Genomic DNA, 56,374 nt, shown 5'->3' with positions numbered 1-56,374 from the left:
GACCGAAGTGGCGCTGCGTGCCGCCTTCCTGGCGGTGGCCAACAGCAAGCAGGTGGCGCTGCTGTGCCCCACCACCCTGCTTGCCGAGCAGCACGCGCAGAACTTCAGCGACCGCTTCGCCGACTGGCCGGTCAAGGTGGTGGAACTGTCGCGCTTCAAGTCGGCCAAGGAGGTCAACGCGTCGATCGAGCAGATCAACGCGGGCCAGGTCGACATCGTGATCGGCACCCACAAGCTGCTGTCCGACAAGGTCAGGTTCAAGAACCTCGGCCTGGTCATCATCGACGAAGAGCACCGCTTCGGCGTGCGCCAGAAGGAAGCGCTGAAGGCGTTGCGCGCCGAGGTGGACGTGCTGACGCTGACGGCCACGCCGATCCCGCGCACGCTGGGCATGTCGCTGGAAGGCATCCGCGACTTTTCCGTGATCGCCACCGCGCCGCAGAAGCGGCTGGCGATCAAGACCTTCGTGCGGCGCGAAGACAACGGCACGATACGCGAGGCGCTGCTGCGCGAGTTGAAGCGCGGCGGCCAGGTCTACTTCCTGCACAACGAGGTCGAGACCATCCACAACCGCCGCGCCAAACTGGAGGAACTGATCCCCGAGGCGCGCATCGCGGTGGCGCACGGCCAGATGCCCGAGCGCGAGCTGGAACAGGTGATGAAGAACTTCTACCAGCAGAAGTTCAACGTCCTGCTGTGCACCACCATCATCGAAACCGGCATCGACGTGCCCAGCGCCAACACCATCGTCATCCACCGCGCCGACCGCTTCGGCCTGGCCCAGCTGCACCAGCTGCGCGGCCGGGTCGGTCGTTCGCACCACCAGGCCTACGCCTACCTGCTGACGCCGGGCGAAGACGCCATCACGTCCAACGCCAAGAAGCGGCTGGAGGCCATCCAGGCGATGGAGGAACTGGGCGCCGGCTTCTACCTGGCCATGCACGACCTGGAGATCCGCGGCGTGGGCGAGGTGCTGGGCGAGTCGCAGTCGGGCAACATCCAGGAAGTGGGCTTCCAGATGTATGCCGACATGCTGAACGAAGCCGTCAAGGCGCTGCGCAACGGCCGCGAGCCCGACCTGAACGCGCCGCTGTCGGCCACCACCGAGATCAATCTGCACGTGCCCGCGCTGCTGCCGCAGGACTACTGCGGCGACGTGCATGCGCGGCTGGCGATCTACAAGCGCCTGGCCAACTGCGAAGACGCCGGCGACCTCGACGCGGTGCAGGAAGAATTGATCGACCGTTTCGGCAAGCTGCCCGACGCGGCGCGCGCGCTGATCGAGATCCATCGCCTGCGGCTGGCCGCGCGGCCGGTGGGCGTGGCCAAGATCGATGCCAGCGAATCGGCCGCCGTGCTGCAATTCGTGCCCAATCCGCCGATCGATCCGCTGCGCATCATCGCGCTGGTGCAGAAGAACCGCGGCATGCGCCTGTCCGGGCAGGACAAGCTGCGCATGGACATCAAGGCCCCCGACCTGAAAGCCCGGGTCGACGCGGTGCGCGGCGTGCTGCGCGCGCTGGTCTGACCCGCCTCCCCTACGACCCATCCCTATCCGCCATGACCCACCTCGTCGTCCAAGCCCCCGAACTCGCCGATGCCGCCCTCGGGCACCTGGTGCAACTCGCCGACGCGCGGCGCGACGTGGAAGTCGCGCCGCACGCCTACCGCCTGACCGAGGTCAAGGACGACCCGGACACGCGCGCGGCGGTGCAGGCCTATTGCGAGGAAAACGGCATCGACTGGGCCTTCGTGCCGCCGGGCATGCGCCTGGCCGACTGGAAGGTGCTGGCGATGGACATGGACTCGACCCTGATCAACATCGAGTGCATCGACGAGATCGCCGCCTTCGCCGGCCTGCGGCTGCAGGTGTCGGCCATCACCGAGGCGGCGATGCGGGGCGAGATCAAAGACTTCGCCGAAAGCCTGCGGCGCCGCGTGGCGCTGCTCAAGGGCGTGCCGCAGGAGGCGCTGCAGCAGGTCTACATCGAACGGCTGCGATTGAACCCCGGCGCCGAACGCCTAATCCTGACCGCGCACCGCTTCGGCCTGAAGACCCTGCTGGTGTCGGGCGGTTTCACCTGGTTCACCCGCCGCATCCTGCAGCGCCTGCAGCTGAACGAGGCCCACGCCAACGAACTGGCGATCGAAGACGGGCGGCTGACCGGCGAGGTGCTGGGCCCCATCGTCGACGCCGACGGCAAGGCCATGCACCTGGCGCAGTTCGCCCGGCGCCACGGCGTGCCCGCCTCGCGCGCGATCGCCATCGGCGACGGCGCCAACGACTTGAAAATGCTGGGCCTGGCCGGCATCGGCGTGGCCTACCGCGCCAAGCCGATCGTGCGCCAGCAGACCACTTACGCGTTGAACGTGTGCGGGCTGGACGGCATCCTCAACTGGTTCGAAGACACCGCCGGTTGACCGCAAGCCATCGATGGACATCTACGTTTTCGTCTACGGCACGCTGCGCGAGGGCGAGATCAACGACGCCCGCCTGCTGGCGGCGCGCCTGGGCCTGCCCGCGCCCGAACCGATGGGCCGCGCGCGCGTGCGGGGCCGGCTGTACGACTTCGGCGACTGGCCCGGGCTGGTCGAGGCGGCCGACGGCCCGGCGGTGCTCGGCGAGGTCTACCGGATCGGGCCGGCGCTGCTGGCGGCGATGGACGAAGTCGAGGAATACGTACCCGGGCAAGACACTCTTTTCGTGCGGCGCCGCGTCGAACTCGACCTGGGGGGCCGCCCGCTGTCGTGCTTTTTCTACCCCATCGATCCGCGCCAGACCGGCGCGGCGGTGCCGATCGACCACGACGACTGGATAGCGTACCGCCGCGCGCGCCAAGGTGCGGCAACCGGCGGCGCGGTCGGTTAGACTGCGCCCCAGGACTCACCCGAAGGACGAAGCATGCCGGATTCCACTGGACGGCAGCGTGGCCCGATGGCCGGCCGCCCGCTGCGCCAACGATTGCAGGCCGCCACTTCATCGCGCCGCCTGCGGCGCTGGGTCATCGGCCTCGTCGCCGCCATCGCCCTGTTCGGGCTGCTCGGCTTCTTCGCCGCGCCTGCGCTGCTGAAGAACACCGCCCAGAGCCGGCTGGCGGAACTGCTCGGGCGCCCGGTCACGATCGGGAAGGTGGCGCTGAATCCGTACACGCTGCGGCTGGATGTGCGCGACATCCACGTCGGCGAGCCTGCCGGCAGCGATTCCTTCGTCGACGTCGGGCAACTGGTGGTCGACGCCTCGTGGCGCTCGCTGCTGCGCCTGCGGCCGGTGGTGGACGAGGTCTATCTCGATGCGCCGAAGCTGCGCGTGGTGCGCACGGCGCCGCAGCGCTTCAATTTCTCCGACCTGATCGAGAAATTCGCGCCGGCCGACGACGATCAGCCCAGCGGCCCGCCGCCCCGCTTCGCGGTTTCCAACATCCACGTGGACAATGGCAGCGTCGAGTTCGACGACCAGGTGCTGGGGGAGCGCCATACCATCGAACAATGGCAATTGGGGGTGCCGTTCATCGCCAACCTGCCCTCCTCCACGCCGATTTTCGTCGAGCCGATGCTGCGCGCCACGGTGGATGGCAGCCCGCTGGCGATCGATGGCAAGGTGCTGCCCTTCGCGCAATCGCGCGAATCGGAAATCGCGTTCAAGCTCGATGGGCTGGAACTGCCGCGGCTGCTGTCCTACGTGCCGGCCAGGATGCCGGTGTCGATCCCGTCCGGCAAGCTGTCGGCCGACGTCGGCATTCATTTCGCGGTGCAGGAAGACGGTCAGCCGACGCTGCGGGTCAGCGGCACGGCCGACCTGCGCGAGCTGTCGGTGGTCGACGGCACGGCCCGGCCGCTGCTCGATGCCGACGGCATCCACGTGGCGGCGCAGTCGATCGAACCGCTGCGCGGGGTGTACCGGCTGGACGAACTGCGGATCGACCGCCCGCGGGCGAACGTGGTGCGTGATCGCAGCGGGGCGTTGAACGTGGCGCTGGGGGGATCGGGGCAAAAGGATGCCGGCGGACAGGCGGCCTCGAACACCCCGCAGCCGGCCCCGGCGCCGGATCAAGGCGCCGCGTCCCCGGGCATGGCCAACCCCGCGCCGCCGCCTGCCTCTGCTCCTGCCCCTGCGGCGGGCGGCATCGATCTGAGCATCAACAAGCTGGCGCTCAACGACGGCTCGGTCCGCCTGCGCGACGAGGCGTCGGGGGCCGATCTCACGCTGGGACGGATTGCCGTCACGCTGGAAAGTCTTTCCACGCAGGCCGGCGCGCCGGCCTCCTATACCTTGCAGGCGGCGTTGGACAAGGGCGGCGAGTTGAGCGGCAGCGGCCACGTCGGCATCGCCGCGCGCAGCTTCGACGGCGACCTCGGCATCCAGAAACTGGCGCTGCCGGCGCTGCAGCCCTTCGTCGAACCCGTATTGGCGGCCCGCATCGCGCAAGGCACGCTGGACGTCAAGGCAACGGTGCAGGTCCAGGCCGGCGGCGATACGCCGGCCGTGCGGCTCGGTCCGGCGCAGATCGGACTGGATGGGCTGCAGGTGATGCCCGCCGGCGCAGCCTCGTCCACGACGCGGGCGCGCGGGCGCGCACGCGCGCGCAGCCAGCCGCAGGCGCTGGTTGCGCTGGCCGGCGGCACGGTGAACATCGACCGCGTCGACCTGTCGGCACGCCAGGCCGAGTTGTCGGCCGTATCGCTGCGGGGCCTGGCGCTCGACGTCGAACGCGAGCGCGACGGCAGCATCAACCTGGCGAAGCTGGCGCAGCCGTCGGCCGCCAAGCCGGCAGCCGCCTCCACGCCGACGCACGCCTCCGCCAAAGCCGCTGCGGCCCCCGCCAGGCGCGCCGCCGGTCCTGCTTCCCGCTCGAACACGAAGCAGGCCGCGTCCGCCGACGCGCCGTGGCATTACCGGATCGGCACCGTGGCCCTGGAAAAGTCCACGATCCGCTTCACCGACCGCAGCCTGCCCCAGCCGGTCGCGCTGACGCTCGACGCGCTGCAGCTGAAAGTGCGCAACGTGAGCGAAGACCTGCGCAAGCCGCTGGAGGTGGAACTGGCCACCGGCTATCAGCGCGGCGGCCGGTTGTCGGCCAAGGGCAGCGTCGTGCCGTCGCCGCTGAAGCTGGCGCTGTCCATCGACGGCCTCGGCCTGGACGTGGCCGCCCTCAGCCCCTATTTCGCCGACAAGCTCAACGCCGCCACGCTCGCCAGCGCGCGCGTCGATGCCCGCGGCCGGCTGGCGCTGAGCCGGGCTGGCGCCCTGCAGGCCAATTACCAGGGCAGCGTGGGCCTGAACAATCTGCGGCTGCAGGACAAGATCACCGCCGACCGCTTCGCCGGCCTGCGCGCCTTCACCGTGACCGGCATCAAGGCCAGCCACGGCCCGGCCGGTACCGACGTCTCGGCCGAGCGCGTCGCGCTGGACGATTTCTACGCCCGCATCCTGCTCGATGCGAACGGGCGGCTGAACCTCAGCCATTTCAGCGGCGATGGCGAAGCTGGCGCGGCATCGCCGGCGGGCGGCGGCGCGGCGCAGGACAGGCCGGCCGACGCGACGCCACCTGCTCCGGCGGGATCGGCCGGCGCGGCCGGGTCCTCGCCGCCGCTGAAACTTCGCATCGGCAGCATTGCGCTGAGCAACGGCAAGGTCGACTACACCGACAATTTCATCCGCCCCAACTTCAGCGCCGACCTGATCGACATCAAAGGCACCATCGGCGGCTTCGGCACCGAGTCCACCGAACCCGCCAAGGTCGACGTGCAGGCCATGCTCAACGGCAACGGCCCGGTCGCGATCCAGGGCACGGTCAACCCGCTGGCCAAGCCGGCCTCGCTCGACATGACCGCCACCACGCGCGGCGTCGAACTGACCCGCTTCACCGCGTATTCGGCCAAGTACGCCGGCTACCCGATCGTCAAGGGCAAGCTCAACGTCGACCTGCACTACAAGCTCGACAACGAGCAGCTGACCGCGAACAACCACCTGTTCATCGACCAGCTCACTTTCGGCGACAGAGTGGAGAACGACACGGCCACCAAGCTGCCCGTCCAGTTCGCGATCGGACTGCTGAAGAATTCGCGCGGCGAGATCGATGTCGACATCCCGGTGTCGGGCTCGCTGTCCGACCCGCAGTTCAGCGTGGGCGGCCTGATCTGGCGCGCCGTGCTGAACCTGCTCACGCGCGCCATCACCGCGCCGTTCAGCCTGCTGGCCAACGCGGTCGGCGGCGTCGGCGGCAACGCCGACCAGCTCGGCTACGTGGAATTCGCGCCCGGCGCCGACACGATTTCGCAGGCCCAGCAGGCCAAGCTCGAAACGCTGGCCAAGGCCCTGACCGACCGGCCGGCGCTGAAGCTGGACGTGGTCGGCCGGGTCGACCCGAAGCTGGACCTGCCCGCCCTCAAGCAGGCGGCGGTGGAACGCCAGATCCGCCAGCAGAAGATCCGCGACCTGGGCCGGCGCGCCGCCAACGGCGACCAGCCCGTCGTCGTGGCCCCCGAAGAGCGCGAAAAGTACCTGGCCCGCGCCTACGCCGCCGCCGATTTCGACAAGCCGCGCAACTTCATCGGCATGGCCAAATCGCTGCCCGCGGCCGAGATGGAGGCCGCGCTGCTGGCGCACGCGCAGGCCGGCGAACCCGAGCTCGCCGCGCTGGCGCAGCGCCGCGGCACCGCCGTGCAGCGCTGGTTCGAAGGCAAGGTGGACGCCGGCCGCATCTACGCGGTCGCGCCGCGGCTGGACGCCGACGGCATCAAGGATGGCGGCGCCACCACGCGGGTCGAGTTCGTATTGAAATAATGCCCCCCGTACGCGCTTCGCGCGTCCCCCGAGGGGGCGATGCGCGCGGACCGGCGGAGCCGGATCCGCCGCATCCCGGATAGGGGACGCGCCGGCTCAGCTTTAGGACCACTCGCGCGTCGTGCGGCCATGCCGTGCGCCGTTTGCCAAAAGTCGCATTTCTCACGAAATGACCATGGCATGGCCGCGTATAGTCGAAAGGCGTTTCCCTCTGTCCGCGGCGCCCGCCGCCGACGGCCACCCCCGGCAAAGGAACCGTCCATGCACCAAGAAGACGAGCCCCGCGCGGCGCCCGCCCGCCGCCGCTTTCTCCGCCTCGGCCTGATCTCCGTCGCAGCCGTCCCGGCCGCCTCCTGTAGCAGGCGAGAGCCCGCATCCGAAGCCGCGAACGCCTCGCCGCAGCAGGCCCGGCCGCAGGAACCCTACCGCCCCACCTTCTTCACGCAACAGGAATGGGATTTCCTGACGGCGGCCTGCGATCGCCTGATCCCGTCCGACGATGCCGGCCCCGGCGCGGTCGAGGCCGGCGTGCCCGAATTCCTCGACCGCCACATGCAGACGCCCTATGCCCGCGGCGAGATCTGGTACATGCAGGGTCCCTTCGTCGAGGCCGGCCCCGAGTTCGGCTACCAGGGCAGGCTCGCGCTGCGCGACATGCTGCGCGCGGGCATCAAGGGCATCGACGCCCATTGTGTCGGAACGTACCAGGGCAAGCATTTCGCCGAACTCGACCATGGCCGGCAGGAAGAGGTCCTGAAAGCCGCCGAGGCAGGCAAGCTGCAGATCGACGAAGTGCCCGCCAAGCAGTTCTTCTCGTCGCTGCTGACCGAGGTCCGCAACGGCTATTTCGCCGATCCCAGCCACGGCGGCAACAAGAACATGGCCGGCTGGAAGGCCATCGGCTACCCGGGCATGCGCGCCGACTACCTGGACTGGGTCGAAGTGCGCGACAAGCCCTACCCGATCGCGCCGGTCGACCTGTCCGGCAGGAGGGCCTGAGCATGGCCACCGTCAAGCCGAAAGTGGATGCAGTCATCGTCGGCATGGGCTGGACCGGCGCCATCATGGCCAAGGAACTGACCGACGCCGGCCTGCGGGTGGTCGCGCTCGAGCGCGGCCCCAACCGCGACACCCAGCCCGACTTCGCCTATCCGCGCGTGGTCGACGAACTGGAAGGCTCGATCCATCGCCGCTATCTGCAAAGCCTGGCGAAGGAAACCGTCACCATCCGCCACAACCCGTCGGGCACCGCCGTGCCCTATCGCCAGATCGGTTCATTCAAGCCGGGCACCGGCGTGGGCGGCGCCGGCAGCCACTGGTCGGGCTGCCACTTCCGCGCGCTGCCGGAAGACCTGCGCCTGCGCAGCAATATGGTCGAGCGCTACGGCGCCGGTTTCATCCCCGAAGACATGACCATCGCCGACTTCCCGGTCAGCTACGAAGAGCTGGAGCCGCACTTCGACCACTTCGAGTACGTGTGCGGCACCTCGGGCAAGGCCGGGGTCATCGGCGGCAAGCAGGTGGAAGGCGGCAATCCGTTCGAAGGCTCGCGCTCGCGCGACTACCCGCTCGGTCCCAACCCCAATTACCTGGGCGCCGAACTGTTCTACAAGGCGGCGCGCGAGATGGGCTACCACCCCTATCCGATCCCGGCCTCGAACGCGTCGGCGTCCTACGTCAACCCCTACGGCTGCCAGATGGGGCCGTGCAACTTCTGCGGCTTCTGCAGCGACTACGGCTGCCTGAACTACTCCAAGGCCAGCCCCAACGTCTGCATCATGCCGGTGCTGCGCACGCGCGAGCTGTTCGAGCTGCGCACCGAATCGCAGGTACTGAAGGTCAATCTCGACGCCGGCCGCACGCGCGCCACCGGCGTCACCTATATCGACCCGCAGGGCAACGAGTGCGAACAGCCGGCCGATATCGTGCTGGTGTGCGCCTTCGCGCTGTACAACGTGCACCTGATGCTGGTGTCGGGCATCGGCACGCCCTACGACCCGATCTCCGGCCAGGGCACGGTCGGCCGCAACTATTCGTACCAGAACCTGAACCGCATCAACCTGTTCTTCGACGAGAGCATGCAGGCCAACCAGTTCATCGGCATCGGCGGCGGCGGCACGGTGTTCGACGATCTGAACGGCAACCAGCTCGACAACGGCGCCGCCGGCTTCGTGGGCGGCGGCGTGATCTGGGCGCGCCAGCCCGGCGCCGGGCCGATACGCGGGATCACCACCGCGCCCGGCGTGCCGTCGTGGGGTCCCGGTTGGAAACAGGGCGTGCGCGACGCGCTGCGCCACTCCTTCTATTACGAGGTGCAGGGCGCCTGCATGTCGTACCGGACCAACTGCCTCGACCTCGACCCCACCTACAAGGACGCCTTCGGCCGGCCGCTGCTGCGCATGACCTTCGACTGGAACGCCAACGAGATAAAGGCCTCGCAATACCTGGTGAACAAGGGGCTGGAGATGGTCAAGGTGCTGGGCCCGAAGGCGGTGAAGGGCGATGCCAAGAAGGAAGGCGACCACTACAACACCACCAGCTACCAGAGCACGCACACCTGCGGCGGCGCGATCATGGGCGCGGATCCGAAGACGTCGCCGCTGAACCGCTACCTGCAATCTTGGGACGTACCCAACGTGTTCGTGATCGGCGCCAGCGCCTTCCCGCAGAACAACGGCTACAACCCCACCGGCATGGTGGGCGCGCTGGCCTACTGGTGCGCCCGCGCCATCCGCGAGCAATACCTGAAGCAGCCCGGGCCGCTGGTCCAGGCCTAGGGCCGGCGCCGGGCGCCGGCCGTCCGCCAGGCCGCCACCCGGCGCCGGCAAGCCAAGCCAAGATACGAGGAGAACGCCATGACACGCTCCGCCCGCGCCCTGTCGGTCGCCGTCCTGGTCATCGTGATTATCGTCGCCGTGCTGCTCGGCCTCGCGTTCTGGCCCACGCGCACGGCCCCGCTCGAGCAGGCCCAGGCGGCCGCCGGCGACCCGCAGTGGGTCGAGCGCGGCCGGCTGGTGGCCACTGCCGGCGATTGCATCGCCTGCCATACCGCGCGCGGCGGCCAGCCGTTCGCCGGCGGGCTGGCGGTGGCCTCGCCCATCGGCAACATCTACAGCACCAACATCACGCCCGATCCCGACACCGGCATCGGCCGGTACAGCCTGGACGAATTCAGCCGCGCCGTGCGCCACGGCATCGCGCGCGACGGCAGCACGCTGTACCCGGCCATGCCGTGGCCGTCGTACGCCCGCCTGAGCGACGACGACGTGGCGGCGCTGTACGCCTATTTCATGCACGGCGTGGAGCCCGTCTCCAACCAGAACCGCCGCACCGACATCCGCTGGCCCTTGTCGATGCGCTGGCCGCTGGCCATCTGGCGCCGGCTGTACGGCCCCGGCGACGATGCCCGCTTCGATGGCTCCCGCTACGCCGACGCGCAAGTGGCGCGCGGCGCCTATCTGGTGCAGGGCGCCGGCCACTGCGGCGCCTGCCATACGCCGCGCGCCGCCACGCTGCAGGAAAAGGCGCTCGACGACAGCAGCGAACTGTACCTGTCGGGCGGCGCCGCGATCGACGGCTGGGTGGCGGTCAACCTGCGCGGCAACGACGACGGCCTCGGCCGCTGGAGCCTGGACGACATCGTCGCCACGCTGCGCGGCGCGCGCAATGCGCACCAGGCGGTGATCGGTTCGCCGATGCAGGATGTCGTGCTGCACAGCACGCAGCATATGAGCGATGAGGACGTGCGGGCCATCGCCGCGTACCTGAAGCAGCTGGGACCAGGCCCGGATCGCGGGACGTCCTACGCCGACTCGCCCGACACGGCGCGCGCGCTCATGGCCGGCCAGGACCTCGGCCGCGGCGCCGAACTGTACGCCGACAGCTGCGCCGCCTGCCATCGCAGCGACGGCAAGGGCAATCCCAACGGCCTGCCCGCCATCGCCGGCAATCCGACGGTGCTGACGCCGGACCCGTCCTCGCTGATCAGGCTGGTACTCACCGGCAGCATGCTGCCGTCCACCGCGCACGCGCCGTCCAACCTCGGCATGCCCGCCTTCGACTGGCGGCTGTCGAATGACGAGGTGGCGCAGTTGCTGACCTTCATCCGCAACGGCTGGGGCAACAAGGCGCCCGCCGTGTCCTCTGCCGACGTGGCGAAGGTGCGGCAGGCGCTGGCCGACGAAACCCGCAGCGCCCGCAAGTAAGGCACGCAAGGCACCGGCCGGGCGCCCGGCATGGCCGGCCGGGCCGGGGAACGGCGCCGGCGAACGCCGCCCGCCTGCGCCGTTCGTTTATACTAATGATATGTACCAAACGGATAGAATTGTTCTAGGCAAGGGTTCGCTGTGCGGGCAGATCGAATCGATCCTGCGGCATCGGATCCATTCCGGCACCTACGCGCCGGGCAGCCCCTTCCCCACCGATGCCGACCTGTGCGCGGAGTTCGGCGTCAGCCGCGCCACGGTGCGCGTGGCCCTCGACGCCTTGCGGCGGGACGGGCTGATCGTCCGCTATCCGCGCCGCGGCTCTTTCGTGAAAGAGCGCGGCAACGATGCGTTCGCCCTGCGCTTCAACGGCTCCATCGAGCAGATCATTACCCAGGGCGACGGCGCCGGCACCGCGCACCACATCGAACGCTGCCAGTATGCCGCTCCCACGGCCATCGAACGCGAGCAACTGCAGCTGGGCCCCGACGACAAAGTCCTCCGGATCAGCGGCTATCGCGTGCGCGACGGCGTGCGCGTCGGGCAGATGCAGGTTTCCATGCCGGCCGAACTGGGCAAGCATCTGAACATCAAGGAAGGCGGAGAATACGCCACCATCTTCCGCCTGTTCGAAGAGCGCCTGGGCCTGAAGACGCACCGCGTGCGCCAGAGCGTGACCGCGGCCATGCCGTCGCGGGACACGGCGCAGGCGCTGGGCATCTCGCCGCGCGTGCCGCTGCTGGTGCGCCAGCGGACCTTCCTGGGGGCCGACGGGCAGCCGCTGCAGCTGGCCGTGGCCTCCTTCCCCAGCGACCGGTATCGCTACGAGATCGAGATTTCCTGAACCTCAGGCCGGCGCCAGCTGCTCGATCAGCGCCGGGTCGTAGCCGATCTCCGACAGGATCTCGCGCGCGTGCTCGCCCAGGTCCGGCGCCGGGTAGCGCCACACGCCGGGCGTTTCCGACAGCCGCGGCAGGACGTTGTAGAGCTTGACCTGGCCGAGTTCGCCGTCCTCGACGTCGACGAACACCTCGCGTTCCCGCACGTGCGGGTCGGCCACGACGTCGGGAATCTCGTTGACCGGGCCGGCCGTCACGTCGGCCTCGTCCATCGCGCGCAGCGACTCGGCCAGCGTCCTGGCCGCGAACCAGCCGCCCACGATGGCATCGACCTCGGCGCGGTGGCGGACCCGCGCGGCGTTCGTCGCGAACCGCGGGTCGTCGTTCATTTCCGGCCGACCGATGGCGATGAACAACCGCTGCGCCATGCTCTGCATTGACCCCGACACGGCGATGTAGCGCTCATCCGCGCAGCGGTACACATTGCGCGGCGAGGTGGTGTTGGAAGCGCTGCCGCAGCGTTCGTTGACGTGGCCGGTGGCCGCGTAGATGGTCGCCTCGACCCCCAGCAGCGACACCACGGGCTCGAGCAGCGACAGATCGATGACCTGGCCCTGCGCCTGCCCGGCGCGCCGCGCCAGCAGCGCCATCGACACCGCCATCGCGCCGTACACGCCGGTGATCTTGTCGGCGAAGCCCAATGGCGGCAGCACGGGCTCGCGGTCGGCGAAGCCGTTCTGGCTGGCCAGGCCGCTCATCGCTTCGACGATCGTGCCGAAGCCGGGGCGGCCGGCATACGGGCCGGTCTGGCCGAAACCCGAGATCCGCACGATGACGAGCCCGGGGTTGGCCTCGTGCAGCGCGGCCGGGCCCATGCCCATGCGCTCCAGCGTGCCGGGACGGAAATTCTCGATCAGCACGTCGCTGGCGGCCGCCAGCGCGCGTGCCGCCTGCCGGCCGGCCTCGGCGCGCAGGTCCAGCATGATGGAGCGTTTGTTGCGGCCGTACGTTTTCCACTGCAGCGATACGCCGTCGTGCTTCCAGGCGCGCAGCGGGTCGCCCTGGGGCGGCTCCACCTTGATCACCTCGGCGCCGAAATCGCCCAGCAGCGCGGAAGCCACGTTGCCCGCCAGCAGGCGCGAGAGGTCCAGGACCCGCACGCCGCGCAGGATGCCCTGCCTGGACGGGTCGAAAGAAATGCTCACGGTGCCCCCTGTCGCTAGCGGCGAAACAGGGTCGTCGTCAGGTTGGCGCACAGCTGGCCATACTGATTGACGAAGCTGCGCCGTTCCACGATCTGCCCCAGCCGGCCCGACTTCCCGTGCTTGAGCCGGGCCTCGACGATTTCCATGCGCATGGTGACCACGTCGCCCACGATCATGGGCTCGAAGAACTCGTAGCCGTCCTGTCCGTGGACGAGCGCCTTGCCGAACGGGAAATCGTGGTGGACGTCGGGATCGTTGCAGGTGAAATAGACCAGCCACAGCAGCGGCCAGGGCGCGACCACGCCGCGGTAGCCGCGCGACAGCGCCACCTCGCGGTCGTAGTGGACGGGGTCGTGATTGTCCAGCGCCAGCGCCATCCGCCTGGCGGCGCCGGCTTCGATGGCCATGCGCTCGGGCCTGCCCGCCGGCCCCACCATGCCGGCCAGGAAGCGTTCGACTTCGGCGTCGGAAAGTTCCGCGGGTGTCGGCGTGGCGTTCATGCCAGGCTCCCTGCGCGGCGTCCGGCGATCTCGACGCGGCGCGGCAGTTCCGCGGCCACCGTCCCGGTCGTGGTCTTCACGCCATCCTGGTTCTCGATCCAGCATTCGATCTCCACCAGCGCCTTCCCCTCTTCTTCGAACTTGCGCTTGACCACGCCGCGCACCGTGGCGGCGTCGCGCGGCATGGTGTTGGCGACGTTGCGGTCCACATAGCGGCTGACCCTGGCGAACACGCCCAGCCAGCGCGTCGTTTCCGTCAACAGCATCGAGGCCATCAGCGGCCCGGACAGCAGGATGCCCGGCAGGCCCTGCGCCTTGGCGACGTATTCGTCGTGGTGGAACTCGTGGTGATAGTTGTCGCAGGCGCCGGCCCAGCGGACCTGGTGGCCGACCATCATCGGTCCCTTCTCCACCGGGCCCAGGCACATCCCTTCCTCGAAATCCTCGAAGCAGAGCGGGTCCGGCGTCTCGTATTCCAGCTTGCGCATGGTCTCTTCCTTCTCCGTTTAAAGTACTATTGATACGTACAATTATGATTATTTAAGAAAACATCGTATGTCAAGCCGATCCGGGCTTTGACCGGCCGGCAACCCATGACTTATCATTCTAATTGTACATACTATTCGTATGTAACTATCATAAAGTACAGAATCTCGCTCCCAGGGAAAGGAAAGGATGGATACGGCCCAGGCAACTCAATTGATCGAAACGTTCGAGAACAGCGCGCGCCGCTTCGAAACCTCCTGGGGAGACGGCAGAATGGTCTGGCGCAAATGGGGCGAAGGCCGCCCCGTGGTGCTGCTGCACGGTGGCGCCGGCAGCTGGATGCACTGGATCCGGAACCTGGGCGCCCTGTCCGCGCGGCAGGAAGTGTGGGTGCCCGACATGCCCGGCTTCGGCGATTCCGACGTACCGTTCGAAGGCAAGGTGGATGCCGACGGACTGGCGCCGCTGGTGCGCGACGGCATCCGCGAACTGCTGGGAGACCGGCGCTTCGCCCTGGTGGGGTTCTCGTTCGGCAGCCTGGTGGCCACCGCGATCGCCGCCGAGCCGCCCGCCGCCCTGGACCGCCTGGTGCTGGTGAGCGCCTCCGCGCTGGGTCTGTTCCAGGGCCCCGCTCCGCTGCAGCCGCTGCGGGGCGTGACCGATCCGGAGGAACGCCGGCGCATCGTCCGCTTCAACCTGAACGCGATGATGCTGCACGACCCGTCGACCATCGACGACCTGGCGATCCTGGTCCAGAAGAAAAGCGCGCCGCGCGACCGCATCAAGAACCGGCAACTGGCCCGCACCGACTACCTGGTGCGCACCGCGCCCTCATGGACGCGGCCGGCCTACGGCATCTGGGGCCGCCAGGACTATGCCTACCGCGACCAATTCCCGCGCCTGCAGGAAGTGGTGTCCGGACTGGGCCTGCGCGAGGCCGCCTACATCGACGGCGGCCACTGGCTGCCGTTCGAGAACCCCGAGCAATTCAACCCGCTGTTGCAGCGAATGCTGGACGCCGCGGATTGACCACGCGCAGTACCCGGAGGCAGGGAGCCGCCTCGCGCAGCAAAACAGAAAACAGGAGATGAAACATGATTCATTGCATACCGGGCCTCGCCCGGCGCCTGATGATGTCCGCGCTTGCCGCCTGCGCCTTGGGCGGCGCGCCTGCCGCGCGCGCCGAAGGCGATGCGGCGGGCTTTCCCGACAAGCCGGTCAGGCTGGTCGTGCCGTTCGCCGCCGGCGGCAGCAACGACATCATGGCGCGCTACGTCGCCAGCAAGCTCGGCCCCCGGCTGGGGCAATCGGTGGTGGTCGACAACAAGGCCGGCGCCAACTCCATCATCGGCAGCGAATTCGTCTCGACCTCGGCGCCGGACGGCTACACGCTGCTCATCATTTCCAATGCCTTCACCACCAATCCGGCGGTGTACCACAAGCTGCCCTACGACCCCGTCAAGAGCTTCACGCCGGTCGCTTTGCTGGGCACCGGCCCCAACGTGCTGGCGGTATGGCCGGGTCTGGGCGTCAAGTCGCTGGCCGAGCTGGTGGCCCTGGCGAAGTCGCGGCGCGCCGAGCCGCTCACCTACGCCTCGTCGGGCCTGGGCGGGATCCATCATTTCACCGGCGAGATCTTCCAGGAAACGGCCGGCATCACGATGACGCACATCCCGTACAAGGGGGCCGGCAATGGCATGAACGACGTGATGTCGGGGCACGTGCAGGTGCTGGTCAACACCGTGGCGTCGGCGCTGCCGCAGATCAGGAACGGCAGCCTGAAGGCGGTGGCCATCGACAACCCGACCCGCATCCCGGTGCTGCCCGACATTCCCACCATCGCCGAAAGCTATCCCCAGTGGAAGAGCAACGCCGTGTGGTGGGGCATCATCGGCCCGGCGGGCATGCCGGCGCCCGTCGTGCAGCGCCTGAACCGCGAGATCAACGCCGTGCTGCGGACGCCGGAGGTGCGGGACTGGATGCAGGCGCAGTCGGCGCAGGCGGCGCCCTCCTCGCCGGACGAGTTCGGGCAGCGCATCGGGCAGGAGATCACGAAGTACAAGGCCCTGGCGCAATCGGCGCACATCGCAATCAACTAGAGAACGCGAAAGGATCCGACATGCAGGAAAGACACGCGGTGGTCGTGGGCGCCGGCGGCGGCATCGGACGCGAATGCACGCGGCAGTTGCGCGCGCGGGGCTGGCGCGTATTCGGGCTCGACCTGAACCGCCTGGAAACGGACGACCCGGGCGTCATGCCGCTGATTTGCGACGTGACCGACGCCGGCGACGTGCAGCGCGCCTTCGCGGAAATCGGCCGGACGGCGCCGGCGATCAACGCGCTGATCGTCTGCTCCGGCATCCTGAAGGTGGGCGCGCTGGAAGACATGGCCATCGAAGCCTTCGACGCGATCTTCTCGGTCAACGTGCGCGGCCCCTTCCTGTGCGCCCGGGCCGCGGCGCCGATGCTGCGCGCCGCCGCCAGCGCTGACTATCCGTCGCGCATCGTGTTCCTGTCCTCGGTCGCGGCGCTGCGGCCCAAGATCCACGGCGGCGCCTACGCGGCCACCAAGGCGGCGCTCGACGCGCTAACGCGCACCTTCGCCGGCGAACTGGCGCCGGGCGTGCTGGTCAACGGCATCGCCCCGGGCGCGGTCGACACCGACTTCGTCCGCAAAATGCGCCAGGGCGCGGACGCCGGCGATTCGTACAAGGCGGGCGGCAGCACGCTGCCTCCGCTGGGCCGGATCGCCACGCCGGCCGACGTCGCGGCCGTCATGAACTTCCTGCTCGACCCGGGCGCGAACCACATGCTCGGGGCCATCATCACGATGGATGGCGGCGCTTCGGCGGTGCGGATGTAATATGGCGGCGTCCGCCCTAGGCAACGCCGGGCCCCTTCACGACACGGCACCGCGCCATGGATCCCGCCACCCTGTCCGCCTATGACCGCCAGGCCGCCGCCTTCGCCGACGACTGGCTCGCCCAACCTGCCCCGGACGATATGTACGCGCTGCTGGCGCGCCATTTCACGCCCGGCCCCACGGCCGACGTCGGCTGCGGCGCCGGCCGCGACGTGGCGTGGCTGGCCAGCCACGGCTTCGACGCCATCGGCTACGACGCCTCTTCCGCCCTGCTGCAGGAAGCGCGCCGGCGCCATCCGCAACTGCGCTTCGAACAGTCCGCGCTGCCCGGGCTGCCGGGCATCGGCTCCGCCCGCTTCCAGAACGTGCTGTGCGAAACCGTCATCATGCACCTGGACCCGCCGCAGATCGGCCCCGCCGTCCGGCGCCTGCTGCAGATCCTGCGCGCCGGGGGACACCTTTACCTGAGCTGGCGCGTCACCGCCGGCACCGCCCAGCGCGACAGGCACCGGCGCCTGTACTCGGCGTTCGATGCGTCGCTGGTGCTGGACGAGTGCGCGGGCCACGAGATATTGATGGACGCGGAAGAAGTCAGCGCGTCGTCGGGAAAAACCGTGCATCGGGTGATCGTGCGCAAGACGAACGCGTGAACGCGGCCGGGCCGCGCGCCATATTGCCTGGCGCAGGCCGATCGCAAACGCCTCATCATTTTCCGCGGAAGCTCATCCGAATTGCGAATTTCCCCGCCGCGCGCCGCCGCCACATAATGGCGCCCTCGCCGCCGCCGGGCCGTGCGGGCGAACGCAAGGAGAGCGGCATGTTCGAAGGATTCACCACCACCGACATCGAGACCAGCGGCGCGCGCATCCACCTGCGCCACGGCGGCAGCGGGCCGCCGCTGCTGCTGTTGCACGGCAATCCGGCCACCCACGTGACCTGGCACCGGATCGCCAACCGGCTGGCCGAGCGCTACACCGTGGTCGCCACCGACCTGCGCGGCTACGGCGACAGCGTCGGCCCGGAAGACGGCGGCCCGCGCCACGAGAACTATTCGTTCCGCGCGATGGCGCAAGACCAGGTGGAAGTGATGCGGGCGCTGGGCTTCGACCGCTTCTACGTGGCCGGCCACGACCGCGGCGCGCGCACCACCCATCGCCTGTGCCTGGACCATCCCGAACGCGTGCTCAAGGCCGCGGTGCTCGACATCCTGCCCAGCCAGTACGTCTGGACGCACGTCGACAAGAAATGGGCGACCGATTCCTGGCACTGGACCTTCATGATCCAGCCCGCGCCCTTTCCCGAGCAGTTGATGGCCGGCGTGCCGGCCGACTGGTTCATGCGCTTCAAGCTGTCCAAGAACGGCCGCGGGCTGGACTTCTTCCCGAAGGAAGTATTCGACGAATACGTGCGCTGCTTCACCTGGAAGACCATCCACGCCTCGTGCGAGGACTACCGCGCCTGCGCCACCATCGACCTGGAACTGGACAACGCCGACATCGAACGCGGCAACATGGTCAAGGCGCCGCTGCTGGTGCTGTGGGGCCGGCACGGCGCGGTGGCCGGCAAGGGCGACGTGCTTTCCATCTGGCAGGAGCGGACCGAACTGCCCGTGACCGGCGCCGCCACGGAATCGGGCCATTACGTGCCGGAAGAAGCGCCCGACGATACCTACGATTGGTTCGTCAGATTCTTTCGGTGAAGCCGGCCCGGCGCCGCCGCAGCGCGCGCTGGAATTCGGCCGCGAAGGCGCGCCGCTGCGCCACGCCCACCTGGGTGCCGACCGCCACCTTGTCCGCGCCCTGCTGGAGCCAGAACGTGTCGCCCCGGCGGCCGCCCCAATGGCCGTGGACCCAGCCCAGGTTGAAATCGTGGCGGGTCGTGCCTTCGCTGCGCAGCACTTCCACCACCACCCGGTCGCCCTCGATGCGCACCGTCTCGCGGTCGAGCGCGTGGCGGGCGTAGTACAGCAGCGCGGCGCCCAACAGGCCGTTTTCGAGCACGGAGAACGGCAGCACCATCCACAGCCCCTTCCATGCGAACAGCGTGGCGAAGGTCAGCGACAGCGTGGTGAGCGAACCGTAGATGGCCAGTACCTGCCGCGGCGACAGCGAGCAGTTCCGCTTCAGCGTCCATTGCCGCGCGGCAGGCGCGCCGGCGTCGCCGGACGGCCCGCGATGGGCGGCCGGCGTTGACCGGGGATCGAGCCGTGTGAACTGTGCCATGGGAAGACTGCTGCAGCGCGCTGCGGCCATTATCTCATCCGCGGCCGGCCTGGCTGCGTCCATGCGGCGCCCCGAAATCCAGCAGCGGCCCGGCCGGCACGATGCCGGACGGATTGATCTGCCGGTGGCTGCCGTAGTAATGGCGCTTGATGTGGCCGAAATCCACCGTTTCGCGCACGCCGGGCCATTGGTACAGCTCGCGCGCATAGCCCCACAGCGCCGGATAGTCCACCAGCCGCCTGAGGTTGCACTTGAAGTGCCCCACGTAGACGGCATCGAAGCGCAGCAGCGTGGTGAACAGGCGCCAGTCGGCCTCGGTGACGCGCTCGCCGCACAGGTAGCGGCGGCCGGCCAGGCGCGCCTCCAGCCAGTCCAGCGTCTCGAACAGCGGGCCCACCGCGCGCTCGTAGGCGGCCTGGCTGGTGGCGAAGCCAGCGCGGTAGACGCCGTTGTTCACGGTGGCGTAGATCCGTTCGTTCAGGCCATCGATCTCGCCGCGCAGCGCTTGCGGGTAGTAGTCGCCCGGCCGCGCGCCCAGCGCGTCGAAGGCGCTGTTGAACATGCGGATGATGTCGGCCGATTCATTGCTGACGATGGTGCGGCGCCGCGTGTCCCACAGCACCGGCACCGTGACCTTGCCGGAGCATGCCGGATCGGCCAGCGTGTAGATCTCGCGCAGCAGCCGCTTGCCGTTGATCGTATCGGGCACCACGCCTTCGCCCGGCTCGAACGACCAGCCGTCGGCGCCCAGGTGCCAGTGCGTCACCGACACCGGGATCATGGCCTCCAGCCCCTTGAGCCGGCGGAAGATCAGCGTGCGATGCGCCCATGGGCAGGCCAGGCTCACGTACAGATGGTAGCGGCCGGCCTCGGCGCGAAAGCCCGCTTCGCCGGTAGGCCCGGCGCTGCCGTCGGCGGTGATCCAGTTGCGGAAAACGGACGGCGGGCGCTCGAATTCGCCCCCGGCCGACGCGGCGCCGACGGTCTGCCCGATCCAGCGGCCATTCTGCAAGAATCCCATGGGATGCTCCCGGGAGGGGAAGCGGCCATCATAGCGCGGCCCTTCCCCGTGGCGGCTCCTAGCTCTTTTTGCGCAGGCACTCGCTCATGAAGGCGCGGCGGTCATCGCCCGTCTTGCCCGCGGCTTCCTTGTTGCAGAGGGTCATTTTTTCCTGCTGCGTGCCCGCCTTGGCCGATGCCCTGGCCGACAGGCACTGCTTCATGAACGCCCTGCGGTCGTCTCCCGTCTTGCCCTTGGCCTGCTCGTTGCAGGTCGTCATCTTGCTCTGTTGACTGTTCTGCGCCAGCGCGGGGGCGGCGGCGAAACCGAAGGAAAGGGAGATTGCCAGGGCCAGCAGCTTCTTCATTTCGGGGCTCCGAGAGGTCGACGTTCCGCGCGGGGCGCGGAATCGGAGCGAAGTGTAAGCTCGCTGCCCAAGGTCGTCCATATGGCGTAGGCCGCGCCGAGCGGGCAGTTCGTACAGTTTGTATCAGGCCGCGCGGCGCGCCCTGCTACGCCACCGACCCCCACAGATCGTGCGCATCGGCCCGCGCCACGCGCACCGACACGATGTCGCCGGTCTTGTAGCGCTTCCACGGCTTGTCGGCCGGCGCGATGAATACCTTGCCGTCGATCTCGGGCGCGTCGGCCATCGATCGCGCCACGCCGCCGTCCGGCCCGGCCTCGTCCACCAGGCACTTGACCGTCTTGCCGACCTTGCGCGCCAGCCGCTTGCGCGAGATGGCCTCCTGCACTTGCATGAACCGCGCCTGGCGCGCCGCGCGGACCTCGTCGGGCACCGGGTCGGGCAATTCGTTGGCCGTGGCGCCTTCCACCGGCGAATAGGCGAAACAGCCCACGCGGTCGAGCTCGGCCTCGCGCAGGAAGTCGAGCATCTCTTCGAATTCGGCCTCGGTTTCGCCGGGGAAGCCGGCGATGAAGGTGCTGCGGATGGTCAGGTCCGGACAGATCGCGCGCCAGGCGCGGATACGGTCCAGGTTCCGCTCGGACGAGGCCGGCCGCTTCATCAGCTTGAGGATGCGCGGGCTGGCGTGCTGGAACGGCACGTCGAGGTAAGGCAGCACGCGGCCGCCGCCGGCGTGGGTCTGGTTCATCAGCGGCAGCACTTCGTCCACGTGCGGATAGGGGTAGACGTAGTGCAGCCGCACCCAGGCGCCCAGCTGCGACAGCTCGCGCACCAGTTCGGTCATGCGGGTACGCACCGCGCGGCCGTCGACGAAGCCGGTGCGGTACTTGAGGTCGACGCCGTAGGCGCTGGTGTCCTGCGAGATGACCAGCAGTTCCTTGACGCCGGCCTTGACCAGGTTCTCGGCCTCGCGCATTACCTCGTGGATCGGCCGCGAAACCAGGTCGCCCCGCATCGACGGGATGATGCAGAAGCTGCAGCGGTGGTTGCAGCCTTCGGAAATCTTCAGGTAGGCGTAGTGGCGCGGCGTGAGCCGCACGCCCTGCGGCGGCACCAGATCGCTGAACGGATCGTGCGGCCGCGGCAGGTGGGTGTGGACGGCTTCCATCACCTCGTGGGCGGCGTGCGGGCCCGTCACGGCCAGCACCTTGGGATGGATCTTCTCGATCACGCCGCTGCCGTCGGCCTCTTTCTTGGCGCCCAGGCAGCCGGTAACGATCACCCGGCCGTTGGCCTGCAGCGCCTCGCCGATGGCGTCCAGGCTCTCCTTGACGGCGTCGTCGATGAAGCCGCAGGTGTTGACGATGACCAGGTCGGCGCCTTCATAGGTCTTGGACGTGTCGTAGCCTTCGGCGCGCAGCCGGGTCAGGATCTGCTCGGAATCGGACAGGGCCTTCGGACAGCCGAGCGACACGAAGCCGATGCGGGGCGCATCGGCCGACAGGTTTTCTTGCAATACGGAGGGCATCGCGGGGGCGGCCGCGCTGGCGCGGCCGGCAGGTAAAGGGCAATCCGCCATTTTACCGGGCGGCGGCGCCCTGCGGCCACCGCGCCGGCCGGACTGTCGCGGCGGCGCCGCGGCCGCTATTTGCGCTCGGGCTCTTTCGGCGGCTGGGCGAACGGGAAGGTGGTGAACATGGACCGCGTCTGGTTCTGCATCTGGTCTTGCATCTGCACGAACAGGTTCTTGCTCTGCTCGATGTAGTTGCTCATCATGCTCTGGATCATCGGCGTCTGCACGTTCATGAACTGCGCCCAGGCCTCGGGCCCGAACTGCGTGCCGTACAGGCTCTTGGACTGCTCGCCCAGCTTGTTCTGGATCTCCATGAAGGCCTGGATGTTCTTTTCCAGGTAGGCGCCCATGATGCCCTGCATGGCATGGCCGTAGAAGCGGATGATCTGCGCCAGCATGCCCGAGGTGAACATCGGCGCGCCGGCGGTTTCTTCTTCAAGGATGATCTGCAGCAGGATGCTGCGGGTCAGGTCCTCGCCCGACTTGGCGTCGACCACCTGGAATTCGGCCGTCTCGAGCACCAGCTGCTTGACGTCGGCCAGCGTGATGTACGTGCTGGTCTGGGTATCGTACAGCCGGCGATTCGGATATTTCTTGATCAGTCTCGTTGTTTTACCGGCCCCACCTTGCTGCGCCATGCCTGCCCCCAAAGCTCACCTATCCTACGAAGCAGCATGGGGCCAAGCCCCATGTCCGCAGCCAAGTGTAGTCCAAGCCGCGCCCTCGCTTGCGCGACCCGCATTGGTGCTTACCCCATGTGGAGGCCGCCGTTGATCGAGAAGTCGGCGCCGGTGGCGAAGCCCGCGTCGTCGGAGGCCAGCCACACGACCATGGAGCCGATCTCGTCCGGCGTGCCCAGGCGCTTGACCGGGATGGTGTCGACGATCTTCTCCAGCACGTCGGGGCGGATCGCGCGCACCATGTCGGTTCCGATGTAGCCGGGCGATACGGTGTTGACGGTCACGCCCTTGGAGGCCACCTCCTGTGCCAGCGCCATGGTGAAGCCGTGGATGCCGGCCTTGGCGGTGGAGTAGTTCGTCTGGCCGAACTGGCCTTTCTGGCCGTTGACCGAGCTGATGTTGATGATGCGCCCCCAGCGCCGCTCGACCATGTCGTCGATTACCTGCTTGGTAACGTTGAACAGGCTGTTGAGGTTGGTATCGATCACCGCGCGCCAGTCGTCGAGCGACATCTTGCGGAACATGCCGTCGCGCGTGATGCCGGCATTGTTGACCAGCACGTCGACCGGGCCCAGCTCTTCCTTGACCTTGGCGAAGGCGGCGCGGGTGGATTCCCAGTCGGCCACGTTGCCGGTGGAAGCATGGAAGCGATAGCCGAGCGCGGACTGTTCCTCCAGCCATTGGACGGCGTTGCGGCTGGGGCCGCAGCCGGCCACCACGGTGAAGCCGGCCTTGGCCAGGCGCTGGCAGATGACGGTGCCGATGCCGCCCATGCCGCCCGTCACGTAAGCAATTTTTCCTGCCATGATGTCCTCCTTGGTGTGCGGCCGGCTCCGGGCCCGCCGCGGTAGCGTCAGGTGGCCCGGGCGCGCACGTAGCGTCCGGGCGCGGGTTCGATCGGGGGATGCCTGGCGCTGCCGGGCCCCTTGGGCGCGGCCGCCAGCGCGCCGGAACGCGCGCGCAGCCATTGCGACCAGTCGGTCCACCAGCTGCCCGGTTTTTCCTGCGCGCCGGCCAGCCAGGCCTGCGCGCCGTCGGCCGGCGCGTCGTTGACCCAGTAGCTGCGCTTGTTGCGCGAGGCCGGGTTGATGACGCCGGCGATGTGGCCGGAGGCGCCCAGCACGAAGCGGGTCGGCCCGCGCAGGATGCCGGTGGAGGCGTAGGCCGAGGTCCAAGGCACGATGTGGTCTTCGCGCGAGCCGTACACATAGGCCGGCAGGTCGAGCCGGGTCAGATCGAGCGGCACGCCGCACACGGTCAGCCGGCCCGGCACGCGCAGGCTGTTCTCGAGATAGGTATGGCGCAGGTACCAGGCGTACAGCGGCCCCGGCAGGTTGGTGCTGTCGGCGTTCCAGTACAGCAGGTCGAACGGCGACGGCGCCTCGCCCTTCAGGTAGTTGTTGACGACGTAGTTCCAGACCAGGTCGTTGGGCCGCAGGAAGGCGAAGGTGCCGGCCAGCTCGCGCGCCGCCAGCAGGCCGCCGCGGGCGAACTGCTGCTCGCGCAGCTGGACCTGGGCGGCGTCGATGAAGACCTCCAGCACGCCGGTGTCGCTGAAGTCGAGCAGCGCGGTCAGCAGCGTGAGCGAGGCCACGCGGTTCTGGCGGCGCGCCTTCAGCACGGCCAGCGCGGTGGCCAGCAGCGTGCCGCCCACGCAGAAACCCAGCGCGTTGACCTGGCGCTGGCCGGAAATCTCGCGCGTGACGTCGATGGCGCGGATCACGCCCTCTTCCACGTAGTCGTCCCAGCCGGCGTGGTCGAGGCCGTCGGGCTCGCCCGGCAGCGGATTGCGCCACGACATCAGGAACACCTGCACGCCCTGCTCCAGCGCAAAGCGCACCAGCGAGTTGTGGGGCTGCAGGTCGAGGATGTAGAACTTGTTGATGCAGGGCGGCACGATAAGAAGCGGCCGCGCGTGGACCTTGGGGGTGCGCGGCGCATACTGGATCAGCTGGAACAGCGGGTTCTCGAACACCACGCTGCCTTCGGTGACGGCCAGGTTCTCGCCCACGCCGAACGAGGACTCGTCGGTATGCGAGATGCGGCCCTTGCGCAGGTCGCCCAGCAGATTGGCGATGCCGTGCTGCAGGCTTTCGCCGCCGGACTCCACGAAACGCCGCTGGGCGTCGGGGTTGAAGGCCAGGAAGTTGGACGGCGCCATGGCCTCGATCCACTGCATCAGCGCGAAGTTCAGCCGTGCGCGCAGGCTTTCCGGCGCGTCGACGCTGTCGGCCATGCGGCGCAGCGTGCGGGCCGACAGCAGGTAGGCATGGGCGATGAAATTGTGCGGGCTGGCACGCCAGGCCTCGCCGGCGAAGCGCGGATCGTCGATCGGCGCCAGTTCGCCACGCGATGCTGCATTGCACAATCCTGCCCAGTCATGGGCGAAATCCTGCTGGATGCGAACGAGTTCTTCGGCCGGCGGCGCGGCCGCGGGGAAGGCGGCGGGGGCCGCGCCCGGAGGCAGCGCGAAGGAGGGGGGCACGGCCTGCGCCGCAGGGCCCAGCGCGCGCTGCCAGGCCTGCGCCCACGCCAAGGGGTTCATTGAATCCACTTCGGAATGACTCACTACGAACGCCTTTGGTCGTGTCGATGTCGCTATAGCCCAATAGTGCATAAGCGCGGCAACGCGTGTCAAATCGGGCTGCACGGCCATGTGGCGCGGGCCGCTTGCGTCCCCATGGTGGTGCGCAAAACACGGTTTTACGCGCAGCCGTGGGGCGGCTCCGCCCCGATTTGGAAGTCGTTCGCCGGCAGGCCGGGTTTGGTAGATTAGCGGTATCGTCCCTCGATTTTCCCTGGCCGCTTTTGATGCACGTCACACTTCTGGTCGCCATCGGCTGGCTTTATGTCACGGTGCTGATGTCCCTCGCGCAGGACTCGGTGCTGGCCGGCATCGGCACGCTGCTGTTCTACGGGCTGCTGCCGCTGGCCATCGTGCTCTACCTGATGCTCGCGCCGGCCCGCCGCCGGCGCCGGCTGGCGCTCGAGGCCGAGGCACTGGCGCGCGAGCGCGCCGCTCGCGCCGCGCCGCCGGAAGCACGATAGGCCGCCGCCGGGCCGCCCCAGCCGGCCGCATCCCCTCGGGAAACAGCCGTGCAGGCGCCGTGCAGGCGCATGAAGGCCACGGGCTACGCCTCCAGCCAAGCCAGCGTGGCGAAGCGGCCGGTGCGGCCGTCGCGGCGATAGGAGAAGAAGCGGTCGCTCTCGGCCACCGTGCACAGGCCGCTGTGGACCACCACGCCCACGCCGGCGCGCCGCAGGCGATGCTGCGCCAGGGCCGGCAGGTCGGCCAGCCACTTGGGCGCGCCTTGCGCGTCGTGGCCGCCGGTGGCGGCGAAGGCGCAGGCGCAGGCCGGGTCTTCGGCCACGAAAGCCGCCCGCACCTCGTCGCCCACCTCGAAGGCCTGCGGGCCGATGGCCGGCCCCAGCCAGGCGCGGACCGGCACGCCGGGCCCGACCGCCATCGCGGTCACCGCCTGTTCGAGCACGCCGGCCAGCAGCCCGCGCCAGCCGGCATGGGCCACGGCCAGCACGCTGGAACGGGCGTCGGCGATGACCACCGGCAGGCAGTCGGCCGTCATGATGGCCAGCACCGTGCCGGGCCGGCGCGTGACGGCGGCGTCGGCCCGCGGCACCGCGTCGGCCGGCAAGGCGTCGACGTCGGCCACCGCGGTGCCGTGCACCTGCTCGAGCCAGCGCGGGGCGCCCGGCAGCAGCCGCTGCAGGCGTTCACGATTGGCCGCCACCGCGGCCGGCTCGTCGCCCACGTGGGCGCCCAGGTTGAAGCCGCCGAACGGCCCGGCGCTGGCGCCGCCGGCGCGGGTGGTGCAGGCCATCCGCACGCCGGGCCAGGCCGGCCCCGGCAGCAGTAGCGGGCTCCCGGGAGCGGGCGATGTCGCGGGTTCCATAGCGGTCCTCCATAGTGCGGGCGCGCTCTGCACGCATGGCATAACGCTATCATGTCCGGCCGCGGGGGGCCTTGGCGCGGGGCCCGCCGCGTGGGTTCGCCAGGGCGCCGGGCCCGGCATCTCCCCGTCCGGCCGCCAGGCCGGGCCGTCAAGCCCAGGCCTCCAGGCCAGACCTCCAGGGCAGGACGCCCAGCCAGAGCCGCAGGCCGGGGCCGTCAATCCTCCCTGTCCTCGTCCCGTACGTCGTCCCGCGCCGCGTCGTCCTGCCAATCAATGGCGTCGATCACCGCCTGCATGTCGGCCGGGGGCTCGGCGGTGAAGACGACCGGTTCGCCGGTGGCGGGGTCGTCGAAGCGCAGGCGGCGCGCGTGCAGCATCTGGCGCGCCGCCGGCGCCACCAGCTTGCCGCCGTACAGCGTGTCGGCCAGCAGCGGATGGCCGATGCTGGCCAGGTGCACGCGGATCTGGTGGGTGCGGCCGGTTTCGAGCCGGCAGTGGATCTCGGTCACCGGCATCGCCGCGCCCAGCGTGCCGCGGCGCACGGCCTGGTAGTGGGTGATGGCCGGCTTGGCGGCGGTCGGGCGATCCACGCTCATCCGCACCGGCACCCGCGGATCGCGCCCGATGGGGCGATCGATCGTGCCTTCGCCGCGCAGGTGGCCGCCGGCCAGCGCCACGTAGCGGCGCCCCACCGTGCGCGCCTGCAGCTGGCGCACCAGGGCCGTCTGCGCGGTGTCGGTGCGCGCCACCACCATCAGGCCGGAGGTGTCCTTGTCGAGCCGGTGCACGATCCCGGCGCGCGCCACCCGTTCCAGTTCGGGATAGCGGTACAGCAGGCCGTTGAGCAGCGTGCCCTGCCAGTTGCCGGCGCCGGGGTGCACCACCAGGCCGACCGGCTTGTCGACCACGATCCATTCCGCGCTTTCGGCCACTACCGGGAACGGCACCGGCTCCGGCGCGAAGGCGCGGGCCTGCGGGTCGGGTTCTTCCCACACGGTGAGCGCGTCGCCGGGTCCGACGATGCGGCGCACCGTGGCCGCCTCGCCATTGACCAGCACGCCGCCGCGCTCGATCCAGCCCTGCAGGCGGCTGCGCGAATGGGCCGGCAGCAGCCGGGCCAGGACTTTGTCGAGGCGGTCGGCGCGCGTGTCGGCCGGCAGCGGCAGCAGCAGCGGCTCGGCATCCTGGAATTCGGGGTCGGGGGCAGGATGGTCTGGCATGGAATGCATGGGCCTGGCGGCCGGGGCGAATATAATCGGAGCGATCAATCAGGACCGGTCAATCGGGACCGGCCAACCGGTGAGGAATCCCGCCATGCAGTTCGATACAACCGCCGACACTCTCTCGATGCCGTCCGCCGGCACCGGCGCCGGCTGGCAGGCCCGCGCCCTGCGTTTCGCATTCGCCCTGGCCTGCGCGCTGGCCATTGCCCTGCTGGCAGGGTGCGCCTCGAACGGCAAGGAATACGACGAAACCGTCGGCTGGAGCGCCGAGCGATTGTACAAGGAGGCCAAGGACGAGATGAGCACCGGCAACTGGACGCAGGCGTCCAAGCTGCTGGAAAAGCTCGAATCGCGTTATCCGTTCGGCGTCTATGCCCAGCAGGCGCAGATCGACATCGCCTACGTCTACTGGAAGGACGGCTCCAACGCCCAGGCGCTGGCGGCGATCGACCGCTTCGAGCGGCTGCATCCGAACCACCCCAATCTGGACTACATGCTGTACCTGCGAGGCCTGATCAACTTCTACCAGGAGAGCGCGATGCTCTCCAGCCTGACCCGGCAGGATCCCAGCGAGCGCGACCCGAAGGGCGCCCGCGAATCGTTCGAGGCCTTCAAGACCCTGGTGGCGCGCTTTCCCGACAGCAGCTACGCGCCCGACGCGCGGCTGCGGCTGAACTACCTGGTCAACTCGATCGCGATGAACGAGGTGCACGTGGCCCGCATGTACCTGGAGCGCGGCGCCTACGTGGCCGCGGTCAACCGGGCGCAGACGGCGGTGCGCGACTTCCAGGGCGCGCCGGCGGTGGAGGAGGCGCTCTACATCATGGTCCAGGGCTACGACAGGCTCGGCATGGACAAGCTGCGCGACGACGCGGCGCGCGTGCTGAACGCGAACTATCCCGACAGCACCTATATGAAGAACGGCTTCGGCAAGCCCAAGACCGCCTGGTGGCAAATCTGGTAGGGGTTGGCCCCCCTACGCGCCTGGCGCGCCCCTCAAGGGGCGGCACTGGCGGACCGGCGGAGCCGGATCCGCGGTGCCCTGGATGGGCCGGTCTTACTGGCACGCCTGCTCTACGCGTTCTGCGTAGAAGGCGGTTACGTCGTCGAGGTTGCGCGTGCGGGGGAACGGCGGCAGGCCGCGCCATAGCAGCTTGCCGTAGGGTTTCTCGACCAGTCGGCGGTCGCCCACCATCAGCACGCCCCAGTCGCGCTCGCTGCGGATCAGCCGGCCGGCGCCCTGTTTCAGCGCGATGGCGGCTTCGGGCAATTGATATTCGAAGAAGGGATTGCCGCCGCGCTCGCGGCAGGCGCGGATGCGGGCGTCCAGCACCGGGTCGTCGGGCGGCGCGAACGGCAGCTTGTCGATCGCCACCAGCGTCAGCGCGTCGCCGGGCACGTCGATGCCCTCCCAGAAACTGGCGCTGCCCACCAGCACCGCGTGCGGGCTGCTGCGGAAGCGCTCGAGCAATTCGCGCCGCGAACGCTCGCCCTGGCGGAACAGCGGCCAGTCCCAGCCGCGTTCTTCGAAGGCCTCGGCCAGCAGGCCGGCCACCTTGTCGACCGCGCGCAGCGTGGTGCACAACACCAGCGCCGAGCCGCGGCTGGCGGCCAGCACCGGCAGCAGCGCCTCGACGAAGCCTTCGGTGAAGCGCGGATCCTGCGGCGCCGGCACGCCGTGCGGCACGAACAGGCGGCCATGGGCGGCGTAGTCGAACGGCGATTCCCAGCGGCCGGTGGTCACGTCGCGCAGCCCCAGCTGGCGGGTGAAATGGGAGAAATCGCCGTGCACCGATAGCGTGGCCGAGGTCAGGATCCAGGCCTGGCCGCCGGGCCGGTATTGCGAGAAGGCTTCGGCTACCGACAGCGGCGCGGTATGCAGGCGGACGTGGCCGTTGGCGGCCTCGACCCAGCGCACCCAGCCGTCGTCGGCGTGGCCGCCGGCGCGGTCGTCGGCGCCGTTGCCGCGGCCGCCCGCGCGGTCCTCGGCATCGCGGTTGCCAACGCCGGCCGTACCGCCGCCATCATGGCTGCCGGACGCTGCGGCGGGCTCGTCCCAGGCACTGTCGGTATCCGACATGCGCGGCAGCGGCTCGGCATGGGCCTCGGCCCAGCGGCCCAGCCGCGCGATCAGGTCGGGACCGCGCTTGGCGACGAGGTCGAGGTCGGGATGGCGCGCGCCGGCCGCGGCCAGCGTGCGGCCCAGGGTATGGACGGCGGCGATGGCCTGCTCCACCGCGCGCTCGAAGGCGCCGGCGTCGGGCAAGGCATCGAAGGTGCTGCGCTGGCCGGGCGCCTTTTCGATCGGCGCGCAGGCCAGCCGCAAATCGAGGGCGGCGCGTTCCACCGCCTGGGCCAGCAGCGGCCAGTCGGCGCTTTCGCGCGCGTGCGACAGGCCGGCCGCGGTGGCGTCGCGGGCGAAATCGAGCAGCTGGTGCGACGACACCGATTCGCCCAGGAAGCGCGTGGCGGCCGCCGGCAGCTGGTGCGCCTCGTCGAACACCACGGTGTCGGCGGCCGGCAGCAGGTCGGTGATGCCTTCGTCTTTCAGGGCCAGGTCGGCCAGGAACAGCGCGTGGTTGACCACCACCACGTCGGCCTCGGCGGCGCTCTTGCGCGCCTGCATCACGAAACAGTCGCGAAACGACGGGCAGTCGGAGCCCAGGCAGTTGTCGCGGGTGGAGGTGACGCGGTGCCAGATGTCGGCGTTCTCGGGCACGTCGGCCAGCTCGGCCTTGTCGCCGCTGCGCGTGCGGCCGGCGAATTCCTCGATGCGGCGCAACTGCGCGGCCTCGAAGCGCGAACCCAGGCGGCCGTCGGCCAGCGTGCGCTCCAGGTGGTGGCGGCACAGGTAGTTGGCCCGGCCTTTCAGCAGCGCGGCGACCACCGGCAGCGCCAGCGCCTTGCGCACCGCCGGCAGGTCGCGCGCGAAAAGCTGGTCTTGCAGCGTCTTGGTGCCGGTCGAAACCAGCACCTTGCCGCCGGCCGCCACCACCGGCACCAGGTAGGCGAAGGTCTTGCCGGTGCCGGTACCCGCCTCGGCCACCAGCGTGCCGCGATTTTCCAGCGTCTCGGCGATGGCGCGGGCCAGCTCGACCTGCTGCGGCCGGGTCCGGTAGCCGGGCAGCCCGCGCGCCAGCGGGCCGGCCTCGGCGAACAGCGCGGCGATCTCGTCGGCGGTCATGCGGGAATGTCAGGCACCAGCCGCATCTGCAGCGCGACGACCTGGTCCTTGATCTGCAGCTTGCGCTTCTTCAGCCGTCGCAGCATCAGCTCGTCGACCGCCGGATCGGCCGCCAGGCGGTCGATGGCGGCGTCGAGATCGCGGTGTTCGGACTGCAGCGCTGCAATGCGCTGGACGACGAGTTGGGCTTCCATCATTTGACCGTATCGGGGTTGGGCGGCGCCGGGGGCGCCTCGCCCCTCAGCCTGGCCGCTTCCGCTTCGCGCAGCGCGCGCCGCTCGGCGCGGCGCGCCTCGGCCTGCTTGCGCCGCTCGGCCTTCTTTTCGGCGTCGGCCCGGGCCTCTTCCTGTTTGCGGGCGTAGGCCTCGCGGTTGCGGGCGCGCACCTCGGGATCGTCGACCGCGCGCGGGCCGGGCAGCTGGCGGTCGCCTTGCCTGGGGGTGCCCTGGGGCGGGACGGGGCCTTCGGGCGGGGCCGACGGCGCGGGCTGCCCGGCGGCCTGTTCGCGGCGGCTGGCGGCGCGTTCGGCGTTGCGGGCGTCGCGCTGGGCGTTTTCTTCGGCCAGCTTGGCGCGCCGCTCGCGCGAGCGGGCCTCGCGCAGGTAACGGTCGGCCCGCAGGCGGTCGGCGTCGGCCTGCGCCACGGCACGGTCGCGCGCCTCGCGCGCCTGGTCGCTGCAGTGGTTGGCGAAGAACTTGTTCATGCACTGCGCGACGTCGCGCTGGTACTTGTCGACGGCCTGCCGGTGCGCTTCGCGGGCGGCGTTTTCGGCCGCCTGGGCGGCTTCGACCGACGCGAACCCGGGCGCGGCAGGCGCCTGTGCTGCGGCAGGCGCCGTGGCGCCGGCCTGGACCTGGTGCATCGCCGGGGCTGGCGCGCCGGCCTCGGCCTGGGCCCGGGCGCCGCCAGCCGGCAGCGCGCAGCCCGCCAGGACGATCAGCGCGGCGGCCAGGGCGCGGCGGGCGCTGCGCGGCGCGCCGGGGTGGAACGGAGTGCTGGGCATGAGGAACGAATGTGGCAAAATCCGCGGCTTCAATTTCAAGGTCAAGGCAGGACGGACTCGATGTCGATGGTCACCGACCCGAACGGCGCGCTCGACGCCCAAGCCCAATCCCGTATTATCGCCCAGTTGGTGCAGGAACTCGGCGCCCGCCCGGATCAAATCGGCGCAGCCGTGGCCCTGCTCGACGACGGCGCCACCGTGCCGTTCATCGCCCGCTACCGCAAGGAAGCCACCGGCGGGCTGGACGACACCGTGCTGCGCAACCTGGAACTGCGCCTGGAATACCTGCGCGACATGGAAAGCCGGCGCGCCGCCATCCTGGCCTCGATCGACCAGCAGGGCAAGCTCACGCCGGAGTTGCGCGAAGCGATCCAGGCGGCCGATTCCAAGCAGCGGCTGGAAGACCTCTACGCGCCGTACAAGCCCAAGCGCCGCACGCGCGCCCAGATCGCCCGCGAGGCCGGCCTGGAGCCGCTGGCCGACGCCATCCTGGCCGACCGCTCGGCCGATCCGCAGGCGCTGGCGGCCGGCTACGTCAACGCCGAAGCCGGCCTGGCCGACGCCAAGGCCGCGCTCGACGGCGCGCGCGACATCCTGACCGAGCGTTTCGCCGAGAACGCCGACGTGCTGGAAAACCTGCGCGGCCACCTGTGGGGCACCGGCCTGGTCTACTCCAAGGTGGCCGAGGGCAAGGAAGCCGAAGGCGCCAATTTCCGCGACTGGTTCGATTTCAGCGAACCGCTGCGCACCCTGCCCTCGCACCGCGTGCTGGCCCTGCTGCGCGGCCGCCAGCAAGGCGTGCTGGAACTGCGCCTGGGCCTGGATCCCGAACTGGAGGCGCAACTGCCTCATCCCTGCGTGGCGCGCATCGCCGCCGTGCTGGGGCTGGACGGGCTGTTCGCGCCGGCCGCCGGCCCGCGCGACAAATGGCTGGGCGAAGTCTGCCGCTGGACATGGCGGGTCAAGCTGCTGTCGTCGTTCGAGACCGAATTGATCGGTCGCCTGCGCGAACAGGCCGAGGCCGAGGCGATCCGCGTGTTCGCCATGAACCTGAAAGACCTGCTGCTGGCCGCCCCGGCCGGCCCGAAGGCGGTGCTGGGCCTGGACCCGGGGATCCGCACCGGCGTCAAGGTGGCGGCCATCGACCGCACCGGCAAGCTGCTGGAAACCGCCACTATCTACCCGCACGAGCCGCGCCGCGACTGGGACGGCTCGCTGCACACCCTGGCGCAGATCGCCCGCCGCCACCGCATCGAGCTGATCGCGATCGGCAACGGCACGGCCTCGCGCGAAACCGAAAAGCTGGCCGCCGACCTGATGAAGCGGCACCCGGAGCTCGGGTTGACGCGGATCGTGGTATCGGAGGCCGGCGCTTCGGTCTATTCGGCATCCGAACTGGCCGCTGCCGAATTCCCCGACCTCGACGTGAGCCTGCGCGGCGCGGTGTCGATCGCGCGGCGCCTGCAGGATCCGCTGGCCGAGCTGGTCAAGATCGACCCGAAATCGATCGGCGTCGGCCAGTACCAGCACGACGTCGACCAGCGCGAACTGGCGCGCATGCTCGACAGCGTGGTGGAAGACTGCGTGAATGCGGTCGGGGTCGACGTCAACACCGCCTCGGCCGCGCTGCTGACGCGGGTGTCCGGCCTGAACTCGGCGCTGGCGCGCAATATCGTGGCCTGGCGCGACCAGCACGGCGCCTTCGCGTCGCGCGCCAGGCTGATGGACGTGCCGCGCTTCGGCGACAAGGCCTTCGAGCAGGCCGCCGGCTTCCTGCGCGTGGCCAATGGCGAGAACCCGCTCGACTGTTCCGCGGTACACCCCGAGGCCTATCCCGTGGTCGAGCGCATCCTGGCCAAGATCCAGGCCGACATCCGCAAGGTGATCGGCAACCGCGAGGCGCTCAAGGGCTTGTCGCCGGCCCAGTTCACCGACGAGCGCTTCGGCCTGCCCACGGTCAAGGACATCTTCGGCGAGCTGGAAAAGCCCGGGCGCGACCCGCGGCCCGAGTTCAAGACCGCCTCGTTCAAGGAAGGCGTGGAAACGCTGAAGGACCTGCTGCCCGGCATGGTACTGGAAGGCGTGGTGACCAACGTGGCCAACTTCGGCGCCTTCGTCGACATCGGCGTGCATCAGGACGGGCTGGTGCACATCTCGGCGCTGTCGGAAAAATTCGTCAAGGATCCGCGCGACGTGGTGCGCGTGGGGCAGACCGTCACGGTGAAGGTGCTGGAGGTGGACCTGCAGCGCCAGCGCATCGCGCTGACCATGCGGATGAGCGACGACGCGGCGCCGGCCCGGCGCGGCGGCGAGGCGGCCGGCGGGGGCGGAGGCGGCCAGGGCGGCCGGCGGCCGGCCCGGCGCGAGGAACCCGCGCCGCAGGGCGCGATGGCGGCGGCGTTCGCCAAGCTCAAGCGCTGATCCCGCGCTGGCCGCGTGGGCCGGCGCGACCGCATCCCGGTCTTCGCGACCGGCGGCGACGCCACGCCGCTCCTCACAGGCGGGGCGGGCCACCCCCGAGCGCTGCGTTTTTTGCAGCGCTCCGTCCATTTTTTAGCGCTGGTCCGAAACGCTGGCTCTTCGTAGAGTGCCTGACATCCGCGGTTTTTCTTGCGCTGCAACACGCAGCGCCGAAGAACCGGCAGAACGCGATTTCAGCCAGGAGCACGCCAGCGCCATGCCCACCGTCCGCCAAGCTTTCGTCCATCGTTTCGCCGCGTCCGCGCCGGACGACCTGGACGCGATGGAAGCCGCCGTCCGCCGCGGCGAGCTCGACCCCGCCGGCATCGTCGCGGTGCTGGGCAAGACCGAAGGCAACGGCTGCGTCAACGATTTCACCCGCGGCTTCGCCAGCCTGGCCCTGAAACAGGGCATCGCCGCCTGGTCCGGCCGCAGCGTGGAGTCCGTGGGCCGCGACGTGGCCATCGTCATGTCGGGCGGCACCGAGGGCGGGCTGTCGCCCCACTGGCTGGTGTTCGAAGTGCGCGAGGCGCCGGCCGGCACGCCGGCCGCCGCCCTGCCCGCGCTGGCCGTGGGCGTGGCGATGACGCGCCCCTTCGCGCCCGAGGAAATCGGCCGCCTGCCGCAGATCCGCGCCACCGCCGACGCCGTGGCCGCTGCGATGCGGCAGGCCGGCATCGACTCGGCCGCCGACGTGCACTACGTGCAGGTCAAGTGCCCGCTGCTGACCAAGGCCCGCATCGAGGCGGCCGCGGCGCGCGGCCGGGACGTGGCCACCGGCGACACCTACCTGTCGATGGGCTATTCGCGCGGCGCCTCGGCGCTGGGCGTGGCGCTGGCATTGGGCGAAGTGCGCGAAGGCGAACTCGGCGACGGCGCCGTCTGCGCCCGGCCCGACCTGTATTCCGGCCGCGCCAGCACCTCGGCCGGCATCGAACTGATGGAGAACCAGGTGATGGTGCTCGGCAACAGCCGCGCCTGGGCCGGCGAACTGGCGATCGGCCACGGCGTGATGCAGGACCCGATCGACGTCGACGCCGTCGCGCAGGCGCTGGAGCAGGTCGGCCTGCGCGCCGGGCTGCGCCTGGCCGATGCCGACCGCGCCCGCGTGGCCGCCGTGCTGGCCAAGGCCGAACCCACCTGCAACGGCCTGATCCGCGGCCGCCGCCACGTCATGCTCGACGACAGCGACATCCACGCCTCGCGCCACGCCCGCGCCCTGGTGGGCGGCGTGCTGGCCGGCGTATTCGGCGACACCCAGCTGTTCGTGTCCGGCGGCGCCGAGCACCAGGGCCCCGACGGCGGCGGCCCGGTGGCCGTGATCGCCCGCCGCTGAGCGCCCTTCCCCTTTTCGCATCCCCCACCAGGAAACGACCATGAGCGACAGAAGAGCCTTCCTCAAGAGCAGCCTCGGCACCGGCGCCTTCCTCACGCTGGCATCGGCCCAGGCCTGGCTGGCCGCCATGCCGGCGGCGCGGGCGCAGGCGCCGGCGGCCAAGGTCACGCTGCAGCTCAACTGGTTCAAGAGCGTGCAGCAGGGCGGCCATTTCGTGGCCATCGAAAAAGGCTTCTTCCGCGACGAAGGCATCGACTGCGAGGTGATCCAGGGCGGCCCCGGCGTCGATTCCATCGGCCTGGTCGCCTCGGGCCGCGCGATGATCGGCGACCGCGATTCCTCCAACGTGCTGCTGGCGCGCGTCAAGGGCATCCCGATCAAGGGCTTCGCCGCCACCTACCAGACCAGCCCGTTCTGCATGATGTCGCTGGCCTCCAAGCCGGTACGCGGCGTGGGCGACATGGTGGGCAAGACCATCGCCATCCCGACCCAGCGGCGCGCGCCGCTGACGGCCATCCTCAAGCGCCAGGGCATCGATCCTTCCAAGGTGAATTTCGTGCCCACCGGCGGCGACGCCGGCGTGCTGGCCAGCGGCCAGGTCGACGCCTATTTCGGCTGGATCACCAACGAAGGGCTGAGCCTGAAGCTGCGCGGCGTCGAGCTGTTCGCGGTGCCGGTGGACGACCTGGGCGACCCGACCTACCCGCAGGTGATGTTCGCCACCGACCAGACCCTGGCCACCCGCGCCGACCTGCTGCTGCGCTGGCTGCGCGCCGAGGTCAAGGGCTGGGGCTGGATGGCCGACAACCCCGAGGAAACCGCGCGCATGGTGGTGGCCAAGTACGGCAACAGCGGGCTCGACCTCAAGCAGCAGATCGAGGAGGCCAAGGCCTACACGCCCTACATCAAGGGCGCGGCCGGCTCGCGCGTGATGTGGATCGACGCCGCCATGTTCGAAGCCGGCAAGAAGCTGGCGCGCGAGGCGGGCGCGATGCCGGCCGACCTGCCGACCGCGGATTTCTATACCCAGGCCATCGTCAGGCAGGCCTACGCCAATGCGTAGCGCGCGGTCTTCCGGGCTGCGGGCGATACCGGGCGGCGCAGCCGCCGGCACCGCGCCGGCCCGCCCCGCGCCAGGCGGCCCGGCGCAGGAATTCGTCAAGGTCGACCGGGTGGGCATGCGGTTCGACATCGGCGGCAAGGCGTTCACGGCGCTCGACGACGTTTCCCTGACGCTGGAGCGCGGCAGCTTCGCCGCCATCATCGGCCCCAGCGGCTGCGGCAAGTCGACCCTGCTGCGGCTGATCGCCGACATCCTGCAGCCGACCGCCGGCAGCATCTCGATCGAAGGCCTGCCGCCGGCGCAGGCGCGCGCCGACCGCCGCATCGGCTTCGTGTTCCAGGAAGCCACGCTGCTGCCTTGGCGCACGGTGATCGACAACATCGCGCTGCCGCTGGAGATCGTCGGCGCGCGGCCCGGCGCCGGCATCTATTCGCCGCAGTCGCTGCTGCGCCTGGTGGGCCTGGAAGGCTTCGCGCAGGCCCTGCCGCAGCAGCTGTCGGGCGGCATGCAGCAGCGCGTGGCGATCGCCCGCGCGCTGGTGCTGCAGCCCGACGTGCTGCTGATGGACGAGCCGTTCGGCGCGCTGGACGAGATCACGCGCCAGAAGATGAATTTCGAGCTGCTGCGCATCTGGGAAGAGACCCGCACCACTGCGCTGCTGGTCACCCACAGCATTGCGGAAGCGGTGTTCATGTCGGACCGCGTCTACGTGATGTCGGCGCGGCCCGGCCGGCTGGAGCAGGTCGTGCCGGTCGACCTGCCGCGCCCGCGCACCGCGGCCCACATGCGCACGCCGGGTTTTGCCGAGCTGGTCAACACGATCCGCGACGCGCTGCTGCGCGGGGAGCCGCAGGCATGACGGCCGGCGGCCACATCCCGGCCGCCGCGCCGGATGCGATGCGCCCGACCGCCGCGCCGGACAAGGCCGGCACGCCGGGCGCTCCCGGAGCGCGACAGGGCCGCGGCATGCGCCTGGGCCGCGTCGGCCGCCCGCTCGACGTCGCGGCGGCGGCGCTGGCGCTGCTGCAATGCGCCGGGCTGGCCGGCCTGCTGCCGCCCACGATTCCGTCGCCGGCCGCGATCCTGCGCGCGCTGCAGCAGGACTACCCGCTGCTGGCCGGCCACACCGCCGCCACGCTGGAGGCGGCCGCCGTCGGCTTCGCGGCCGCGCTGGCCGTCGGCCTCGTGCTGATGGCGATCGTCGCCTTCGTGCCGCCGCTCGAATCGCTGGTCTACAACGCCGCGCTGATCCTGCACACCTTGCCGCTGCTGGTGCTGGCGCCGATCCTGGTGATCTGGTTCGGCCTGGGCATGGAGGCCCGCATCATCATCTCGGCCCTGGCCGCCTACTACGCCATCCTGATGGGCGCGCTGCACGGCCTGCGCGCCAGCCCGCGCAGCGCCGGCGAACTGATGCGCCTGCTGTCGGCCTCGCGCATGCAGGTATTCCGCAAGGTCACCCTGCCCTATGCGCTGCCGGCCCTGTTCGCCGGCGTCAAGATCGGCGCCACCGGCGCCGTGCTGGGCGCCGTCATCGCCGAATGGACCGGCGCCGAACGCGGGCTGGGCGTGATGATGGCGTACTCGCTGTTCTCGTTCCAGGTGCCGCGCGTCTGGCTGACCATGTTCACGATGATGGTCGTGGCCGTGGCCGTGTACGCGCTGGTGCAGGCGGCGGAACGCCGGCTGCTGCGCTGGGCCCGCCCGGCCGGAGGCGAACCGGCATGAAGCTCGCCCGGCGGATCTTCGTCTCGATAGGCCTGGCGGCCGCCTGCCTGGCCGGCGCCGTGGCGCTGTGGTACGGCATCATCCACGCGCTCGGCCTGCAGCCCTACATCCTGCCCACGCCCAAGGCGGTGGCCATGGCGTTGGGCGCGCAGTACCGCGTGCTGCTGGGCTACCTGGCGGCCACGCTGGGCAGCGGGCTGGCCGGCATCTGCATCAGCACCGTGCTGGCCTTCGCCTGCGCGGCCGCCTTCGCCTCCAACCCGAGGCTGGCCGATACCTTCATGCCCTTCATGGTGGCCGTCAAGAACGCGCCGGTGGTGGCGCTGGCGCCGCTGGTGATGCTGTTCCTGGGCCGCGGGCTGGCCACCTCGGTGGTGGTGGTGATGGTGGTGTCCTTCCTGCCGATGCTGGTCAATTGCCTGCAAGGCTTCCAGGCCGCCAACCGCCGCCACCTGGAACTGATGCACGTCTACGCGGCGCGGGCCGACCAGGTGTTCTGGAAGGTCCGCTTTCCCTTCGCGCTGCCCTATGTGTTCGCCGGCCTGCGCACCGCGGTGCCGGCCGCCGTGCTGGGCGCGCTGCTGGCCGAGTGGCTGACCGGCGCCAAGGGCATCGGCAGCTTCATCCTCGAAACCGCTTCCATGCGCGACATGGACGTGCTGTGGGCCGGCATCGTCGTCTGCATGGGGGCGAGCATGGCCCTGTTCTGGCTCACCGTGCTGGCCGAACGGTTCGTCCAGCGCCGCATCCCGGCCGCCTAGCCGGAATTCCCCTTACCGACCTGCGCAACCAAGGAATGCCATGACCGCCGCGGACCAAGCCTATACCGTCACCCCGCTCTGCCCGCACCTGGGCGCCGAGATCGCCGGCCTGGACGTGCGCCGCATCGGCGCCGACGTGAGCCTGGACGCCATCCAGGCCCTGCTGCACGAGCACCAGCTGCTGTGCTTTCGCGACCAGAAACTGGAAGCGGCCGACGTGATGGCCTTCACGAACAGCTTCGGCCTGCCCGACCCGCACGTGCTGGACCAATACACCTTGCCCGGCTTCCGCGACATCCTGGTGCTGTCGAACATCGTGCGCGACGGCAAGCCGCTGGGCAGCACGCAGGAAGGCTTCGGCTGGCACACCGACCTCACCTACCTGCCGCTGCCGGCCGCCTACACCATCCTGTACGGCCTGGTGGTGCCGCCGGAAGGCGCCGACACGCTGTTCGCCAGCATGTACAAGGCCTACGACGCGCTCGACGATGCCGAGCGCGCGCGCCTGCGGCCGCTGATGGGCAACTACAGCTATGCCAAGCTGTACGCCCGGCGCGACAACGCGCCGCCGCTGACCGCCGAGCAGCGCGCCCGCACGCCCGACGTGCGGCATCCGCTGGTGCGCATCCATCCGCACACCGGCCGCGAAGGCATGTACCTCAACCTGGACGACTGCACCGGCGTCGAGGGCATGCCGGCGCAGGAAGGCCTGGCGCTGATCAAGCGGCTGTTCGACTTCACGGTCGAGAACTTCGCCTACACCCACAAGTGGCGCGCCAACGACCTGTTGATCTGGGACAACCGCGGCACCCTGCATACCGCCACGCCGTACGACAAGGAACGCCACCAGCGCCTGGTCTACCGCACCTCGATCCAGGGCGAGGCGCCGATCGCGCCGGCGGCCGAACCGGCGCTGGCCGGGTAGGCCCCGCCTGCGCGTGCCGATGCGCCGCCGCCTCGCCTGCCGATCCGCGGTCGCTCCGCGGCCCGGACCACGGGTGCTCGCGTGCTGATCCGCGACGCCGCGACGATCTGGACCGGCATGCCGGCCACGCCACGCCTGGACGGTGCCTCGCTGCGCATCGAACACGGCGCGATCGCCGCCATCGGCCGCCTCGAACCGCTGCCCGGCGAGCAGGTGCTCGACGCGCGCGGCTGCGTGGTCGCGCCGGGCTGGGTCAACACGCACCACCATTTCTTCCAGTCGCTGCTGAAGGCGGTGCCGGCCGGCCTGCACGTGCCGCTGGCGCAATGGTCGCCGGCTGTGGCGGCGCCTTTTCGCGGCCGCTTCGACGCCGAGACCTTCCGCACCGCGGTCCAGCTGGCGCTGTGCGAGCTGGTGCGGGGCGGCTGCACCACGGCGGCCGACCACCAGTTCCTGGCCTACCCCGGCATCGGCTTCGACGCCGCCGCCATCCTGTTCGAGGAAGCCGAACGCTTCGGCGTGCGCCTGGTGCTGTGCCGCGGCGGCATGACGGTGGCGCCGGCGCCCGGCGCGCTGCCGCCCTGGCTACGGCCGGAAAGCCTGGACGATTTCGTGCGCGACGTGGAGGCGCTGGCCGCGCGTTTCCACGATCCCGCGCCGCACGCGCGCCGCCGCGTTGCCGTGGCGCCCACCACGCTGCAGCGCGTGCGGCGCGACGACCTGGCGCCGCTGGCCGAAGCAGCCCGCGCGCTGGGCCTGCGGCTGCATTCGCATCTGAACGAAACGGCCGGCGACAATGCCTGGTGCCGGGCCCGCCACGGCTGCTCGGCGGTGGAACTGTGCGAGGCCACCGGCTGGCTCGGGCCCGACGTGTGGTTCGCCCACGTGGTCCACGCCACCGGCGGCGAGATCGAACTGCTGGCGCGCACCGGCACCGGCGTGGCGCACTGCCCGGCCAGCAATGCCCGCCTGGGCAGCGGCATCGCGCCGGTGGCCGCGATGCGGCAGGCCGGCGTGCGGCTATCGCTGGCGGTGGACGGCGCCGGCAGCAACGAGTCGGCCGACATGCTGTCGGAGCTGCATTTCGCCTGGCTGCTGCACCAGACGCAGCGGCCGGCCTTCGAGGCGCGCGGGCAGGCGGCGCCCACCGTGGCCGACGCCATCGGCTGGGCCAGCGCCGGCGGCGCCGATGTGCTGGGGCTGGACACCGGCCGGCTGGAGCCCGGCGCGCCGGCCGACCTCGGCGTCTACGCGCTGGACGACCTGGCCCACCTCGGCGCGCACGACCCCGCCTCGGCCCTGGTCGCATCCGCCGGCCGCCCTACGCTGCGGCTGCTGCTGTGCGGCGGAGAGCCGATCGTGGCGGACGGCGTACCGCGCGGCATCGATACGGACCGGCTGCGCGCGCGAGTCGCGGCGGCGGTCCGGCGCATCATGCCGAACATCGCATAAAAACATCGCATAAAGGTTATTGCTGCTTCGCATCGCAACATGCTGCTAACCTAGCGCTTGCACGCCGGTCCCAGGACCGGCGGCCTTTCCTGCCTCGCATCCTCCATGAACTCCGCAGTAGCCCAGCCGCAAACCTCTCCGTCCGCTTCCCCCTCTTCCGGCCCCGGCTTCGTCCGCTCCCTGCTCGCCCTGGGCGCGGGCGGCTTCGGCATCGGCACCGGCGAATTCGTCATCATGGGCCTGCTGCCCGACGCCGCGCAGGACCTGGGCGTGTCCATCCCGGCCGCCGGCCACCTGATCAGCGCCTATGCGCTGGGCGTGGTGGTGGGCGCGCCGGTGCTGGCCGTGCTGAGCGCGCGCATGCCGCGCCGCGCGCTGCTGATGGCGCTGATGCTGTTCTACGCGCTGGGCAACCTCGCCAGCGCCGCGGCGCCCGGCTACCTGCCCATGATCCTGGCGCGGCTGGTGAGCGGCCTGCCGCACGGCACCTACTTCGGCGTGGCGGCGCTGGTGGCCGCGCGCCTGGCGCCGGCCGGGCAGCGCGCGCAGGCGGTCGGCTACGTCATGCTGGGCCTGACCGGGGCCACGCTGGCGGGCGTGCCCATCGCCGCCGGCCTGGGCCAGTGGCTGGGCTGGCGCGCCGCCTTCGTCCTGGTGGGCCTGATCGCGCTGCTGGCGGCGGCGCTGGTGTGGCGCTGGATACCCGACATCCCCGCCGGCGAAGGCGCCAGCCCGTGGCGCGAGCTGGGCGCGCTGCGCCGCAAGCAGGTCTGGCTGACCCTGGGCATCGCCGCCATCGGCTTCGGCGGCATGTTCGCCGTGTTCAGCTACATCAAGCCCACGCTGATGAACCTGGCCGGGCTGCCGGTGGAAGGCGTGCCCTTCGTGCTGGCGCTGTTCGGGATCGGCATGGTGGGCGGCAACCTGGTCGGCTCGCGCCTGGCCGACAAGGCGCTGATGCCCACCATCGGCGCGCTGCTGCTGTGGTCGGGCCTGGTGCTGGGCCTGTTCTGCCTGAGCGCCCGCCACCTGTGGCTGGGCGCCTTCAACGTGCTGCTGATCGGCACCATCGTGGCCATCGGGCCCGCCCTGCAGATCCGCCTGATGGACGTGGCCGGCGACGCCCAGACCCTGGCCGCCGCGCTGAACCACTCCGCCTTCAACCTGGCCAACGCGCTCGGCGCGTGGCTGGGCGGGCTGGCCATCTCGGCCGGCCTGGGCTGGTCTTCCACCGGCGCGGTGGGCCTGGTGCTGGCCGTGGGCGGACTGGCGATATTCGGCGTATCTTATGCGGACATGCGTCGCCACCGGGCGGCTGCCGCCGGCTAGGCGCGGGCCCGCATGCCGGTCCGCAACCCCGCGCAGCCTTCGCAGCACGGCATCTGGCATCCTCCGGGCCCCACCATGCAGCACCTGAAAACGCTCGGCTACTTCGTGGCCGTCGCGCAGAACAAGTCGATCCGCGAAGCGGCCGAACACCTGCACCTCACGTCGTCGGCGCTGAACCGGCACATCCTCGACCTGGAGGAGTCGCTCGGCGCGCCGCTGTTCGAGCGGCACGCGCGCGGCGTGCGGCTGAGCGCCGCCGGCGAGACCTATCTGGCCTATGCCAGGAAGGCGCTGCGCGAGGCCGAGGAAGTGCATTCCCGCATCGACGACCTGCGCGGCCTGCGGCGCGGCTACATCAGCCTGGCCACCGTGGCCGCGATGGCGGGCGACCGCCTGATGGAAGTGGTGGCCGCCTTCCAGCGCAAGTATCCCAAGATCTGCCTGTCGGTATCGGTGATGGGCGCCGAGGAAGTCGTCAAGGCCGTGCTGGGCCACGAGGCCGACCTGGGCATCGCGTTCAACCCTTCGCACGCGCGCGAGTTCTACCAGCATGCGCGGCGCGGCTTTTCCATCCACGCGCTGGTGCATGCCGGCCACCCGCTGGCCGGCCGGCAGGCGGTGTCGATCCTGGACCTGCGCGCCCACCCGCTGGCGATGGCCGACCATAGCTGGGGCGGGCGCCAGCTGCTGGACGAATTCCTGCGCCAGAACGGCGTGCGGCTGGAGCCGCAGCTGGTCACCAATTCGTTCGAGGTGCTGATCGACTTCGTGCGCCGCACGGAAGGCGGCGTGTGCTTCCAGATTCGCCCCGGTTCGGCAGCCGAGCCGATCTTCCACGACCTGGTCGCGATCCCGGTCGCCGAACTGCGCGCCTACGAACGGCGCATGGTGCTGGGCAGCCTGAAGGGCCGCGTGCTGCCGGTCGCCGCGGCGCTGTTCGTGGAAGCCTTGACGCGGGAACTGTTCGACGCCTGACGGCGCCGGGCAGCTCCGCGCGCGGCCTTGCCTACAGCGTGGCCGTCGCCCGCCGTTCCGATTCCAGGTATTCGCGCGACTGCATCTCCAGCAGCCGCGACACCGTGCGGTGGAACTCGTTGGCCAGCGCGCCTTCGGTATACAGCTCTTCGGCCGGGCAGGCGGCCGACATGATCAGCTTGACCTTGTGGTCGTACAGCACGTCGATCAGCCAGGTGAAGCGGCGCGCCTCCGAGGCCTGGCGCGGCCCCATCCGCGGCACGCCAGACAGGATCACGGTCTGGAAGCGGCTGGCCAGCTCCAGGTAGTCGTTCTGCGAGCGCGGCCCGCCGCACAGCGTGGCGAAGTCGAACCACACCACCGAACCGGCCAGCTTGCGCGCCCGCACCTCGCGGTTCTCGATGTGCAGCACCGGCTCCTGCGGCGGCGTCTCGGCCAGGGAATCGAAGGCGCGTTCGAGCGCGGCGTCGGCCTGCGGGCCGAGCGGCGTGTGGAACAGGTCGACCTGTTCCAGGATGCGGCGCCGGTAGTCGTTGCCCGAATCGACGTTGAGCACGTCCATCCGGTCCTGGATCAGCTTGATCGCCGGCAGGATGCGGTCGCGGTGCAGGCCCTCGGGGTAGAGCGTGGAAGGCTCGTAGTTCGACGTCATCACGAACGAGGTGCCGTTGTCGAACAGGCCCAGCAGCAGCCGGTACAGGATCATCGCGTCGGCCACGTCGGAGACGTGGAATTCGTCGAAGCAGATCAGCCGGTAGCGCCGCGCCACCCGGCGCGCCACTTCGTCCAGCGGATCGGCCGTGCCCTTGACCTCGTCCAGCTCGCGGTGCACGCCGCGCATGAACTCGTGGAAATGCAGGCGCGCCTTGCGGCGCACCGGCACGGTGGAATAGAAGGCATCCATCAGGAAGCTCTTGCCGCGCCCCACCCCGCCCCACAGGTAGACGCCGCGCGGCACGCCGGGGCGGTTCAGCAGCCGCTTCAGCGCGTTGGAGCGCAGCTCGGCGAAACGCACCCAGTCATCGTAGTAGCGCTGCAGGCGCTCGATGGCCCGGCGCTGGGCCGGGTCTTCGGTGAACCCGCGCTCGGCCAGCGCGTGTTCATAGTATTCGCGAACGTCCATTGCCACCCGGACAAGCAAATCCGTCAAGTATACGGTCGAGCCGGCGCGGGCGGAAATCGGCGGGCGCGGATCGTCTCAGCCGGGCCGGCGGTAGGCCTCCTCTTCGCCGTGCTCGCGCAACAGCCGCAGCAGCATCTTGCGCATCAGCAGCCCGGGCTTGTCGGATTCCATGTGCTGCTCCGCCCGGCGGCCGACGTCGATGCAGGCATCGGCGTCGGTGGCCTCGAGGATCTCGCGGTCCTCCGCCACGATGGGCGTGTCCCAGGCGATCAGTTCGGCGGCGGAGCAGTCTTCCTCGCGGTCGTTGCGGTAGAGCCACTGCACCACGACGATGTGGCCGTCGTCGATCGGCGTGGCGCAGTTGTAGATGATGTGATGCTTGCCGGTGTCGGCGTACACGCAGCCGAAGCGCCGCACCGACGGCAGGAACCACTTGTTGTACAGGTGGCGGCGGGTGAAGGGCTCGGCGCTGCCGGTCACGCGGTGGCCGGCCGGCGGGTTCTTGATCGGCACCACCACGTAGGCCTCGAAGCCCCAGTCGCCTTCCTTGAGCTCGTAGATTTCCGGCTTGGGCTGCTCGTAGATGCCGAAGTTGGCCCGGTGCACATAGCTGAAGTGGGCCGAGTCGAAGGAGTTCTCCATGAAGCGCAGCGGGCTGGTGTTCCAGGTTTCGTGGAACTGGAAGATGCGCCGGTAGGCCGGGTCGCCGTCTTCCGGAAAATCCGGGATGGGCTGCAGCGGCTCGTCCAGCGCGACCCAGGCGTAGCCGTACCTGGCCTCGCAGCGGAAGGAGCGCACCTTGCACGCCGGAGGCACCGGGCGGCCAGGCAGCTGCGGGATGTCGACACAGGCGCCGGCGCCGTCGTAGGCCCAGCCGTGATAGCCGCATACGATGCGGCCGGCGTCTGCATAGCCCCTGGACAGCCGGGCGGTGCGGTGGCAGCAGCGGTCTTCCAGCGCCACCGGCCGGCCGTCGCCGTCCTTCCACAGCACCAGCGGCTGGCCGAGCAGCGTGAAGGGTTTCGGACCGTCGTCGAGGTCGTGCAACGGGAGGGTGGCGTACCAGAAGCGGCGCAAGACATTCTGTTTGGTGACCAGCATGGGATTCTCCTGTCAAAAAGCCGGGTGACCGGAGCAATGTCCCATCCGGCCGCCGGCCTTCGAGGCCCGCGAAGCGCCGGACTGACCGCTTCTACTCCGCCTGGGATCGAGCAAATCGCATGCCATCCGCCGCGGCGCATATCGCGCACTGGCAAGGTGCATTCCGCGGGCGCCTCCGCCTCGCGCAAGTGCGCGGCGCCCGCGCGCGCACCGGCAGCGCACATAACAGACTGGTACGATAGTCACCGTCCAGCCATGCCGCGCCGGCGGCGCTCCGGCTAAGCTAGGCAGAGGGACACATCAGGAGGCCTGCCATGGCGACTGCCTCATCGCGCGTACTGTGGAAAGGTGCGATCAGCTTCGGCCTGGTCCACATCCCGGTTTCGCTGCACGCGGCCACCCGCGAAAACGACATCGATTTCGACTGGCTGGACCGGCGCAGCATGGACCCGGTCGGCTACAAGCGCATCAACAAACGCACCGGCCGCGAAATCGCCCGCGAAGACATCGTGCGCGGCGTGGCCTACGAAGACGGCCAGTACGTCGTCCTGAGCGACGACGAAATCCGCGCCGCCTACCCGGAATCCACCCAGACCATCGACATCGAGACCTTCGTCTCGGCCGCCGAAGTGCCGTTCATCTACCTGGAACGGCCCTACTACCTGGCGCCGCTGGGCAAGGGCGCCAAGGTGTACGCGCTGCTGCGCGAGGCGCTGCTGAAGACCGGCCGCATCGGCATCGCGCGGGTGGTGATGCAGCACAAGCAGCACCTGGCCGCGCTGGTGGCCGCCGGCCCGGGCCTGGTGCTGAACCTGCTGCGCTGGGCCGACGAGATCCGCAGCTGGGGCGACCTGGACCTGCCGGCCGAAGGTCCGCGCGCCGCCGGCCTGAGCGACCGCGAAATGAAAATGGCCACCCAGCTGATCGAGGAAATGAGCGGCAGCTGGAATCCGGCCGACTACAAGGAAGAGTTCAAGGATAAGATCATGGCGCTGGTCAAGCGCAAGATCGACGCCGACGAAACCCAGTCGGTAACCCGCATCGAACCGCTGGAAGGCGGGCGCGGCGGCGGCGCCGAGGTGGTCGACCTTACCCTGCTGCTGCAGCGCAGCCTGCGCCAGGGCGGCGCCGCGCCGGCCAAGACGGCGGCGCGCACCGCGCGCAGCCCGCGCAAGACGGCCAGCCGCAAACGGGCCTGAGCGCGTCCGGCGCGATCCGCCGCGGCAGGTCTCCGATGAACCCGTTCGCCTGCGGCTTGCCGCCGCCCGACCATGACGCCATCCCGCCCGACGCCTCCTTCCCGTTCCCCGCTGCGCCGCGCCGCCATCGCCGGCCGCAAGGACGCCGTGCGGCTGACCCACGCCGAGCGCGTCATCGATCCCCACAGCGGCATCACCAAGGGCCGGCTGTTCGAATGCTATGCCGCGCTGGCGCCGCTGATGCTGCCGCACTTGCGGCGCCGCCCGGTCGCGCTGCTGCGCGCCCCCGACGGCATCGCCGGCCAGATGTTCTTCCAGAAGCACGCCGACCCGGTCCGCTTTCCCGGCCTGCGGCAGCTGCCCGACCTGGACCCGGGCCACCAACCGCTGCTGCAGATCGACGATGCGCGCGCGCTGCTGGGCGCGGTCCAGATGAACGCCGTCGAATTCCATACCTGGAACGGCATCAGCACCGCCTTCGCGCGCCCCGACCGGATGGTGTTCGACCTGGATCCGGGCGAAGGCGTGCAATGGCCGCAGATCGTCGAGGCCGCGCATCGCCTGCGCGACTTCCTGGCCGAACTGGGCCTGCCGCCCTTCCTGAAGACCAGCGGCGGCAAAGGGCTGCACATCGTGGTGCCGCTGCGCCGCGAAAACGACTGGGACGAGGTCAAGGACTTCTCGCACGCCGTCGTGCAGCACCTGGCGCAGGAACAGCCGGACCGCTTCGCCGCCAAGAGCGGGCCGCGCAACCGCGTGGGCAAGATCTTCATCGACTACCTGCGCAACGGCTTCGGCGCCACCACCGTGGCGGCGTGGTCGGTGCGGGCCCGGCCGGGCCTGCCGATCTCGGTGCCGTTGGCGTGGGAAGAACTGGACGCCCTCGCCGGCTCCGGCCAGTGGCACGTGGGCAATATCGAAACGCGCGCCGACACCGGCAACGCGCCCTGGGACAACTACGACCTGTCCAAGGCCAGCCTGGGCCGCGCGACCCGGGCGCTGCAAAAAGGCTGAACGGGGCCGCGCCGCGGCCGCTGGTACACTCGCCGCTGGCGCCCGCCGGCGCCCCGCGCCGTCCCGTACGCCCCCGGAGGCATGCTTGGCCCTGCCCCAAGACCTTCCCGTCAGCTTCCTGCGCTATTTCGTGCTGATCGCCGAAACGCGCAGCTTCAGCGAAACCGCGCTCAAGGCGCACCGCTCGCAGCCCGCGGTGTCGCTGGCGATCAAGCAGCTCGAGAACCTGCTCGGCCAGTCCTTGTTCGAGCCGGCCGACCGCACCCAGCTCACGCCGTTCGGCCAGGCCTGCCTGCCGCTGGCCAAGCAGTTCCTGGAAGCCCAGGCCCGCACGGTGCAGGCCCTGCAAAAGCTGGCCAGCCCCGAGACCGGCCGCGCCCGGCTGGCCTGCGTGCCCACCGCCGCCACGCATTTCATGCCCGGCGTGCTGGAGCGCTTCTCGCGCACGCACCCGAACGCCTCGGTCACGCAGCTGGACGACACCTCGATCAACATCGAACGGATGGTGCTGGCGCAGGACGTCGACTTCGGCATCTGCGGCCACGTTTCGGACAACGCCGAGCTGGCCTTCGAACCGCTGTTCCAGGACAGCTACGGCCTGGTCTGCTCGGTCGACCATCCGGTGGCGCGGCTGGGCCAGGCCACCTGGGACGAGGCCGCCCAGATGCCGCTGATCGGCTCGGCCGCCAGCGCGCAGCTGGCGCTCGAATACCCCCGGCTGCCGGCGCTGGCCGAGCCGCATTTCCACGTCTCGAACATGACCAGCCTGCTGTCCACGCTGGACCGCGGCGTCGGCGCCGCGATCCTGGCCTTGCAGGCCATACCGCCCTGCTACGCCGGCCGGCTGGCTTTCGTGCCGCTGCAGGCGCCGGTGCTGACCCGCACCATCGGCGTGCTGCGGCTGAAGAAACGCTCGCTGCCGCCGCCCGCCGCCATCCTGCTCGACACGATCCGCTGGTATTTGGAAGAACATCCGATGAGGCATCAAGACGCCGACGCCGGATGAATCCGCGGCCCCTCCAGGGCACTGCGGATCCGGCTCCGCCGGTCCGCCAGTGCCGCCCCTGGGGGACGCGCGAAACGCGCAGGGAGGCCTTCTACTCCGGCTTGATGTCGTGCTTCACGATGACCTGCTTCCATTTCTGCAGGTCGTGCTCGACCATGGCCGACATCTCTGCCGGGCTGGAGGCCTGCAGGTCGATGCCCATCGGCGCCAGGATCTTCTTCAGCTCGGGGCTGGCCACGGCCTTGCGGATGGCCTGGTTCAGCGCGTCGACCGTCTTGGCCGGCACGTTTTTCGACACGAAGATCGCGCTCCAGTTGTTGAGCTCGATGCCCTTGTAGCCCAGCTCCTCGAAGGTCTTGACCTCGGGGAACAGCGGGTTGCGCTTCTGCGCGCCGATGCCGATGGCCTTCAGGCTGCCGCCCTGGACCTGCGGCAGCACGGCAGAGATATCGCCGAAGAAGCCTTCCACGTGCTTGCCGATCACGGCCGCCACCGCCGGCGCCGCGCCCTTCATCGGCACGTGCAGGAACGGCACCCCGGTGGCGTCGGAGAACAGCGCCACGGCCATGTGCGGCATGCTGCCGATGCCCGACGACGCGATGGCGCGGGCGTTTTCGTCGGCCTTGGCGCGCTTGACGAAGGCTTCCGGATCGTTGGCCGGATTGTCCTTGTTCACCACCAGCACTTCGTCCACGTTGGCCACCAGCGAGACCGGCTGCAGCGCGTTCATGTCGTACGACAGCTTGGGGTACAGCACCGGGTTGATCACCACCGCGCCCGAGGTCGTCAGCCACAGGGTTTCGCCGTTCGGTTCGGAATGGATCACGTTCTGCGCCGCGATGGCGCCGTTGCCGCCCGGCCGGTTTTCCACCACCACGGTCTTGCCCAGCACCTTGCCGAGCTGCTCGCCGAAGGCCCGCGCCAGCACGTCGGACGAACCGCCCGGCGGAAAGGCGATGACCAGGCGCACATAGCTGGCCTGGGCATGGCTGGCCTGCATCGGCAGCGCGAACAGGGAAGCGGCCAGCAGCGCCGACGCGCCCCGCAGGAAACGGCGTTTGGTATTCGTGATTTGCATGGGGTCTCCCTATCGTTTTGATCGGAAAATCGAGAACGGGCTAATGCACCCGGTACTTGTCGACGAGGCGCAGGTCGGGATCGCAGCCCAGGCCGGGGCCGGCCGGCACCGCGAGCCGCGCGCCGCGCACCGAAATCGCGGCCGCCACCGGGTTGTCGGTGACGTCGCAGAAGCAGAATTCCAGCGGGATCTCTTCGCCGCAGGCCGCCAGCACCTGGATGGTGGCGATCAGGCCCGGGCCCATGTAGGGCGAATGCGGCGCGAAGGCCACGCCGTGGCGCCGGGCCAGATCGGCCACCCGCAGCAGCTCGGTGATGCCGCCGATCTTGGTCACGCTGGGCTGGGCGAAATCGACCGCGCCGGCCTCGAACATGGCCTGGAAATCGAGGTAGGTGGAGGCGTTCTCGCCGGCGGCGACGGCGACTCTGCCTTCCTTGCGCACGCGGGCCATCTGCCGGTAGTCCTCGGGCGGCCACACCGGCTCTTCCAGCCAGTACAGGTCCAGTTCGCGGGTCTGCTCGCAGATGGCGATGGCCTGCTCGGCGGTCCACGGGCAATTGACGTCCACCGTCAGCTTCACGCCGGGCCCGATGGCCTCGCGCGCGCGGCGGATCTGCTCGACGCCGGTTTCATGCAGCTTGATCATGCCGTAGCCCTCGCCCGCGGCCTTGGCCGAATTGCGCGCCACCACGTCGGGGTCGGTGTATTTCATCAGGCTGGCGTAGGCCGCCACGCTATCGCGCCGGCGCCCGCCCAGCAGCTCGCACAACGGCTTGCCGGCCGCCTTGCCGGCCAGGTCCCACAGCGCGATGTCCAGGCCCGACAGCGCGTACATGACCGGGCCGGTGCGGCCCAGCAGGTGGTACTTGCGGCTCAATTCATCGTGGATCTGCGCGATCGCGGCCTCGTCCTTGCCGCGCACGGCGGGATCGACCAGCGTCTCGATCACGGCCTTGGTGGCGGGCCACACGGCAAAGCCGAAGGCCTCGCCCCAGCCCACCCGGCCGTCTTCCGTTTCTACCCGAACCAGCAGGAATTCCATCATCCGCGGCCGGCCGGCCAGCATGGGCTTGGGGCCGTAGATGTCGAACGGGAGGCTGACGGGTATGGCGCTTACGGAACGGATGGTCATCGGGTCGGTGTCTCGCAATCGGCATGGAGCGGTCCGCCGTAGCGCGGCGGACGGCCCAAATTCGCGCAAGATGGTATACGGCGGCCGGCGCGAAGTGAAATTTCTAGTTCTTATCGACCGATTTACCGGGTTAATCCTGCGCGTCGCGCCATTCCAGGGCCACGCCCCGCTGCAGCGCCGCATAGACCGCTTCGCCCTTATTGCGGACGTGCAGGCGTTGGTACAAAGTGCAGGCGTGGGTCTTCGCGGTGGCGACGGAGATATTGAGCATCCGGCTGATGAGCTTGATGGGGTGCCCGCGCGCCAGCAGCACCAGCACCTCGTACTGGCGCGGCGTCAGGTGCAGCATCTGCGCGCTCTTGGCCATCGCTTCGGCGTCCGCCGCCATGGCGCGGGACACAGCGATTCGCCCCGGCGCAATGGCCGGCTGATGCGCGGGAGGCTGGATCGGCATGCCGGGAAAACACTGGCCGCCCGCCATGACGAGGCGGATCGCGGCCTCGAGAATCTCGATGGATACCGTCTTTTTTATGGCGCCGTAAACCGGCAAACGCTGCACCGACGACGGCAGGGGCGGTGAATCCATCAACAGCAGGATGCGCTTGGGCGTGAGCCGCCGGCAGACGTCGGCGAGCGGTGGATATTCCTCTTCCATGTCCACGGGGATGCCGTAGATCAGGAAATCCACGTCCCCGGTCCCCAGGCCGATCGCATCCATGCAGGAAGAATCCAATTCCAGGGGTTCCCCGGCGCCGTCCAGTTTCTGCAGAATCTGCCGTAACCCCAGCCGCAGCAGGGGTTGAGATTCAATCAGGGCTATTTTCCCCATTACATTCTCCCTCATGGAGCGCCGTGCAATGGTTTATGCCGCCCGTCCAGCTCCAGGGTCGAAGAAGCGGGATAGAAGCCGAATAATCCCTCGCAATGAGTCCTGCCATCGGCACGGCTGACATTGGTAAACAATGACCAACGGCGGCCGAATTTGAAATTAATCGTATCGACAGCCGGCACGTCGAATGTCAGTATGTTTGACGTTGAAATCCTCATTCTCTGGCAGGCCGCGTTTCCCACGGTCCGACTCCAGTCCGGGACGACCTCCCGATTGGATCGAAACCCTTTCGTATTTTTGGCCTGATACGAAAACGACCGCAGAAGGATGGGCGGATAGCCGCGGCGGCGCCCGCTTTGTCAGGGCTACATCCGTCATCAATATGCTTATCATCTTACGTCGCATAAAGTTGATGAAAAACCCTCAAATGTGCACCTATTGATTTCTTGAATCGATCGAATCATGGATCGCGTTATTGCAGCGGAAGTCTTCGTCGCCATCGTGGAATGCGGCAGTCTGGTACGGGCGGCGGATGTCATGAATATGTCGCGGCCGATGGTATCCCGGTATCTGGTTGAAGTAGAGAGCTGGGCCAATGCCCGCCTTCTGCACCGCACGACAAGGAAGTTGGGACTCACACCGGCGGGTGAAACCGCATTGCGGCATTGCCGCCGCATTACTGCGGTGGCAAAAGACATGCGCAAGGTGGCCGACATGGAAACGGATGAACCGCGCGGAGCGCTGCGGATCACATGCCCGCAATCGCTCGGGCAGGAAGTATTGATGCCGGCGGTAACCGAGTATCTGCGGCGATATCCGCATACCACGATCGACCTGAAGCTTTCCAGCGACAAGCTCAACCTCGTCGAGGAACGCATCGATCTGGCGGTCCGCATCGCCTACCAGCTCGATCCGGGCCTGATCGCCCGTCCGCTCGGAACCTGCCGATCGGTGCTTTGCGCATCGCCTAGCTATCTGGGTACCAATGGCCATCCGTGCACGCCGGAGGAACTGGCCCGGCACAATTGCCTGACGCACGTCCACCAGGGCAAAGCCGTATGGACGTTCGAACAGCGCGGCGAGGCGCTCAACGTTCATGTGAGCGGCAATCTGAGCGCCAATGAATCGGCGCCCCTGCAGTCCGCAGCCGTACAGGGCATCGGCATCGCGATACTGCCGCTGTTTTCAGCCGCGCCGGTGATCGAGGCAGGCAGGCTCATCCCCTTGCTTCCGCACTACAAGCCGCAAGACATGGGAATTTACGCCGTCTATACCTCTCGCGAGCACCTGTCGGCCACGCTGCGCACCATGGTCGACTTCCTGACGGAATGGTTCGAACCGCCCTGCCGGCTCGCGCCCAGGGAGCGCAGGAACCGGCCCGGGCGGCGCCACGGCGCGCCCGAGCGCTAGATCAGAAGTTCAGCGCCCGCTTATCCACCGCCAGCGCCGCTTCCTTGACCGCTTCCGACAGCGACGGATGCGCGTGGCAGATACGGCCGATGTCTTCCGAGGCCGCGCGGAATTCCATCGCCACCACGGCCTCGGCGATCATCTCCGAGGCCTGCGGGCCGATGATGTGCACGCCCAGGATCTCGTCGGTCTTGGCATCGGCCAGCACCTTGACGAACCCGGTGGTATCGCCCAGCGCGCGCGCCCGGCCGTTGGCCAGGAACGGGAAGCTGCCGGCCTTGTAGGCGCGGCCTTCGGCCTTCAGCGCCTGCTCGGTCTGCCCCACCCACGCGATCTCGGGCGAGGTGTAGATCACCCACGGAATGGTGTTGAAGTTGACGTGGCCGTGCTGGCCGGCGATGCGCTCGGCCACCGCCACGCCCTCTTCTTCCGCCTTGTGCGCCAGCATCGGCCCGCGCACCACGTCGCCGATGGCCCATACGTTGGGCAGGCCGGTCCGGCATTCGGCGTCGACGGTGACGAAGCCGCGCTCGTCCAGCTTCAGGCCTACGGCCTCGGCGTTCAGGCCCTGGGTGTTGGGCACCCGGCCAATCGACACGATCAGCTTGTCCACCGCCAGCGACTGCGCGGCGCCGGCGGCGTCGGTGTAGTTGACCGTCACGGCCTTGGCCGTGGCCTTGACCTCGCCGATCTTCACGCCCAGCTGGATCTTCAGGCCCTGCTTGGTCAGCACCTTGTGGGCTTCCTTGGCCACCTGCTCGTCGGCCGCGCCCAGGAAGGCGGGCAGCGCTTCGAGGATGGTGACGTCGGCGCCCAGGCGGCGCCAGACGCTGCCCATTTCCAGGCCGATCACGCCGGCGCCGATCACGCCCAGGCGCTTGGGCACCGCACCGATCGCCAGCGCGCCGTCGTTCGACAGCACCTGCTTCTCGTCGAACGGCAGGCCGGGCAGCGCGCGCGGGTTGGAGCCGGTGGCCACGATCACGTGCTTGGCGACCAGTTCTTCCTCGGCCGCGCCGGCCACCTTGATGGCCCAGCCGCCGTCCACCTGGCCGGTGAACGCGGCGGTGCCGTGGAAGAAGGTGACCTTGTTCTTCTTGAACAGGAACAGGATGCCGTCGTTGTTCTGCTTGACGACGGTGTCCTTGCGGGCGATCAGCCTGGCCACGTCGACCGACAGGCCCTTGACCTCGATGCCGTGCTCGGCGAAATGATGGCCGGCCTGCTCGAAGTGTTCCGACGATTGCAGCAGCGCCTTGGACGGGATGCAGCCCACGTTGGTGCAGGTGCCGCCGGGGGCCGGGCCGCCCTTGGCGTTCTTCCAGGCGTCGATGCAGGCCACCGACAGGCCCAGTTGGGCGGCGCGGATGGCGGCGATGTAGCCGCCGGGGCCGGCGCCGATCACGACGACGTCGAATTGCTTTGCCATGGCGCGCTCCTTACAGGTCCAGCAGCAGGCGCTGCGGATCTTCCAGGGCTTCCTTCATGGCGACCAGGCCCAGCACGGCTTCGCGGCCGTCGATGATGCGGTGGTCGTACGACATGGCCAGGTAGTTGATCGGGCGGATCACGATCTGGCCGTCTTCCACCACCGGGCGGTCCTTGGTGGCGTGCACGCCCAGGATGGCCGATTGCGGCGGGTTGATGATGGGGGTCGACAGCATCGAGCCGAACACGCCGCCGTTGGAGATCGAGAAGGTGCCGCCGGTCAGCTCTTCCAGGCTCAGCTTGCCGTCCTTGGCCTTCTGGCCGAATTCGGCGATCTTCTTTTCGATGTCGGCCAGCGTGAGCTGGTCGGCGTTGCGCAGGATCGGCACCACCAGGCCGCGCGGGCTGCCCACGGCGATGCCGATGTCGAAGTAGCCGTGGTAGACGATGTCCTTGCCGTCGACCGAGGCGTTCAGGACCGGGTAGCGCTTGAGCGCGGCCACCGCGGCCTTCACGAAGAACGACATGAAGCCGAGCCGCACGCCGTGTTCCTTCTCGAACTTGTCCTTGTACTTGTTGCGCAGGTCCATCACCGCCTTCATGTTGACCTCGTTGAAGGTGGTCAGGATGGCGTTCTCGGACTGCGACTGCAGCAGGCGCTCGGCCACGCGGGCGCGCAGGCGGCTCATCGGCACGCGCTGCTCGGGGCGGCCGTTGACCAGCGTGGCGGCGTCCGACACCGGCGCCGGCGCGGGCCGGGCGGCGGGCGCGGCGCCGCGGTTTTCGGCGGCGGCCAGCGCATCGCCCTTGGTGATGCGGCCGCCGCGGCCGGAGCCGGCCACCGACTCGGGCGAGATGCCCTGTTCCGACAGCAGCTTGGCGGCGGCGGGCGACGGGATCGAGGTGGCCGGCGCGGCGGCCACCACCGGCGCGGCGGCGACCGGCGCGGCAGCCGGGGCCTGTGCCGCGGCGGCGGCCGG

General features: G+C 69.6%; 51 protein-coding genes (1 of these 51 cut by a window edge). 29 read left to right on the top strand and 22 right to left on the bottom strand.

The window, feature by feature from the left end; all coding sequences use genetic code 11:
* The 8 genes from mfd to ABD927_RS17350 form a co-directional block, all read left to right on the top strand.
* Positions 1-1,528, top strand: the final stretch of a protein-coding gene (mfd, locus tag ABD927_RS17385) for a transcription-repair coupling factor (protein ID WP_345251107.1). It extends 1,961 nt beyond the left edge of the window; only the last 1,528 of its 3,489 coding nucleotides appear in the window; its start codon lies off the left edge, out of view; it ends in the stop codon at positions 1,526-1,528.
* A gap of 32 nt (positions 1,529-1,560) precedes the next feature.
* Positions 1,561-2,421 (top strand): phosphoserine phosphatase SerB, encoded by an 861-nt coding sequence (gene serB, locus ABD927_RS17380; RefSeq protein ID WP_345251106.1) that lies wholly within the window; start codon positions 1,561-1,563, stop codon positions 2,419-2,421.
* 13 nt (positions 2,422-2,434) lie between these two features.
* Positions 2,435-2,869 (top strand): gamma-glutamylcyclotransferase family protein, encoded by a 435-nt coding sequence (locus ABD927_RS17375; protein WP_345251105.1) that lies wholly within the window; start codon positions 2,435-2,437, stop codon positions 2,867-2,869.
* 33 nt (positions 2,870-2,902) lie between these two features.
* Positions 2,903-6,784: a DUF748 domain-containing protein gene (locus ABD927_RS17370; RefSeq protein WP_345251104.1), complete on the top strand. Its 3,882-nt coding sequence runs from the start codon at positions 2,903-2,905 to the stop codon at positions 6,782-6,784.
* A 261-nt stretch (positions 6,785-7,045) separates the two neighbouring features.
* Positions 7,046-7,783, top strand: a complete 738-nt coding sequence (locus ABD927_RS17365; protein WP_345251103.1) for a gluconate 2-dehydrogenase subunit 3 family protein — start codon at positions 7,046-7,048, stop codon at positions 7,781-7,783.
* Positions 7,784-7,785: 2 nt separating this feature from the next.
* On the top strand, positions 7,786-9,561 hold the full coding sequence (locus ABD927_RS17360) for a GMC family oxidoreductase (RefSeq protein WP_345251102.1): 1,776 nt from the start codon (positions 7,786-7,788) through the stop codon (positions 9,559-9,561).
* A 78-nt stretch (positions 9,562-9,639) separates the two neighbouring features.
* Positions 9,640-10,989: a cytochrome c gene (locus tag ABD927_RS17355; RefSeq protein WP_345251101.1), complete on the top strand. Its 1,350-nt coding sequence runs from the start codon at positions 9,640-9,642 to the stop codon at positions 10,987-10,989.
* A gap of 100 nt (positions 10,990-11,089) precedes the next feature.
* Positions 11,090-11,833 (top strand): GntR family transcriptional regulator, encoded by a 744-nt coding sequence (locus ABD927_RS17350; protein ID WP_345251100.1) that lies wholly within the window; start codon positions 11,090-11,092, stop codon positions 11,831-11,833.
* A 3-nt stretch (positions 11,834-11,836) separates the two neighbouring features.
* Here ABD927_RS17350 and ABD927_RS17345 read toward each other — a convergent pair whose 3' ends face one another.
* The 3 genes from ABD927_RS17345 to ABD927_RS17335 are packed head-to-tail and all read right to left on the bottom strand — an operon-like array spanning position 11,837 to position 14,021.
* The gene (locus ABD927_RS17345) at positions 11,837-13,033 is read right to left on the bottom strand and encodes a CaiB/BaiF CoA transferase family protein (protein WP_345251099.1); all 1,197 of its coding nucleotides are present in this window, start codon (positions 13,031-13,033) and stop codon (positions 11,837-11,839) included.
* Positions 13,034-13,047: 14 nt separating this feature from the next.
* On the bottom strand, positions 13,048-13,533 hold the full coding sequence (locus ABD927_RS17340; RefSeq protein WP_345251098.1) for an FAS1-like dehydratase domain-containing protein: 486 nt from the start codon (positions 13,531-13,533) through the stop codon (positions 13,048-13,050).
* Positions 13,530-14,021 (bottom strand): hotdog family protein, encoded by a 492-nt coding sequence (locus ABD927_RS17335; RefSeq protein WP_345251097.1) that lies wholly within the window; start codon positions 14,019-14,021, stop codon positions 13,530-13,532. The genes ABD927_RS17340 and ABD927_RS17335 overlap by 4 nt, the downstream gene beginning before the upstream one ends.
* 187 nt (positions 14,022-14,208) lie before the next feature.
* Between ABD927_RS17335 and ABD927_RS17330 the strand changes: the two genes are divergently transcribed.
* From ABD927_RS17330 to ABD927_RS17310, 5 genes are all read left to right on the top strand, one after another.
* Entirely contained in the window at positions 14,209-15,048 is an 840-nt protein-coding gene (locus ABD927_RS17330; protein ID WP_345251096.1) for an alpha/beta fold hydrolase, read from the top strand.
* Positions 15,049-15,113: 65 nt separating this feature from the next.
* Entirely contained in the window at positions 15,114-16,118 is a 1,005-nt protein-coding gene (locus ABD927_RS17325) for a tripartite tricarboxylate transporter substrate binding protein (RefSeq protein WP_345251095.1), read from the top strand.
* Positions 16,119-16,138: 20 nt separating this feature from the next.
* On the top strand, positions 16,139-16,882 hold the full coding sequence (locus ABD927_RS17320; RefSeq protein WP_345251094.1) for an SDR family NAD(P)-dependent oxidoreductase: 744 nt from the start codon (positions 16,139-16,141) through the stop codon (positions 16,880-16,882).
* A gap of 56 nt (positions 16,883-16,938) precedes the next feature.
* Positions 16,939-17,532, top strand: coding sequence for a class I SAM-dependent methyltransferase (locus ABD927_RS17315; protein WP_345251093.1), 594 nt, complete (start codon positions 16,939-16,941; stop codon positions 17,530-17,532).
* A gap of 167 nt (positions 17,533-17,699) precedes the next feature.
* Positions 17,700-18,581: an alpha/beta hydrolase gene (locus ABD927_RS17310; protein ID WP_345251092.1), complete on the top strand. Its 882-nt coding sequence runs from the start codon at positions 17,700-17,702 to the stop codon at positions 18,579-18,581.
* Here ABD927_RS17310 and ABD927_RS17305 read toward each other — a convergent pair.
* From ABD927_RS17305 to ABD927_RS17275, 7 genes are all read right to left on the bottom strand, one after another.
* Positions 18,565-19,104, bottom strand: a complete 540-nt coding sequence (locus ABD927_RS17305; RefSeq protein ID WP_345251091.1) for a DUF2244 domain-containing protein — start codon at positions 19,102-19,104, stop codon at positions 18,565-18,567. The genes ABD927_RS17310 and ABD927_RS17305 overlap by 17 nt on opposite strands.
* A gap of 34 nt (positions 19,105-19,138) precedes the next feature.
* Positions 19,139-20,125: a glutathione S-transferase family protein gene (locus ABD927_RS17300; RefSeq protein WP_345251090.1), complete on the bottom strand. Its 987-nt coding sequence runs from the start codon at positions 20,123-20,125 to the stop codon at positions 19,139-19,141.
* A gap of 58 nt (positions 20,126-20,183) precedes the next feature.
* A complete protein-coding gene (locus tag ABD927_RS17295) occupies positions 20,184-20,471 on the bottom strand; it encodes a PsiF family protein (RefSeq protein WP_345251089.1) in 288 nt (95 codons plus the stop codon).
* Positions 20,472-20,616: 145 nt separating this feature from the next.
* Positions 20,617-21,999: a 30S ribosomal protein S12 methylthiotransferase RimO gene (gene rimO, locus ABD927_RS17290; protein WP_345251088.1), complete on the bottom strand. Its 1,383-nt coding sequence runs from the start codon at positions 21,997-21,999 to the stop codon at positions 20,617-20,619.
* Between the two features lie 116 nt (positions 22,000-22,115).
* On the bottom strand, positions 22,116-22,682 hold the full coding sequence (phaR, locus tag ABD927_RS17285; RefSeq protein WP_345251087.1) for a polyhydroxyalkanoate synthesis repressor PhaR: 567 nt from the start codon (positions 22,680-22,682) through the stop codon (positions 22,116-22,118).
* Between the two features lie 110 nt (positions 22,683-22,792).
* The gene (gene phbB, locus ABD927_RS17280) at positions 22,793-23,530 is read right to left on the bottom strand and encodes an acetoacetyl-CoA reductase (protein WP_345251086.1); all 738 of its coding nucleotides are present in this window, start codon (positions 23,528-23,530) and stop codon (positions 22,793-22,795) included.
* 47 nt (positions 23,531-23,577) lie between these two features.
* A complete protein-coding gene (locus ABD927_RS17275; protein WP_345251085.1) occupies positions 23,578-25,269 on the bottom strand; it encodes a PHA/PHB synthase family protein in 1,692 nt (563 codons plus the stop codon).
* A gap of 266 nt (positions 25,270-25,535) precedes the next feature.
* Here ABD927_RS17275 and ABD927_RS17270 point away from each other — a divergent pair, with 266 nt between their 5' ends.
* Positions 25,536-25,772 (top strand): hypothetical protein, encoded by a 237-nt coding sequence (locus ABD927_RS17270; protein WP_345251084.1) that lies wholly within the window; start codon positions 25,536-25,538, stop codon positions 25,770-25,772.
* Positions 25,773-25,855: 83 nt separating this feature from the next.
* On the opposite strand, the gene pgeF is transcribed toward ABD927_RS17270, so the two are convergent.
* Complete coding sequence (gene pgeF, locus ABD927_RS17265; protein WP_425570289.1) at positions 25,856-26,635, bottom strand: peptidoglycan editing factor PgeF; 780 nt, start codon at positions 26,633-26,635, stop codon at positions 25,856-25,858.
* Between the two features lie 215 nt (positions 26,636-26,850).
* Complete coding sequence (locus tag ABD927_RS17260; protein WP_345251083.1) at positions 26,851-27,855, bottom strand: RluA family pseudouridine synthase; 1,005 nt, start codon at positions 27,853-27,855, stop codon at positions 26,851-26,853.
* Positions 27,856-27,982: 127 nt separating this feature from the next.
* Between ABD927_RS17260 and ABD927_RS17255 the strand changes: the two genes are divergently transcribed.
* Positions 27,983-28,822, top strand: coding sequence for an outer membrane protein assembly factor BamD (locus tag ABD927_RS17255; protein WP_345251151.1), 840 nt, complete (start codon positions 27,983-27,985; stop codon positions 28,820-28,822).
* Positions 28,823-28,915: 93 nt separating this feature from the next.
* On the opposite strand, the gene yoaA is transcribed toward ABD927_RS17255, so the two are convergent.
* Genes yoaA through ABD927_RS17240 form a run of 3 tightly spaced genes read right to left on the bottom strand, consistent with a single transcriptional unit; the run spans position 28,916 to position 32,045 of the window.
* A complete protein-coding gene (gene yoaA / locus ABD927_RS17250) occupies positions 28,916-31,042 on the bottom strand; it encodes a DNA repair helicase YoaA (RefSeq protein ID WP_345251082.1) in 2,127 nt (708 codons plus the stop codon).
* Positions 31,039-31,239 carry a YdcH family protein gene (locus ABD927_RS17245; RefSeq protein WP_425570288.1) on the bottom strand — a complete coding sequence of 67 codons (201 nt, stop codon included), beginning with the start codon at positions 31,237-31,239 and terminating at the stop codon, positions 31,039-31,041. The genes yoaA and ABD927_RS17245 overlap by 4 nt, the downstream gene beginning before the upstream one ends.
* Entirely contained in the window at positions 31,236-32,045 is an 810-nt protein-coding gene (locus ABD927_RS17240; protein WP_345251081.1) for a hypothetical protein, read from the bottom strand. The genes ABD927_RS17245 and ABD927_RS17240 overlap by 4 nt, the downstream gene beginning before the upstream one ends.
* A 60-nt stretch (positions 32,046-32,105) precedes the next feature.
* On the opposite strand from ABD927_RS17240, the gene ABD927_RS17235 reads away from it, so the two are divergent.
* The 10 genes from ABD927_RS17235 to ABD927_RS17190 all read left to right on the top strand — a co-directional run bounded on the left by ABD927_RS17235 (position 32,106) and on the right by ABD927_RS17190 (position 44,074).
* Positions 32,106-34,466, top strand: coding sequence for a Tex family protein (locus ABD927_RS17235; protein ID WP_345251080.1), 2,361 nt, complete (start codon positions 32,106-32,108; stop codon positions 34,464-34,466).
* A 256-nt stretch (positions 34,467-34,722) separates the two neighbouring features.
* The gene (gene atzD, locus ABD927_RS17230; protein ID WP_345251079.1) at positions 34,723-35,841 is read left to right on the top strand and encodes a cyanuric acid amidohydrolase; all 1,119 of its coding nucleotides are present in this window, start codon (positions 34,723-34,725) and stop codon (positions 35,839-35,841) included.
* A gap of 40 nt (positions 35,842-35,881) precedes the next feature.
* Positions 35,882-36,904, top strand: a complete 1,023-nt coding sequence (locus ABD927_RS17225; RefSeq protein WP_345251078.1) for an ABC transporter substrate-binding protein — start codon at positions 35,882-35,884, stop codon at positions 36,902-36,904.
* On the top strand, positions 36,897-37,763 hold the full coding sequence (locus ABD927_RS17220) for an ABC transporter ATP-binding protein (RefSeq protein ID WP_345251077.1): 867 nt from the start codon (positions 36,897-36,899) through the stop codon (positions 37,761-37,763). The genes ABD927_RS17225 and ABD927_RS17220 overlap by 8 nt, the downstream gene beginning before the upstream one ends.
* A complete protein-coding gene (locus ABD927_RS17215) occupies positions 37,760-38,632 on the top strand; it encodes an ABC transporter permease (RefSeq protein WP_345251076.1) in 873 nt (290 codons plus the stop codon). Before ABD927_RS17220 ends, ABD927_RS17215 begins: the two co-directional genes overlap by 4 nt.
* On the top strand, positions 38,629-39,393 hold the full coding sequence (locus tag ABD927_RS17210; protein WP_345251075.1) for an ABC transporter permease: 765 nt from the start codon (positions 38,629-38,631) through the stop codon (positions 39,391-39,393). Before ABD927_RS17215 ends, ABD927_RS17210 begins: the two co-directional genes overlap by 4 nt.
* A 40-nt stretch (positions 39,394-39,433) precedes the next feature.
* Positions 39,434-40,318 (top strand): TauD/TfdA dioxygenase family protein, encoded by an 885-nt coding sequence (locus ABD927_RS17205; protein WP_345251074.1) that lies wholly within the window; start codon positions 39,434-39,436, stop codon positions 40,316-40,318.
* An 81-nt stretch (positions 40,319-40,399) separates the two neighbouring features.
* On the top strand, positions 40,400-41,770 hold the full coding sequence (locus ABD927_RS17200) for an amidohydrolase family protein (protein ID WP_345251073.1): 1,371 nt from the start codon (positions 40,400-40,402) through the stop codon (positions 41,768-41,770).
* A gap of 105 nt (positions 41,771-41,875) precedes the next feature.
* On the top strand, positions 41,876-43,099 hold the full coding sequence (locus ABD927_RS17195; protein ID WP_345251072.1) for an MFS transporter: 1,224 nt from the start codon (positions 41,876-41,878) through the stop codon (positions 43,097-43,099).
* 12 nt (positions 43,100-43,111) lie between these two features.
* Positions 43,112-44,074 (top strand): LysR family transcriptional regulator, encoded by a 963-nt coding sequence (locus ABD927_RS17190; protein ID WP_345251071.1) that lies wholly within the window; start codon positions 43,112-43,114, stop codon positions 44,072-44,074.
* Between the two features lie 31 nt (positions 44,075-44,105).
* Here the strand turns inward: ABD927_RS17190 and zapE are convergent, their stop codons facing one another.
* Both zapE and ABD927_RS17180 read right to left on the bottom strand, forming a co-directional pair.
* Positions 44,106-45,197: a cell division protein ZapE gene (gene zapE, locus ABD927_RS17185; RefSeq protein WP_345251070.1), complete on the bottom strand. Its 1,092-nt coding sequence runs from the start codon at positions 45,195-45,197 to the stop codon at positions 44,106-44,108.
* Positions 45,198-45,272: 75 nt separating this feature from the next.
* On the bottom strand, positions 45,273-46,298 hold the full coding sequence (locus ABD927_RS17180) for an aromatic ring-hydroxylating dioxygenase subunit alpha (RefSeq protein ID WP_345251069.1): 1,026 nt from the start codon (positions 46,296-46,298) through the stop codon (positions 45,273-45,275).
* Between the two features lie 314 nt (positions 46,299-46,612).
* Between ABD927_RS17180 and ku the strand changes: the two genes are divergently transcribed.
* The 3 genes from ku to ABD927_RS17165 all read left to right on the top strand — a co-directional run bounded on the left by ku (position 46,613) and on the right by ABD927_RS17165 (position 49,517).
* A complete protein-coding gene (ku, locus tag ABD927_RS17175) occupies positions 46,613-47,497 on the top strand; it encodes a non-homologous end joining protein Ku (RefSeq protein ID WP_345251068.1) in 885 nt (294 codons plus the stop codon).
* 72 nt (positions 47,498-47,569) lie between these two features.
* The gene (gene ligD, locus ABD927_RS17170; RefSeq protein WP_345251067.1) at positions 47,570-48,511 is read left to right on the top strand and encodes a non-homologous end-joining DNA ligase; all 942 of its coding nucleotides are present in this window, start codon (positions 47,570-47,572) and stop codon (positions 48,509-48,511) included.
* 85 nt (positions 48,512-48,596) lie between these two features.
* On the top strand, positions 48,597-49,517 hold the full coding sequence (locus ABD927_RS17165; protein WP_345251066.1) for a LysR family transcriptional regulator: 921 nt from the start codon (positions 48,597-48,599) through the stop codon (positions 49,515-49,517).
* 91 nt (positions 49,518-49,608) lie between these two features.
* Here ABD927_RS17165 and ABD927_RS17160 read toward each other — a convergent pair whose 3' ends face one another.
* The 3 genes from ABD927_RS17160 to ABD927_RS17150 form a co-directional block, all read right to left on the bottom strand.
* A complete protein-coding gene (locus tag ABD927_RS17160; protein WP_345251065.1) occupies positions 49,609-50,595 on the bottom strand; it encodes a Bug family tripartite tricarboxylate transporter substrate binding protein in 987 nt (328 codons plus the stop codon).
* 40 nt (positions 50,596-50,635) lie between these two features.
* Positions 50,636-51,727: a mandelate racemase/muconate lactonizing enzyme family protein gene (locus tag ABD927_RS17155; RefSeq protein WP_345251064.1), complete on the bottom strand. Its 1,092-nt coding sequence runs from the start codon at positions 51,725-51,727 to the stop codon at positions 50,636-50,638.
* Positions 51,728-51,857: 130 nt separating this feature from the next.
* Complete coding sequence (locus tag ABD927_RS17150; protein ID WP_345251063.1) at positions 51,858-52,556, bottom strand: response regulator transcription factor; 699 nt, start codon at positions 52,554-52,556, stop codon at positions 51,858-51,860.
* Positions 52,557-53,018: 462 nt separating this feature from the next.
* Here ABD927_RS17150 and ABD927_RS17145 point away from each other — a divergent pair, with 462 nt between their 5' ends.
* Positions 53,019-53,966, top strand: a complete 948-nt coding sequence (locus ABD927_RS17145) for a LysR family transcriptional regulator (protein ID WP_345251062.1) — start codon at positions 53,019-53,021, stop codon at positions 53,964-53,966.
* A 1-nt stretch (position 53,967) separates the two neighbouring features.
* Here the strand turns inward: ABD927_RS17145 and lpdA are convergent, their stop codons facing one another.
* The gene (lpdA, locus tag ABD927_RS17140; RefSeq protein ID WP_345251061.1) at positions 53,968-55,395 is read right to left on the bottom strand and encodes a dihydrolipoyl dehydrogenase; all 1,428 of its coding nucleotides are present in this window, start codon (positions 55,393-55,395) and stop codon (positions 53,968-53,970) included.
* A 10-nt stretch (positions 55,396-55,405) separates the two neighbouring features.
* Positions 55,406-56,374 (bottom strand): 2-oxoglutarate dehydrogenase complex dihydrolipoyllysine-residue succinyltransferase (gene odhB / locus ABD927_RS17135; RefSeq protein ID WP_345251060.1); only part of this gene is annotated, 969 nt, incomplete at its 5' end.

The sequence above is a fragment of the Pigmentiphaga soli genome (assembly GCF_039541095.1).
Lineage (GTDB): Bacteria > Pseudomonadota > Gammaproteobacteria > Burkholderiales > Burkholderiaceae_B > Pigmentiphaga > Pigmentiphaga soli.
The sequence above is the reverse complement of the archived record's forward strand: the minus strand, read 5'-3'. Positions and strand labels throughout refer to the sequence as shown.

What these genes read in the sequence shown, in the direction of transcription:
- serB (WP_345251106.1), top strand. Translation starts at nt 1,561, where the DNA reads ATGACCCACCTCGTCGTCCAAGCCCCCGAACTCGCCGATGCCGCCCTC.
- ABD927_RS17375 (WP_345251105.1), top strand. Translation starts at nt 2,435, where the DNA reads ATGGACATCTACGTTTTCGTCTACGGCACGCTGCGCGAGGGCGAGATC.
- ABD927_RS17370 (WP_345251104.1), top strand. Translation starts at nt 2,903, where the DNA reads ATGCCGGATTCCACTGGACGGCAGCGTGGCCCGATGGCCGGCCGCCCG.
- ABD927_RS17365 (WP_345251103.1), top strand. Translation starts at nt 7,046, where the DNA reads ATGCACCAAGAAGACGAGCCCCGCGCGGCGCCCGCCCGCCGCCGCTTT.
- ABD927_RS17360 (WP_345251102.1), top strand. Translation starts at nt 7,786, where the DNA reads ATGGCCACCGTCAAGCCGAAAGTGGATGCAGTCATCGTCGGCATGGGC.
- ABD927_RS17355 (WP_345251101.1), top strand. Translation starts at nt 9,640, where the DNA reads ATGACACGCTCCGCCCGCGCCCTGTCGGTCGCCGTCCTGGTCATCGTG.
- ABD927_RS17350 (WP_345251100.1), top strand. Translation starts at nt 11,090, where the DNA reads ATGTACCAAACGGATAGAATTGTTCTAGGCAAGGGTTCGCTGTGCGGG.
- ABD927_RS17340 (WP_345251098.1), bottom strand. Translation starts at nt 13,533, where the DNA reads ATGAACGCCACGCCGACACCCGCGGAACTTTCCGACGCCGAAGTCGAA.
- ABD927_RS17335 (WP_345251097.1), bottom strand. Translation starts at nt 14,021, where the DNA reads ATGCGCAAGCTGGAATACGAGACGCCGGACCCGCTCTGCTTCGAGGAT.
- ABD927_RS17330 (WP_345251096.1), top strand. Translation starts at nt 14,209, where the DNA reads ATGGATACGGCCCAGGCAACTCAATTGATCGAAACGTTCGAGAACAGC.
- ABD927_RS17325 (WP_345251095.1), top strand. Translation starts at nt 15,114, where the DNA reads ATGATTCATTGCATACCGGGCCTCGCCCGGCGCCTGATGATGTCCGCG.
- ABD927_RS17320 (WP_345251094.1), top strand. Translation starts at nt 16,139, where the DNA reads ATGCAGGAAAGACACGCGGTGGTCGTGGGCGCCGGCGGCGGCATCGGA.
- ABD927_RS17315 (WP_345251093.1), top strand. Translation starts at nt 16,939, where the DNA reads ATGGATCCCGCCACCCTGTCCGCCTATGACCGCCAGGCCGCCGCCTTC.
- ABD927_RS17310 (WP_345251092.1), top strand. Translation starts at nt 17,700, where the DNA reads ATGTTCGAAGGATTCACCACCACCGACATCGAGACCAGCGGCGCGCGC.
- ABD927_RS17305 (WP_345251091.1), bottom strand. Translation starts at nt 19,104, where the DNA reads ATGGCACAGTTCACACGGCTCGATCCCCGGTCAACGCCGGCCGCCCAT.
- ABD927_RS17300 (WP_345251090.1), bottom strand. Translation starts at nt 20,125, where the DNA reads ATGGGATTCTTGCAGAATGGCCGCTGGATCGGGCAGACCGTCGGCGCC.
- ABD927_RS17295 (WP_345251089.1), bottom strand. Translation starts at nt 20,471, where the DNA reads ATGAAGAAGCTGCTGGCCCTGGCAATCTCCCTTTCCTTCGGTTTCGCC.
- rimO (WP_345251088.1), bottom strand. Translation starts at nt 21,999, where the DNA reads ATGCCCTCCGTATTGCAAGAAAACCTGTCGGCCGATGCGCCCCGCATC.
- phaR (WP_345251087.1), bottom strand. Translation starts at nt 22,682, where the DNA reads ATGGCGCAGCAAGGTGGGGCCGGTAAAACAACGAGACTGATCAAGAAA.
- phbB (WP_345251086.1), bottom strand. Translation starts at nt 23,530, where the DNA reads ATGGCAGGAAAAATTGCTTACGTGACGGGCGGCATGGGCGGCATCGGC.
- ABD927_RS17275 (WP_345251085.1), bottom strand. Translation starts at nt 25,269, where the DNA reads ATGAACCCCTTGGCGTGGGCGCAGGCCTGGCAGCGCGCGCTGGGCCCT.
- ABD927_RS17270 (WP_345251084.1), top strand. Translation starts at nt 25,536, where the DNA reads ATGCACGTCACACTTCTGGTCGCCATCGGCTGGCTTTATGTCACGGTG.
- pgeF (WP_425570289.1), bottom strand. Translation starts at nt 26,635, where the DNA reads ATGGAACCCGCGACATCGCCCGCTCCCGGGAGCCCGCTACTGCTGCCG.
- ABD927_RS17260 (WP_345251083.1), bottom strand. Translation starts at nt 27,855, where the DNA reads ATGCCAGACCATCCTGCCCCCGACCCCGAATTCCAGGATGCCGAGCCG.
- ABD927_RS17255 (WP_345251151.1), top strand. Translation starts at nt 27,983, where the DNA reads ATGCCGTCCGCCGGCACCGGCGCCGGCTGGCAGGCCCGCGCCCTGCGT.
- yoaA (WP_345251082.1), bottom strand. Translation starts at nt 31,042, where the DNA reads ATGACCGCCGACGAGATCGCCGCGCTGTTCGCCGAGGCCGGCCCGCTG.
- ABD927_RS17245 (WP_425570288.1), bottom strand. Translation starts at nt 31,239, where the DNA reads ATGATGGAAGCCCAACTCGTCGTCCAGCGCATTGCAGCGCTGCAGTCC.
- ABD927_RS17240 (WP_345251081.1), bottom strand. Translation starts at nt 32,045, where the DNA reads ATGCCCAGCACTCCGTTCCACCCCGGCGCGCCGCGCAGCGCCCGCCGC.
- ABD927_RS17235 (WP_345251080.1), top strand. Translation starts at nt 32,106, where the DNA reads ATGTCGATGGTCACCGACCCGAACGGCGCGCTCGACGCCCAAGCCCAA.
- atzD (WP_345251079.1), top strand. Translation starts at nt 34,723, where the DNA reads ATGCCCACCGTCCGCCAAGCTTTCGTCCATCGTTTCGCCGCGTCCGCG.
- ABD927_RS17225 (WP_345251078.1), top strand. Translation starts at nt 35,882, where the DNA reads ATGAGCGACAGAAGAGCCTTCCTCAAGAGCAGCCTCGGCACCGGCGCC.
- ABD927_RS17220 (WP_345251077.1), top strand. Translation starts at nt 36,897, where the DNA reads ATGCGTAGCGCGCGGTCTTCCGGGCTGCGGGCGATACCGGGCGGCGCA.
- ABD927_RS17215 (WP_345251076.1), top strand. Translation starts at nt 37,760, where the DNA reads ATGACGGCCGGCGGCCACATCCCGGCCGCCGCGCCGGATGCGATGCGC.
- ABD927_RS17210 (WP_345251075.1), top strand. Translation starts at nt 38,629, where the DNA reads ATGAAGCTCGCCCGGCGGATCTTCGTCTCGATAGGCCTGGCGGCCGCC.
- ABD927_RS17205 (WP_345251074.1), top strand. Translation starts at nt 39,434, where the DNA reads ATGACCGCCGCGGACCAAGCCTATACCGTCACCCCGCTCTGCCCGCAC.
- ABD927_RS17195 (WP_345251072.1), top strand. Translation starts at nt 41,876, where the DNA reads ATGAACTCCGCAGTAGCCCAGCCGCAAACCTCTCCGTCCGCTTCCCCC.
- ABD927_RS17190 (WP_345251071.1), top strand. Translation starts at nt 43,112, where the DNA reads ATGCCGGTCCGCAACCCCGCGCAGCCTTCGCAGCACGGCATCTGGCAT.
- zapE (WP_345251070.1), bottom strand. Translation starts at nt 45,197, where the DNA reads ATGGACGTTCGCGAATACTATGAACACGCGCTGGCCGAGCGCGGGTTC.
- ABD927_RS17180 (WP_345251069.1), bottom strand. Translation starts at nt 46,298, where the DNA reads ATGCTGGTCACCAAACAGAATGTCTTGCGCCGCTTCTGGTACGCCACC.
- ku (WP_345251068.1), top strand. Translation starts at nt 46,613, where the DNA reads ATGGCGACTGCCTCATCGCGCGTACTGTGGAAAGGTGCGATCAGCTTC.
- ligD (WP_345251067.1), top strand. Translation starts at nt 47,570, where the DNA reads ATGACGCCATCCCGCCCGACGCCTCCTTCCCGTTCCCCGCTGCGCCGC.
- ABD927_RS17160 (WP_345251065.1), bottom strand. Translation starts at nt 50,595, where the DNA reads ATGCAAATCACGAATACCAAACGCCGTTTCCTGCGGGGCGCGTCGGCG.
- ABD927_RS17155 (WP_345251064.1), bottom strand. Translation starts at nt 51,727, where the DNA reads ATGACCATCCGTTCCGTAAGCGCCATACCCGTCAGCCTCCCGTTCGAC.
- ABD927_RS17150 (WP_345251063.1), bottom strand. Translation starts at nt 52,556, where the DNA reads ATGGGGAAAATAGCCCTGATTGAATCTCAACCCCTGCTGCGGCTGGGG.
- ABD927_RS17145 (WP_345251062.1), top strand. Translation starts at nt 53,019, where the DNA reads ATGGATCGCGTTATTGCAGCGGAAGTCTTCGTCGCCATCGTGGAATGC.
- lpdA (WP_345251061.1), bottom strand. Translation starts at nt 55,395, where the DNA reads ATGGCAAAGCAATTCGACGTCGTCGTGATCGGCGCCGGCCCCGGCGGC.